The sequence below is a fragment of the Cellulomonas dongxiuzhuiae genome, from assembly GCF_018623035.1.
Taxonomy (GTDB): Bacteria; Actinomycetota; Actinomycetes; order Actinomycetales; family Cellulomonadaceae; genus Cellulomonas; species Cellulomonas dongxiuzhuiae.
The window spans coordinates 2401979-2459041 of the sequence record NZ_CP076023.1; the positions used below are offsets into that span (position 1 = coordinate 2401979).

Here is a 57063-nt window from a genome sequence, read left to right on the forward strand (position 1 = left end):
CATCGGCACGCGCACGAGCGCCGAGCGGTTGTTGTGGCCCCAGCAGATGAAGCTCGGCGCCTCGGCGCCGCCCCACAGCCGCTTGTAGGAGTTGACGAACTGGTTGGTCACCGCGGTGATCTCCGCCGCGTGCGTCAGCAGGCCGGCGATGAACGACCGCGCGACCTTCGAGAGCTCGAGCGGCGCACCGGCCTCGTGGAACGCGTTGCGATCCCCCTCGAACAGCGACAGGTGCGTGTGCATGCCCGAGCCCGGCTGGTCCGCCAGCGGCTTGGGCATGAAGGAGGCGAACACGCCCTGCTCGAGCGCGACCTCCTTGACCACCGTGCGGAAGGTCATGATGTTGTCCGCCGTCGTCAGCGCGTCGGCGTACCGCAGGTCGATCTCGTTCTGGCCCGGACCGGCCTCGTGGTGGGAGAACTCCACCGAGATGCCCATGGACTCCAGCATGGTGATCGCGGCGCGCCGGAAGTCGTGCGCGGTGCCGCGCGGCACGTGGTCGAAGTAGCCGCCCTGGTCGACCGGCACGAGCGGCCGGGCGGGGTCCGCCGGCGCGTCGAAGAGGTAGAACTCGACCTCGGGGTGCGTGTAGAAGGTGAAGCCGCGGTCGCTCGCGCGGTCCAGCGCCCGCTTGAGGACGTACCGCGAGTCCGCGAGCGACGGCTCGCCGTCGGGCGTCAGCAGGTCGCAGAACATGCGTGCCGTGCCGTGCCGCTCGCCGCGCCAGGGCAGGATCTGGAAGGTCGACGGATCAGGCTTGGCGATCATGTCGGCCTCGTACACGCGCGTGAGGCCCTCGATCGCGCTGCCGTCGAACCCGATGCCCTCGCTGAACGCCTGCTCGAGCTCCGCGGGCGCGACGGCGACCGACTTGAGCATCCCGAGCACATCCGTGAACCACAGACGGATGAAGCGGATGTCCCGCTCCTCGACGGTCCGGAGCACGAACTCCTGCTGCCTGTCCATGGCGTACATCCTGCCTGATGACCGGGCCTCCCGGTGCCTTCGTCCCGCAGGTGGCGCAGCGCGAGTCGTGCGGGGCGGTGCCACAGCCACCCGGGACGGCCCATGGATAGGCTCGCAGCATGTCGACCAGTGACGCCCCGACACCCCGCCGCGTACGCGTGCACCACCTGCAGGCCGCCAAGGAGCGCGGTGAGCGGCTGACCATGCTGACCGCCTACGACGCCGTCACGGCGCGCATCTTCGACGAGGCCGGCATCGACATGCTGCTCGTCGGCGACTCCATGGGGAACACCATGCACGGGCACCTCACCACCCTGCCCGTGACGCTCGACGAGATCATCGTGGCCGCGCGCGCCGTCGCGGGTGCGGCCCGGCGCGCGTTCGTCGTCGCCGACCTCCCCTTCGGGTCGTACGAGGCGGGCCCCGAGCAGGCCCTCGCGAGCGCCGTGCGCGTCATGAAGGAGACGGGCGTCGCCGCCGTCAAGCTCGAGGGCGGCGAGCGGTCGGTGCCGCAGATCCGCGCGCTGAGCCAGGCCGGCATCCCCGTCGTGGCCCACCTCGGCTACACGCCGCAGTCGGAGAACGCGCTGGGTGGGCCTCGCGTGCAGGGCCGAGGCCACGCGGCCGAGGAGATCAGCCAGGACGCGGTCGCCGTGACGGAGGCCGGTGCGGTCGCGATCGTGCTGGAGATGGTGCCCGCCCCCGTCGCGGCCCGCATCACCGAGGTCGTCCGGGTGCCCACGATCGGCATCGGCGCCGGCCCGCAGTGCGACGGCCAGGTGCTCGTGTGGGTCGACATGGCGGGCATGGGCGACTGGACCCCGCGGTTCGCCAAGCGCTTCGGCGAGATCGGCGCGGCGCTGACGGCCGCGGCGCGGGACTACGCCGACGAGGTGCGCTCGGGCACGTTCCCGGCCGCCGGCCACGCGTTCGACGCGTGAGCCCGCGCGTCCGGCCACGACGCCGTGGCCGGACGCGCCCGCTCAGCGCTCCAGGTCCTGCGCGTCCCAGGCGTCGTTGCGCGCGCGTGCCCTCTCGAGCGCCTGCGCCGCCTCCTCACGGGTGGCGTAGGGACCCATGAGCTGCGACCAGTCGCTCTGGCGCCCCTCCTCCACCTGGTTGGTCCGGGTGTTGTAGAAGTACTCGGTCACCTCGGCTCCTCTCGTCCCGGCGGGCCGTGCAGCCCCGCCGCTACGTAGACTGCCAGTCATGCCGTCGGTCCACTCGTCGCGCACGGTGCTCGTCCCCGGGCAGGTCAGCCCGCGACGTCCCGTCCCCGCGCACATCCCCCGTCCCGAGTACGTCGACAAGCCGCTGCCGGCGCCCTGGCGCGGGCCCGACGTGCTCGACGACGACACGGTGGCCCGCGTCCGCGTCGCGGCCCGCGTCGCCGCGCAGGCGCTCCAGGAGGTCGGCCGGCACGTCGCCCCCGGGGTGACGACCGACGAGCTCGACGCCATCGGCCACGAGTTCCTGGTCGCCCACGGCGCCTACCCGTCGACGCTCGGGTACCGCGGCTTCCCCAAGTCGCTGTGCACGTCGGTGAACGAGGTGATCTGCCACGGCATCCCCGACTCGACGGTCGTCGAGGACGGCGACATCGTCAACATCGACGTCACCGCCTACATCGGCGGCGTGCACGGCGACAACAACGCGACGTTCCTCGCCGGTGACGTGGACGAGGAGTCGCGCCTGCTCGTGGAACGCACGCGCGAGGCCCTGCAGCGCGCCATCACGGCCGTGCGCCCGGGGCGCGAGATCAACGTCATCGGTCGCGTCATCGAGAGGTACGCGGCACGCTTCGGCTACGGCGTCGTGCGGGACTTCACGGGGCACGGCGTCGGGCCGGCGTTCCACACCGGGCTCGTCGTGCCGCACTACGACGCCGCACCGCAGTACGCCACGCTCATCGAGCCCGGCATGGTCTTCACGATCGAGCCGATGCTGGACCTGGGCACCGCGGACTGGGAGATGTGGGACGACGGGTGGACGGTCGTCACGGCCGACCGCCGCCGGTCGGCGCAGTTCGAGCACACCCTGCTGGTCACCGACACCGGAGCGGAGATCCTGACGCTGCCATGAGCAAGGACGCGAAGCACAAGCACAAGCACGACGACGTCGCCACGGCGTTCGGCATCGACATCGGTGGTTCGGGCATCAAGGGCGCGCCCGTCGACCTGAGCTCCGGGGAGTTCGTCGGCGAGCGGGTGCGGATCCCGACTCCCCGGCCGGCGACGCCGGAGGCGGTCGCGCGGACCGTGGCCGAGGTCGTCGACTCCTTCGACCTCCACAAGCACGTGCCGATCGGCGTGACGTTCCCCGCCGTGATCCTGCACGGGGTGGCGCAGTCGGCGGCGAACGTCGACGACGCGTGGATCGGCACCGACGTGGCCGCGACGGTCGGCGAGGCGACCGGCCGGCGGGTGCTCGCCGTGAACGACGCGGACGCCGCCGGGTACGCCGAGGTCGCCTACGGCGCGGCGAAGGACGTGCCGGGTGTCGTGCTGGTCGTGACGCTGGGGACGGGCATCGGGTCGGCGCTGGTCGTCGACGGCGTCCTCGTGCCGAACACCGAGCTCGGCCACCTCGAGATCGACGGGCACGACGCCGAGTCCCGCGCGTCGGACGCCGCCCGGGACCGCGAGGACCTGTCGTTCGAGCAGTGGGCGCAGCGCCTGCAGCGGTACTTCTCGGTCGTCGAGAACCTGTTCTGGCCCGACCTCATCGTGGTCGGCGGCGGGGTGAGCAAGAAGCACGAGCAGTTCCTGCCGCTGCTGGACCTGCGCACCCGGATCGTCCCCGCGGGCCTGCGCAACGCCGCCGGTATCGTCGGCGCCGCGCGGCTCGCGGCGCTGGGCGGACCCGTCTGATCTGCCGGTTCGCCGCGGTACGCAACTCACCTCGTGCATCCCGGGACAGCAAACCTACGGTCGCGTAGGGTAGGGCCATCCGCACGTCGAGCATCCGCTCCCCCCACGGCTGGGAAGTCGAATCAGCCCTGGAGGTCATGTGGCTGCTGCACCCGTATCCGCGCCCCCCGCCCCGACGCGCCCCCGTCAGGCGGCCGCGACCGGCAGCTATCACGAGCTGTCCGCCCAGGTGCGGGAGGCAGGCCTGCTCGAGCGCGCCCCCGGTTTCTACATCACGCTGCTCGCCGGCCTGACCACCGTCCTCGCCGGCCTGGTCACCGCGTTCGTGCTCCTCGGCCACTCCTGGTGGCAGCTCCTGGTCGCCGCGGCCCTCGGGCTCGTGCTCACGCAGTTCGCGTTCGTCGCGCACGAGGCCTCGCACCGCCAGGTGCTGCTGACGGGCCCGGCCAACGACCGGCTCGGCCGCGTCCTGGCCAACGGCGTCGTGGGCATCAGCCACTCGTGGTGGATGACCAAGCACACGCGCCACCACGCGAACCCCAACCGCGTCGGCAAGGACCCCGACATCGAGTGGGACACCGTCTCCTTCCTCGAGGAGGACGCCGCGAAGCAGCGCGGGATCATGGCGGCCATCACCCGCAAGCAGGGCTGGCTCTTCTTCCCGCTGCTGACGCTCGAGGGAGTCAACCTGCACGTCCTCGCGTACAAGAGCCTCATCGCCGCACCGGCGTCGCGGGCGCGCACGCTCGAGCTCGTGATCCTCACGGCCCGGCTCAGCATCTACGCGGCCCTCGTGCTGTGGGCTCTGCCGCTCGGCATGGCCGCGGCGTTCCTCGCGGTCCAGCTCGCCGTCTTCGGCGTGTACATGGGTGCGTCCTTCGCCCCCAACCACAAGGGCATGGCGATCATCCCGGCCGACAGCCGGCTCGACTTCCTGTCCAAGCAGGTGCTCACGTCCCGCAACATCGGCGGCGGCATGACCGTCACGATGCTCATGGGCGGCCTCGACGCGCAGATCGAGCACCACCTGTTCCCCAACATGCCGCGGCCGCACCTGGCCCGAGCGCGCAAGATCGTGCGCGCGCACTGCGAGAGCGTCGGCATGCCGTACACCGAGACGTCGCTCGTACGGTCCTACGCGCTCGTGGTCCAGTACCTCAACCGCGTCGGCCTGTCGGCTCGTGACCCCTTCGACTGCCCCATGGTCCAGCGGTACCGGGCGCGTTCCACGCGCTGATCCCGCGCTGATCCTGTGCGGCGCCCAGCGTCGGGCGCCGCACAGGATCTGCACAGGTCCCACCGGGAAACCGACCACGGAACACGCCCGCCCGCCGCAGCGTCGCGGTGGGATGGCGACGTGCTCCGCGACCTGCGTCTGTCCCTCCCCCGGCCCGGCGCGCGCGAGCTCACGGTCGTCGAGGAACGCATCGACGGCTGGGCCCGCGCCCGGCTGGCCCGCCTGCGCGTCCGCAGCGTCCGCGCCGGACTCGTCGAGCTCGCGGTGTTCGTCCTCAAGCAGGGCTGGGCGTGCCTGTTCGGCGGCCTGCTGCTGGGCGTCCTCCTCGTCGCCCGGTTCTGGTACCCCGACGACGCGTGGCTCGTCCGCAACGACGCGCTGACGCTCGCAGCGCTGGCGCTGCAGGTCGTCATGCTCGTGACCCGCCTCGAGACGGTCCGCGAGCTGCGGGTGGTGCTCCTGTTCCACGTCGTGGGGACCGTGATGGAGCTCTTCAAGACGGACGCGGGCTCGTGGTCGTACGCCGCGGAGGGCGTCCTGCGGATCGGCGCGGTGCCCCTCTTCTCGGGGTTCATGTACGGTGCCGTCGGCTCGTACCTGGTCCGCGTCTTCCGCATCTTCGACCTGCGCTTCGACCGGTACCCGCGCCGCGTGCTCACGGCCCTGCTCGCGGCGGGCATCTACGTCAACTTCTTCACGCACCACTGGTTCGCCGACGCGCGCTGGGTGCTGCTGGCGGCCGTGGTCGCCGTGTACGGCCGCACCGTCATGCACTTCCGCGTGCACGCGGCACGTCCGCGCATGCCGATCCTGGCGGCGTTCGCGCTGGTGGCGACGTTCATCTGGGTCGCCGAGAACGTCGCGACGTTCGCCGGCGCGTGGCTCTACCCGTCGCAGGTCGACGGCTGGCACGTCGTGGGCGGCACCAAGCTCGTCGCGTGGTTCCTGCTCATGATCATCTCGGTCGTGCTCGTCGCCTGGGTGTACCCGCCGAGGCGTCCGGACGACCGCGACCGCGTCGCGGCTCCCGGCGGGTGAACCCGTCGGCGCGCGTCACGCCGGCGGTGACGCGAGGTGCGAGCCCAGGGGCGCGAGGTCGGGGGCGAGCAGCGCGGACTTGTCGGGCTTCCCGGCAGGCGTGAGCGGGACCCCGTCGACCAGGGTGACGCTGCGGGGCACGGCGACGGCGCCGAGCGCGCGCGCGACACGCTCCCGCAGCGCGTCGACGTCCGGGACGGACCCGTGGGCCGGCACGACCCACGCGTGGACGGCCTCCCCCGTGTCGTCGTCGGGACGGGCCGCGACGTACGCCTCGGCCACGGCGGGGTCCTGCGCGAGGACGCGCTCGACGGCCCCCGCGTGCACGAGCTGCGCGTCGACGATGACCACGTCGCGCGCGCGGCCGCGCAGGTGGAGGTAGCCGTCCGCGTCGAGCCCACCCAGGTCGCGCGTGCGCACCCAGCCGCCGACGAAGACCTCGGCCGTCTCCTGCGGGTCGTCCCAGTAGGCCGACGCCTGCGACGGTGTGCGGACCAGCAGCTCGCCGTCCCGGACCTGCACCCCGACGGCCGCCGGGGGGCGTCCGACGGACGCGAGCACGGCGGGGTTCTCCAGCATCTCGCCGGGCGTGGCCATCGCGATCATCCCCGTCTCGGTCTGGCCGTACCCGTGGAACACGACGGGTCCCAGCACGTCGAGGGCCTCGGCGAGGCGGGACGGCGCGAGCGGTGACCCGGAGACGAGCAGCGCCCGCAGGGTCGACAGGTCCGCCGGGTGCTCGCGCTGCGCGCGCACGAGCTGGTGGAGCCGGCCGACCGTGATGACGCTCGCGGTCGCGCGGTGCCGCACGATCGCGTCGGGGAAGCCGGGCGGCCGCGCCGCGACCAGGACGCCCCCCGCGGCCAGGGCGAGCACGCCGTACTCGAGCACCACCTGGCTGCTCAGGGGCCCGACGACGAGGTAGCGCTGCAGCCGCGGCGCCAGCGCGGCGACGGCGGGCGGCCACTGCTCGGGGTGCGGTGCCCAGGCGGCGCTCATCGAGGCGTAGGTCTGCACGCACCCCTTGGGGCGGCCGCTGGTGCCACTGGTCCAGGTGACGCGTGCCACGTCGTCGGGCCGTCCGGCGGCCACCACCGACGCGGCGGGCGGCGACGTCATGAGGTGCGCGAGCCGGTCGTCGTCGACGACGAGGGCGATGTCGGCGCGTGCCAGCAGGGCGGCACGCTGCTCCGGGGCGAGCCCGGGCGGCAGCCCGCAGACCCGCGCACCCACGGCGAAGGACGCGAGGGTCGCCGCGAACGCCTCGGGCGCCACGCCGAGGTCGAGCGCGACGCCCACCCCCGGGCCGACGTCCGCCGCGCGCAGCCCCGCCACGACGCGGGCGACGGCGTCACCCATCTCCTGGGCACCCACGACCCGGTCGCCGTCCTCGAAGACCGGTCGGTCCGGGTCGCGCGCCAGCAGGTCGAGCACCGGCTGCGGCCAGAGCGCCGCGCGTCCCCCGTGGGTCGTCGCGTCGTGCGTCATGCCGGCGACGTTAGGTGACGCATCTCACATAGTTTTGAGATCAACTACCTACCGTCGACGCCATGGACACCCGTGCCGCGCTGAGGACCCGCGTCGACCTCGCCTCCCCTCTGCGGACCCGCCACCTGGTGGCGGCCGCCGGCCCGATCGACGTCGTCGTCCCGCTCGAGGCACGCGAGCGCACCGGCGCGGCACGGGCGTTCCTGGACACGGCGGTCGCGGACGGCCGCGCCGTCTACGGCCGCACGACGGGCTTCGGGGCGCTCGTCGGCTTCCGGGGCCGGTCCGACGGCCGGGACCAGGCCGACAACACGCTCGCGCACCTCGGTGCCGGTCAGGGCCCGACGCTCCCCGCGGCGCTCGTCCGGGCGACCGTGCTGGTCCGGGCCCGGTCGCTCGCGCAGGGCGCGTCGGGCGTGGCGCCCCACGTGCTCGACGCCCTCGCCGCCATGCTCGGGACCACGTTCGCCCCCGTCGTGCCGCGGTGGGGGTCCGTCGGTGCCAGCGGCGACCTCGTGCCGCTGGCGGCCGTCGCCGCCGCGCTGCGCGGCGACGGCGAGGCCGACGTCGAGGGACGACGCATGCCGGCCGCCGACGCGCTCGACGCCGCCGGGCTGACCCCCCTGCGCCTCGACGGGCGCGACGCCCTCGCCCTGGTCAACGGCACGTCGCTGACCACCGCCGCGCTCGCGCTCGCGCTCGACGGCGTGCGCGCGGCCCACGGTGCGCTCGTGCGGCTCGCGTGCCTCCTCACGGACCTGCTCGGCTGCGACGCGCAGTTCACCGACGTCGACCTGCTGGACCGGTACGCCCACCCGGGTGCTGCCGTCGTCGGCGTGCGCATGCGCGAGCTCCTGGGGGGCCTCGTGCCGTCCGGCACCCGCGCGCTGCAGGAGCCCTACTCGATCCGCTGCACCCCCCAGCTGCTCGGTGCCGCCCACGACGCCCTGCGGTACGTCGAGGACGTCGTCACCGCGGACCTCGCCGGGGTCAGCGACAACCCGCTGCTGTTCCCCGAGGACGACAAGATCGTCCACGGGGGCAACTTCTTCGGTCAGCCCGCGGCGTTCGCCGCCGACCTGCTCGCGCTCGTCGCCGCACAGCTCGGCAACCTCGCCGAACGTCAGCTCGACCTGCTCGTCGACCCCGTGCGCAACGGCGGCCTGCCACCGATGCTCGCGGCGGGCCCGGGCCTCCAGCACGGGCTCCAGGGCGTGCAGCTCGCGTCGACCGCCCTGGTCGCCGAGCTCCGCCGGGACGCGACCCCCGCGAGCATGCAGTCGCTGTCGACCAACCTGCGCACGCAGGACGTGGTGCCGTTCGGCACGCAGGCCGCACTGCGCTCGCTCGACGGCGTCGAGGTCCTGCACCTGCTCGTCGGCTCGCTCGCCCTGGGGCTGCGCCAGGCCTCCCACGTCGGCGCCCGGTCACCGAGCGCGCCCGCGTCGGCCGCGCTGCTGTCCGCGCTCAGCGCCGCCGTGCGTCCCGTCGACCCCGACCGCCCGCTCCAGCAGGACGTGCGCACCGCCACGCACGTCGTCCTGACCACCGACCCGGAGGACCAGCCATGACCCTCGACCACCTCGTCATCGGAGCCGGCCCCGCGGGCCTGCAGCTCGGCGCGCTGCTCGAGGCCGACGGCCGGCGCGACTACCTCGTCGTAGACCGCGCCGACGTCCCCGGCTCGTTCTTCACGCGCTACCCGCGGCACCGCCGGCTCATCTCGATCAACAAGCCGCGCACGGGTAGCGACGACCCCGAGCTCAACCTGCGGCTCGACTGGAACTCCCTGCTGAGCGACGACCCGGACCTGCGGTTCACGCGCTACACCGACCGCTACTTCCCCGACGCCGACGTCATGGTGCAGTACCTCGCGGACTTCGCCGAGCGCTCCAAGGTGCGCGTGCGGTACGGCGCCGCCGTCTCACGCGTGTCGCGCGGCAACGACGTCTTCGAGGTGCAGGTCGGCAGCGACGTCCTGACGGCGCGCTCGGTCGTGGTCGCCACGGGCGTCAGCCGGCTGCACCGCCCGCCCATCCCCGGCTTCGAGCTCGCCGAGGGCTACGACACCATGCCCGTCGACCCCGAGGACTACCTCGACCAGCGGGTCCTCATCATCGGCAAGGGCAACTCGGCGTTCGAGACGGCCGACGCCCTCATGGAGACGACGACCACCATCCACGTCGCCGGGCCCGACTCCGTGCGCCTCGCGTGGCGCACGCACTACGTCGGCCACCTGCGCGCCGTGAACAACAACTTCCTCGACACCTACCAGCTCAAGTCGGCCAACGCCGTGCTCGACGGCACGGTCGAGCGCATCGAGCGGGACGACGAGGGCCTGGCGGTGACGTTCCGCTTCACGCGTGCCGACGAGACCCGCGTGCTGCACTACGACCGCGTCCTGGCGTGCACCGGCTTCGCGTTCGACGCCTCGGTGTTCGACGAGACGTGCCGGCCCGCGCTCGCGATCGGCGGCCGGTTCCCCGCCCAGACCGACGAGTGGGAGTCGGTCGACGTGCCGGGCCTGTTCTTCGCCGGCACGCTCAGCCAGCAGCGCGACTTCACGCACTCGACCAACGGGTTCGTCCACGGCTTCCGGTACGCCGTGCGGGCCCTGCACCGCGTCCTGGAACGGCGCTACGGCGGCGAGCCGTGGCCGTCGGTGCCCGTCGACCCGACGCCCGCCGCGATCACGGCGGCCGTGGTCGAGCGCGTCAACCGCACGTCGGCGCTGTGGCAGCAGTTCGGGGTGCTGGCCGACGTCGTCGCGGTGACGGACGGTGCGGCGCGGTACCACGAGGAGGTGCCGGTGGCCTACCACGGTCGCGTCGGCCTGGGTCCGGACGGTCACGACGACGACGCGTTCGTCGTCACGCTCGAGTACGGCCCCGACCACGACAAGGTCGACCCGTTCGACGTGAGAGTGAACCGCATCGCGCAGGACGTGCCCGGCGTGGCGCACGACGCCGCGTACCTGCACCCGGTCGTCCGCCACCACCGACGGGGCGAGCACGTCGCCACCCACCACCTCGCGGAGAACCTGGAGAACCGGTGGGACCGGCCCGACGCGCACGTCGCACCGCTCGAGGCGTTCGTGGCCGGCGCGCTCGCGGGGCGCTGACGTGGGCCCGTCGGTCGGGGCGCGGGAGGCCGAGCGCGGTGCGCGCGCGGTGCTCGACCCCGTGCACTTCGACTACCTCGCGGGCGGCGCCGGCGACGAGCGCACGCTGACGGGCAACGAGGACGCGTTCGCGCGCCGCCGGCTCGTCCCGCGGGTGCTGCGCGGACCGGGGCCGGTCGACCTGACGACCGACCTGCCGGGCGTGCGGCTCGCGGCTCCCGTGGTCGTGGCGCCCACCGCGTTCCACCGCCTCGCGCACCGTGCCGGCGAGGTCGCGACCGCGACCGGCGTGCGCGCGGCCGGCGGCCTGCTGACCGTGAGCACGATGGCGACGACCGCGGTCGAGGAGATCGCCGCGACGGGAGCCGCGCTGTGGTTCCAGCTCTACCTGCAGCCGGACCGGGCGTTCACGGCGGCGGTCGCCGCGCGCGCCGCCGCCGCCGGCTGCCGGGCGCTCGTCCTGACGGTCGACTCCCCCGTGCGGGGACGGCACGCGCGCGACGCGCGGCACCGGTTCACCGAGCTGCCCGCCGGCCTCGTGTGCGAGAACCTGCGCGACGCCGACGGGCGTGTGCGGGACCTCGTCGTCGACCCGGACCTCGGCTGGGACGACGTCGCGTGGCTGGGCGGCACCACGTCGCTGCCGCTCCTGGTCAAGGGGGTGCTCCACCCCGCCGACGCCGGGCTGGCCGTCGAGCACGGCGTCGACGGGATCGTCGTCTCCAACCACGGCGGGCGACAGCTCGACGGGGCGGTGAGCACCCTCGACGCGCTGCCCGCGGTCGTCGCGGCGGTCGCGGGCCGCGTACCGGTGCTGCTCGACGGCGGCGTGCGCAGCGGCACGGACGCCCTCGTCGCGCTGGCGCTGGGCGCCGACGCCGTCATGGTCGGCCGCCCGGTGCTGTGGGGGCTCGCACGCGGCGGCGCGGACGGCGTGCAGGAGGCCCTGGAGGACCTGACCGACGGGCTCGCGCACGCCATGGCCCTGGTCGGAGCGCACCGACCGGGCGATCTGGGACCCGACCTGGTGACGATCCCGTGAGCCCCGTCATCGCGGCCGTCGCGGCCGGCCTGGTCGTGGCGTGGACGCTGCCGCGCTGGCTGCCGCGGGTCGTCGTCCGGCTGCGCGAGCGCGTGTTCGCGCGGGTCAACGGCAGCGAGGGCATCCCCGTCCCCGGCCCGCTCGTCGGCGCCGAGCACTTCGAGCGGGTCTACTCCGACCCGGCCGCCGACGGGCGCAGCGCCGGCGCCGGCCTGTCCGACCTGTTCTGGTACTGGCTGGCGCCCGGCGCGCACATGCACCAGGAGCACCTCGAGCCGGGCGAGCGGTACCGCACCGTGGCCCGCACGACGCGCCAGGTCCTGGCGGTGCGGCACGCGCGCAGCGACGAGCTCGCGACCGCCGCCGCCCGCCGCGCGCTCGACGCCCTGCCCGACGACCGCGCGAGCCTCGTCCGCCTGCGCGACCTCCTCATGCCCGTGTGGGCGGAGGTCTACCACGAGCTCGTGTTCGACGAGTCGTGCCCGCCCGCCGCGCGCGACCTGGTCGTGGCCAACGCCGACGACGTGGTCACCGCCCTCAAGGGCACGAGCCTGCGGCACATGGACCGCCGCGACCGCCTCACCACGTACCTCCGCGAGCGCGTCGAGGACGGCACGTGCCCCGTGGTGCTGCCGCCCCCGTTCACGGCGCAGGAGACGGCCTGGTACCTGCAGGGCGCGTTCTTCAACACCGCGGTGGTCCAGATGTCCGAGGCCGCCGCGCACGTCCTGCTGTGCGCCGGCGCCTACGCGCCCGCGCGGGACCAGGTCGACGACGACGACGCGCTCGACCGCATCGTCGACGAGACGCTGCGGGTGCACCCGCTGTTCGGTGTCGCCCACCGCATCACGTCGGCGCCGATCCGCGTCGACGACGACGTCACGCTGCCCACCGGTTCGGTGCTGCTGTTCAACTACCTGGCGTACCAGCGCACGGGCGAGGCGGACGACGACGTGTTCGACCCCGAGCGGTGGCGCACACTGCGCCACCACGACGCGCACTTCATCCCGTTCGGCGTCACCGCCAACCGCGCGTGCCCGGCACGCGGGTCCGCGCCCGTCATGCTGCGCGCGGTGCTGCGCGAGGTCCTGCGCCGCTACGACGTCACGTCCACGGCGGCGCACACCCGCTCGATGCCCAACCGCGGACCGGCGTACCTCACGCCCGTGGGCGTGGCCGGCCCCGGACGCACCCGGCTCACCGCCCTGCACCTGGCGGACCGCTGGGCCGACGTCGGCCGGTCCGTGCAACAGCTCGTCCTCGGCACCGCGATGGTGCTCGAGGCGCGCCGGCTCCAGCCCTGCACCACCTACTTCGCGGAGGTCCGCGCATGACACCCGTCGAGCTCGCACCGAGGTTCTTCCTCGCGGTCGTCGTCATCCTCCTGGTCTGCCGGGGCGTGTCCTGGGTGCTGGGACGCGTCGGGCAGCCGCCCGTCGTCGGCGAGATGGTCGCCGGCGTCCTGCTGGGCCCGTCGCTGCTCGGGCTGCTCCTGCCGGGCGCCCAGCAGGCCCTGTTCCCGGACGACCTGCGGCCCGTGCTGTTCGTCGTCGGGCAGATCGGCCTGGTCCTGCTGATGTTCCACGCCGGGTACGCGTTCTCGACGCACGGTGCGGCCGGCCTCACCCGGACGGCGGCCGCAGTCTCGCTCGCGGGCGTCACGGCCCCCCTGGTGCTCGGCGCCGCGCTCGTGCTCGCGGTCGACGGCCTCGTGCCGCTGCGCCCCGACGGCGTGCCGGTGGGGGTGGTCGCGGCGTTCGTCGGCGTCGCGCTGGCCATCACGGCGTTCCCGATGCTCGCGCGCATCATCACCGAGCGCGGCCAGGCCGGCACGCGCCACGGCTCGATCGCCCTGGCCAGCGGCGCGGTCGACGACGTCGTCGCGTGGGTGCTCCTGGCCGTGGTGCTGGCGGCCGCGACGGGCAGCGCCGGCCCGGCGCTGCTGACCGTGGGCGGCGCGCTGGTGTTCGTCGCCCTCGTGTGGTTCGTCGCCCGGCCCGGCATGCTGCGGCTCATGACGACCACGCGCGTCGACGACCACGCGCGCCTGCTCGGCACGGTCGCGGTCCTGTTCGCCGCCGCGTGGTTCACCGACGAGATCGGGCTCTACGCGGTCTTCGGCGCGTTCGCGCTGGGGCTCGCGGTGCCACGCGTGCCGGCCGCGGACCGCGTGGTCGGTGCGCTCACGCCCGTGACGGGCGTCCTCGTCCCGCTGTTCTTCACGTACTCGGGGCTCAACACGCAGTTCGGGCTGTTCACCGAGCCGGCGGTCCTGCTGTTCGCCGTCGCGTGCGTGCTGGTCGCGATCGCCGGCAAGTTCGGCGCGTGCTGGTTCGCCGCACGCCGCCGCGGCGAGCCCCAGGGCGTGGCGCTGCGCGTGGCGTCCCTCATGAACGCGCGCGGGCTCATGCAGCTCATCGCGCTGAACATCGGGCTCGAGGCGGGGATCGTCGGGCCGGCGCTGTTCACGGTCCTCGTGCTCGTCGCCCTCGTGACGACGATCATGACGAGCCCGCTGCTGACGTGGGTCGAGCGTCGGCACCCGCCCGCCGAGGCCGAGCCGGCTCCGGCCGAGCCCGCCCGGATCGCCCTGTGACGAGACAGGTGTTACTCAAGTCACACGAGGTGTGCCATTGTCGAGACATGTCCGGACGAACGCACCGCCTCCTCGTCGTCGAGGACGACCGGGAGCTCAACGACATGCTGGCCGAGGTCCTGACCGACGAGGGCTACGTCGTCGACCAGGCGCGCGACGGCCACCGCGGCCTGCACCTGGGGCTCACCCGCCCGTACGACGTGCTCGTGGTCGACCGCCGCCTGCCCGCCGTCGACGGGCTCGACATGCTCCAGCGCCTGCGCGCGCGGGCCGTCAGCGCACGCGCGCTGGTGCTCACGGCGCTGGGGACGGTCGCCGACCGCGTCGCCGGCCTCGACGCGGGGGCCGACGACTACCTCGTCAAGCCCTTCGAGCTGGACGAGCTCAGCGCCCGGATCCGCGCGCTGTGCCGCCGCGTCGACGAGGCGGACACGCACCTGGCGGTCGGGGACGCGACCCTCGACCTCGTCACCCGCCAGGTCGTGCTCGCGGACGGCCGCGCCGTCGACCTGTCGACCCGCGAGCACGCCCTGCTGCAGGCGCTCGCCGAGCGTCCGACGGCCGTCCACACGCGCAACGAGCTGCGCCGCACGGTGTTCGCCGACACCGAGGCCGCGTCGATCGTCGACACCTACGTCTACTACCTGCGCCGCAAGCTGGGCCGCGCGGCCGTCGCGACGGTCCACGGCACCGGCTACCGGCTGGGCACGCTGTGAGGCCGGGGAGCGACGAGGAGCGCGTGGTCCGCCGCGCGCGGCTGCGGATCGGGTCGCTCGTCGGCCTCGTCATCGCGGCGCTGCTCGGCCTGGCCGGCGCGATCTCCTACGGCGTCCTGCTGCACAGCCAGGAGCGCCAGATCGACGGTGAGCTCGACTGGGGCATCGAGCACGGCACCATCGCCGGGCCGCCCGCGTGCAGCTGGATCATCACGTACGACGGCACCACGGTGGACACCGGCGTGGCGACCCCGCCCACCGGGTTCCCGTTGACGGACGCCCTCACCGAGGTCCACGCCACGGGCGCCACGCAGGACGCCCGGGTCGCGCAGGACGGCACGGTCTACCACGTGCGCACCGCACGGCAGGGCGACGAGGTCGTCCAGGCCGTCTTCGACGCCCGCTTCCAGCTCGCCGACCGGCGGCACCTGCTCATCGCGTTCGCCGTCGCCGCCGCGGCGGGGGCGCTCGCGGCGGTCGTCAGCGGCGTCGTCGTCGGTCGCCGCGCCGTCGCCCCGCTGGCCGAGGCCCTGCACCGCCAGCGTCGCTTCGTCGCCGACGCGAGCCACGAGCTGCGCACGCCGATCGCGCAGGTCCACGCGCGCGCCCAGCTGCTCGTGCGGCGCGCCCGCGCGGCCGACGACGACGTGCAGGCGCGCGACCTGGACCGGCTCGTCGCGACGACCCGTCGCCTGGGCGAGATCGTCGACGAGCTCCTCATGTCCGCACGGCTCACCGCGGCGCACGACACCGCGGCCACCCGCCCCGACAGCACCCAGGTGGACGTCGCCGCGCTCGTCGAGGACGCCGTCACGGCCGACACGGCACGGGCGGTCGAGCGCGGTGTCATCGTCACGGCCCTCACCGAACCCGCCCTGCCACGCGTGCTCGGCGTCGAGTCGGCGCTGCGACGCGTCGTCGCCGAGCTGCTCAGCAACGCGCTGTCCCACACGCCGCCCGGCGGTCAGGTCGCGGTCCGTGCGGCGGCGGTCGAGCAGGGGCGCGTCGTGGAGGTCGTGGTCCTGGACACCGGTGAGGGATTCGACCCCGAGGACGCCGAGCGCATCTTCGACCGCTTCCACCGCGGCCCGGGCAACGACGAGCGCCGCTTCGGCCTGGGCCTGGCGCTGCTGCGCGAGGTCGTCACGAGCCACGGGGGCACGATCCAGGCGGTCAGCGACACGGGCGTCGGCGCCACCTTCACGGTCCGGCTCCCGGCGTCGGTCGGCCACGGGCCCGTCCCCGCGACGACGGGAACCCGCGACGACGCCGCGCGCACCCCCGCGCGGCTGTGACGCCGCGCGGCCGGTGGGGCGGATGAGCCAGCCGGTACGCCGGGTTCTGTCCCCGCGCGCGGTCTCCCCCGCGCGGGTGGCGACCATCCATCTACGACGTACGTTGCCGCACGCCTCCAGCGGCCTACCCGGGAGCTCGGGCGGGCAACCCTCGAACGCTCCCTGTCTGGCCTTGCTCCGGGTGGGGTTTGCCGAGCCGCACCGGTCACCCGGTGCGCTGGTGGGCTCTTACCCCACCGTTTCACCCTTACCGCGCCGTCCCGGCGAGCCGGTCCGTCGTGGCGGTCTGTTCTCTGTGGCACTTTCCCGCGGGTCACCCCGGGTGGGTGTTACCCACCACCCTGCCCTACGGAGCCCGGACGTTCCTCGGCAGGACCCGAGGGTCCCGACGCGGCCGCCTGGCTGACTCATCCGCACCGGTCAGCCTACCCGTGTCACACGTCGACGCGGTACGTCAGGCTCAGCTCGTCGCCGGCGACGCCGCGGATCCCCCAGTACGTGAACGGCACGTCAGCCTGACTAACTAGGACCTCACCCTTTCGAGTGAACCGCACGCAGTTACGCACAGTATTCGGCGTCGCGCGTGGTGGTTCTGAGTTCAGCGGGATTTCTTGTATTATCAAGCATCACCGCTGTGCGTGTACATTTTTGGCGCAGCCCTTATCGCTCTCTGCAGCAAAAATAGCGCAGAAGCTCTTTATCTGTTTATCGCCGCGACACGAAGAGTACGCGGTATAGAAGCGCGAGAATCGCGAGCCAGATCATGCTGGCGACAATCGCGAATGTCGGGCTCGGGTTAAACACATTGGAAGAGAACGGGAATGGCAAACGCCATCCAAGACCGATGCAAACTATTATCGCTAGTATGTAGGCAGCGAGAGCCAAGAATAGCACGTGCTTTATGATGCTGGATCTCACGATTCCTCCGCTAGATGCGCTGGTGAGTGCGTATTACAGTCCTGGTGCCCGACCGAGTCGAGGTGGTGACCCCCGCGTAGCGCCGTGGAGCAGTGCTGTGTCGACCACCGGCTCTCCGCAGAAGCGCCAAGCCTGATCGACCGCGGCTCGGTGGTCGCTTTCGGGGCTGATTCTGCCGTCTGGGTGTGGCAGCCCCGCCCGCTGTCGTGCGGGTCGGAGGGCACGACAAGGGCGCTAGCGGTGGAGCCCTGCTCGCTGAGCCTGCGGTCCGCGCGTGCTCGTCTTGCGGGCCCGAGGAGGCTTCACCCCAGAGCCACGCCCGAGCAGATCGGGCATACCTACCAGGTCGCCCGCGCGTGGGCGCAGGAGGACCCCGAATCGGCACGCGCAGAAGGCCGGATGCGCGAGGAGCTGCGCGCCCGGTACGGGGTCGACGCCGACCAGACGAACGCCGACCCGGCCGCCGTGCGCGCCGCGGTCGAACGAGCCGAGCACACCCGCGCGCAGGCCGACGCCGAGCGCACCCGCGCCGCGGCAGAGAACGCCGAGGCCGTCCGGCTGCTGCAGCACGCGGACCGTGAAGACGCTCGCGCGGAGCAGGCCCGGGCGGCCGCGGAGCACGAGCCGGAGCCCGAGGAGCGCGCCCGAGCGGTTACGGAGGCCGAGCTGCGCATGACGGGTGCCGGTGGCACCCGGGAGAACGGGCGGCGCTGTACGACAGCGCCGAGCGACGCACCACCGCAGCGAACGAGCTTGAGACCAAGGGCATCGATCGTGAGGTCGTCGCCACCCGCATGCGGGCCGACGTCAGCCAGGCCAAGCCAGCCAGCGAGGCCGTCAAGACGAGCCCTGGGCGGGCTCTCGAGCACGACGACCTCGAGGTCGTCGGCCGCGAGGCCGAGCGCAGGGGCGACGTCGTCGAAGAACGCCGCGATGAGCCCGCGGACGGCGCCCGGGCTACGGCCCGTGAAGCACACGACCTCGACCACGAGGTACTCGGGCGAGCGCGGCGCGACGAGGTCCTCGTCGTCGAGCAGCAGGAAGCGGTGGAACCGCTTGTCCTGCGGCAGCCCCCACGCCGCCACGAGCGCGCCGTGGACCGCGTCGGACACCTCCTGGCGTCGCGCCGCCCACACCGTGCGGCGGCCGTAGAGCTTCACCTGTGCCACGTCCCACACCTTCCACGCGCCGGATGCCCGGGGCGCACACCGTACCCTCGTGCGGTGCTCGTGCTCCTGCCGCCCTCCGAGGGCAAGACGCCCGCACCCGCCACCGCTCCCGCGCTGGACCTGGCGGCGCTGTCCCACCCCGGCCTGACGCCCGTGCGCGAGAAGGTGCTCGACGCGCTCGTCGAGGTCAGCGCCCGCCCGGACGCGTGCGACGTGCTGGGCGTCTCGCCCGGCCTCGCCGAGGAGGTCGCACGCAACGTCCGACTGCGCTCGGCACCGGCGGCCCGGGCGTCGCGCGTGTACACCGGTGTGCTGTACGGCGCGGCCGGTCTCGACGCGCTCACCCCCGCCGCACGGGCGCGTGCCGTCGCGAGCGTGCGCGTCGTGTCCGCGCTGTGGGGCGTGCTGACGGTGGACGACGTCGTGCCCGCGTACCGGCTGTCGATGGGGACCGACCTGCCCGGCGTCGGTCCGCTCGCCGCCGCGTGGCGCGCCCCGCTGGGCGTCGAGCTCGCCACGCGTGCCGCCGACGACCTCGTGGTCGACTGCCGGTCCGCGACCTACCGTGCCGCGTGGGCGCCCCCGGCGGGTGCGCCGTGGGTGGAGGTGCGCGTGCTGCGCGAGGTCGACGGGCGGCGCTCCGTGGTCTCGCACCACGCCAAGCACACCCGCGGCGTCCTGACGCGCCACCTCGTGACGCGCCGCGGTCGCGAGCCGCGCGACGCCGACGAGCTCGCGCACGCCGCGAGCGCGCTGGTCGGCGACGCGCTCCACGCCGTGGAGCTCGCCCCTGCACCCCGCCGCGGCGCCCGCACGCTCTCCCTCGTCGTCACGTAGGCCACCGGGCAGTCAGCGCCGGTCCGTCACCAGCCCTCGCTGGGCGCACCGGCGACCGCGATCTCGTCGCGGCGGTCCGCGAACAGCCGCACGATGCTCACGGACGCGGGCGCGACCCGCAGCTGGCTCCACGTCCCGGGGTGGGCACCCATCGTGACGCCGAGCGCCGCACGGATCGCGACGGCGTGCGACACCACGACGACCGTGCGGGGACCGCCCGCCCGCAGCGCGTCCAGGCCGCGGCGCAGCCGCACGCCGACGTCCGCGATGGACTCGCCGCCCGGCGGGCGCACGTGGCCGTCGGTGTGCCACGGCTCGAGCAACCCCGGCCAGCGCTCCTCGATCTGCTCGGCCGTCAGGCCCTGCCACTGCCCGAAGTCGGCCTCCTGGAACACCGGGTCGGTCCGCACCGGCAGCCCCAGCCGGGCCGCCATGACCGCCGCGGTCTCCTGCGTCCGCACCATGGGCGAGGCGACGATCTCGCTCGGGTCGTCGATGTCGCCCCACAGGTCGCGCCCGACCCGGTGGACCAGCGCCGCGGCCGCGGCCGCCTGCGTGCGCCCGACCTCGTCGAGCGGCGGTCCCGGCTCCGAGGAGCCCGAGTACCCGCGCGAGACGGTCATCGTGGTCTGGCCGTGCCGCACGAGGACGACCGTCGTCGGCTCGTCGTCGTCGAACCGCGGTGACGTCCCGGACGGGCGTACCGCACGCCGCCCCGCGGTCGGCGACCCGGCCGACGCCGTCCCCGCCCCGGCAGGGTCGACGCGGTCGGGGGCGAGCGGCTCGGCGGGCGAGGGCCCGGCGTCGCCCGCCTCGCCAGGACGGTCGGGACGGTCGGGGTCGTGCGCCGGTTCGCTGGTCACCCCCGCAGTCTTCGCCCCACGGGGCCGGGGGTCCAGCCGGCGCACCTGCTCAGGCGTCGGTGAGACGGACCAGGATGCGGCCGCACTCCTCGCAGCGGACGACGGCGTCGACCGGGCGGGCACGGATCGCCTCGATGTCCAGCGGGTTCAGCTCGAGGCGGCACCCGTCGCACCGGGTCCCGCGCAGCGCTGCGGCGCCGCTGCCGCCCAGCTGGCCGCGCAACCGCTCGTAGAGCGCGACGAGGCCCGCGTCGAGACCGTCGGCCGCGCGCTCGCGCTCGGCGCGCACGCGCCCCGCCTCGGCGTCGATCTCCGCGTACCCGGCGTCCCGCTCCGCGACGACCTTCAGGCGGTCGGCGACGAGGGCACCCTGCGCCTGCTCGAGGTCGCGCAGCACGGCCTCGTGCGCCTCGAGGCGCTCCATGACCTCGAGCTCGACGTCCTCGAGGTGCGCCTGCCGGGCCGCCAGGCTCGCGAGCTCGCTCGTCAGCGCCTGCGCATCCTTCGCACCCACCTGGCCGCCGTCGAGACGCTGCTGGTTGCGCACCGCGCGGCCGCGCACCTGCTCCACGTCCGCCTCGGCCTTCGCCAGCTCGGTCCGCAGGTCGGATGCCGCCGTGCGGGACGTCACGAGCGCGGAGTCGAGGTCCGCGAGCTGCGCGTCCAGCTCGACGATCCGCGCGAGCGCCGGCAGCGAGCGCCGCTTGTGGGCGAGCTGCGCGAGGCGTGTGTCCAGGTCCTGGACGTCGAGGAGTCGGCGCTGGTCTGCGGCGGGGGCGCTCGTCACGTGGTGGTTCCTTCCGGCGGGGACGTCTGCGGCACGTGACCCGTCCACGGGTCGGTGCGCCGCGTGCTGACGCGGGTCTCCACCGTAGTGCCCGCGGCCGCCAGGTCCGCCCGCAACGCGTCGGCGGCGCGCGGCAGCCAGAGCCACTCGGACGCGGAGTGCGCCAGGTCGACGAGCGCGGGGCGAGGCGGGCCGTCGCCCGCCTCGAACGCCGCGCGCTCCTGCTGCTCCGACGCCGGGTGGTGGCGCAGGTCCGCGGTCACGTACGCGTCCACGTCGGCGGCGCGCACGGCGTCGAACAGCGAGTCCCCCGACCCGCCGAGCACCGCGACGCGCCGCACGGGCATGTCCGGGTCGCCGGCGTACCGCACGCCCTGGGCGGTCGCGGGCACGGCTCGGGCGACGGCTGCGGCGAACGCGTGCAGCGGCAGCGCCGTCGGCAGTGTGCCGACCCGTCCCAGCCCCGTGCTCCCCGGCAGCGCCGCCAGCTCCAGGACGTCGAACGCCGGCTCCTCGTACGGGTGGGCCGCACGCATCGCGGCCACGACACGGCTGCGCAGGCGGCGCGGCGCGATCATCTCGACGCGCGCCTCGGCGAGGGTCTCGCGCCGCCCGACCGCACCGACGGCGGGTGACGCACCCGGCAGCGGTGTGAACGTCCCCTCCCCGGTCGTCGTCCACGCGCAGCGCGCGTACGCACCCACCTGCCCGGCGCCCGCCTCCGCGAGGGCGTCGACGAGCGCGTCGGCGGCGGTGACGGGCACCATGACGACGTGCTTGTCGAGCGCGGGCGCGTCGGCGGGGACGAGGGGCTCCGTCCCGACCAGCCCCACGGCGTCCGCGAGCGCCTCGGCGACGCCGCCGCGCGCGGAGTCGGCGTTGGTGTGCGCCGTGTACAGCCCGCAGCCTCCGCGCACCAGACGGTGCAGCAGAGCGCCCTTGTACGTCGTCGCAGCGACCGAGTGGACGGGCCGCAGGAGCAGGGGGTGGTGGGTGACCAGCAGGTCCGCGTCCCACCCGAGGGCCTCGTCCACGACCGCGGCGACCGGGTCGACGGCCAGCAGCACGCGACGCACCGGTGCCGCGGGGTCACCGGCGGCGAGCCCCACGCGGTCCCAGGACTCGGCGGTGCGCGGGGGGTAGCGCGCCTCGAGGGCGGCGACGACCTGGGCGAGGGTCGCGGTCACGGCAGCACGAGCGCCTTCGTGCACGTGCGCTCGTCCATCGCGCGGTACGCGTCGGCGATGTCGTCGAGCCCGAAGGTCGCGTCGAAGACCAGACCCGGCTCGATGGTCCCGGCCCAGACGTCCGGCAGCAGGCCCTCGATGTAGCCGCGCACGGGTGCGACGCCGCCGACGACGCCTTTGTTGGCGGAGAACATCGTCTGCACCGAGAGCTCCGGGCCGCCGGCGGGGACCCCGACGAACCCGACGCGTCCGCCGGGACGCACGGTGGCCAGCGCCTGGGCCATCGACTCCCGCGTCCCCACGCACTCCAGCACGCCGTGCGGACCGACACCGCCGAGCAGGTCGACGACCGCTGCCGCTCCCTCGTCGCCGCGCTCGGTGACGACGTCGGTCGCGCCGAACCGCCGCGCGAGCGCCTGGCGTGCGGGGTTGCGGGAGAACGCGACGACCCGCTCGGCGCCGAGCCGGCGCGCGGCGATGATGCCGCACAGGCCGACGGCGCCGTCACCGACGACAGCGACGACCGAGCCGGCACGGACGCCCGCGGACAGCGCCGCGTGGTGCCCGGTGCCCAGGACGTCGGCGAGCGTCAGCACGTGGGGCAGCAGCGCGGCGTCGGGGTGCTCGGGGGCGACGACGAGGGTGCCGTCGGCCAGCGGCACGCGGACGTACTCGCCCTGCCCACCGTCCGACGGGATGCCCTCGTGGTCCGGCGATCCCCACCACGCGACCTGCTCGCACGAGGTGTGCACGCCGTCGCGGCAGTGCACGCACGTGCCGTCGCTGATCGAGAACGGCGCGACGACGAAGTCGCCGACGCTCACCCGCCGGACGTCGGCACCGACCTCCTCGACGACGCCCACGAACTCGTGACCCGTGCGGTGCGGCTCGCCCGGGTCCCGCACGCCGCGGTAGCCCCACAGGTCGGAGCCGCACACGCACGTCGCGACGACGCGGACGACGGCGTCGGTGGGACGGTGGACGACGGGGTCGGGCACCTGCTCGACGCGCACGTCGTGGGGGCCGTGGATGACGGTGGCTCGCACACCGGAAGCCTACGGCTCGACCGGCCGGCGCCGCCCGTGACGAGGTGGGGGCCCGACGTGTCACGGGTCGCCGGCGCGCCGGTAGGCTGACCGACCGCAAGGGCCTGTAGCTCAGTTGGTCAGAGCGCCGCGCTTACACCGCGGAGGTCGCCGGTTCGAGACCGGCCGGGCCCACCCACGCATCACGCGGAGCATCACGCCGACAGCGCCGCCAGCGCCTGCCGGTAGGCGGACAGCGGGCGCGCCTGCCCGCGGGGGTTCACGACGCTCCAACGCAGCACCCCGTCGGCGTCGACGAGGAACGAGCCGCGCAGCGCGTGCCCGGTGGCCTCGTCGAAGACCCCGTAGGCGCGGGCCGCCTCGCCGTGCGGCCAGAAGTCGGAGAGCAGGTCGAACGGGAACCGCTCCTGCTCCGACCACGCCCGCAGGGCGAACATCGGGTCGCAGGACACGGCGAGGAGCCGGACGCCGGCGTCGTCGAAGGCGGCGATGTCGTCCCGCAGCTCGCACAGCTCAGCCGTGCAGATGCCGGAGAAGGCGAACGGGAAGAACACCACCGCGACCGGCGTGCCGCGCAGCTGCGCGAGCGCGACGGGCGTGCCGTGCGTGTCGGGGAGCGTCAGCCCGGGAGCGCGCGTCCCGACCTGCGGGACGCCCGCACCGCTCACTTCCCGCGGCCTCGGGAGGACAGACGTGTCGCGGACCAGTCCGGGCCGATCGAGAACGTCGACATCGCGTGCAGGCCGGACGTCGTGGCCGCCTCCTCGATGTCCGAGTGCGACACGTGACCGGGACGACCCGCCTTGGGCGAGAAGACCCAGATGGGACCGCTGTCCTCGAGCACGCTGGTCGCGTCGACGAGGGCGTCCGTGAGGTCGCCGTCGTCCTGACGGAACCAGATGACTGCACCGTCCGTGACGTCGTCGTAGTCCTCGTCGACGAGCTCGGTGCCGGTCACGGCCTCGATACCCGTACGGACGTCGGCGTCGACGTCGTCGTCGTAGTTCAGCTCCTGGATCACCTGCCCGGCTGTGAAGCCGAGGCGGGCGACCGCCTGCGTCGCGGAGTCGTCCGCGGTGGATGACACGTCGGCCCGTTCCCTTCTCCCCCGGTGCGCCGCACTGTTCGCGGACCCACCTGTCGATGTCGGCACACGTTAGCCCACCGCAGCGCAGGGGGCGCTGGCAAGAGGCCGATCCGCACGCGTGTCACGGACGTCACGCCGCGCAACCGGGGCCACGGTGTGACTTTCGGCCCTCGACGGACCGAGAATGGTGCAACTACCCGCAACCGCACCCGCTCACCATGCGCAGGTCGCCGGCTGCAGGCACTGGAGCGTGCTGGGGCGCCACGAGGCGCCGGGCGCGCACGAGACGCGAAGGAGCACCGGTGGCTTCCATCGACGAGACGGGTCCGCTCATCGGCGGCCTGCTCAGCCAGGTCCCCGACATCGACCCGGAGGAGACCGGTGAGTGGCTCGAGTCCCTCGACGGGCTGATCGAGGACAAGGGCGGTCCGCGGGCCCGGTACGTGCTCATGAACCTGCTGCGGCGCGCGCGCGAGCGCAACGTCGCGATCCCGGCGTCGCTCAACACGCCGTACGTGAACACCATCGCGGTGCACAACGAGCCGTACTTCCCCGGCGACGAGGCCATGGAGCGCCGCTACCGGTCGTGGATCCGCTGGAACGCGGCCGTCATGGTGACGCGCGCGCAGCGGCCCGGCGTGGCCGTCGGCGGGCACATCTCGTCGTACGCGTCCGTCGCGACGCTGACCGAGGTCGGCCTCAACCACTTCTTCCGCGGCAAGGACCACCCGGGCGGCGGTGACCAGGTCTACTTCCAGGGCCACGCGTCGCCGGGCGTCTACGCGCGCGCGTTCCTCGAGGGCCGGCTGTCCGAGCACCAGCTCGACGGCTTCCGTCAGGAGCTGTCGCACCCGGGCGGCGGCCTGCCGTCCTACCCGCACCCGCGCCTCGCGCCCGAGCTGTGGGAGTTCCCCACGGTCTCCATGGGCCTGGGCCCGGCGTCCGCGATCTACCAGGCGTGGACGAACAGGTACCTGCACAACCGCGGGATCAAGGACACCAGCCAGCAGGACGTCTGGGCGTACCTCGGCGACGGCGAGATGGACGAGCCCGAGTCGCGCGGCATGCTCCAGCACGCGGCGCAGCAGGGCCTGGACAACCTCACGTTCGTCGTCAACTGCAACCTGCAGCGCCTCGACGGCCCGGTCCGCGGCAACGGCAAGATCATCCAGGAGCTCGAGGCGCAGTTCCGCGGTGCGGGCTGGAACGTCATCAAGGTCATCTGGGGCCGCGAGTGGGACACGCTGCTCAACGCCGACAAGGACCGCGCGCTGGTCCACCTGATGAACACGACGCCCGACGGCGACTTCCAGACGTACCGCGCCGAGAACGGCGCGTTCATCCGCGAGCACTTCTTCGGCCGGGACCCGCGCACCAAGCAGCTGGTCGAGAAGATGACGGACGACGAGATCTGGGCGCTCAAGCGCGGCGGGCACGACTACCGCAAGCTCTACGCGGCCTACAAGGCGGCGCGTGAGCACACGGGCCAGCCGACCGTGATCCTGGCGCACACCATCAAGGGCTACGGCCTGGGCTCGGGCTTCGCCGGTCGCAACGCGACGCACCAGATGAAGAAGCTCAAGCTCGACCAGCTCAAGACGCTGCGCGACTCGCTGCACATCCCGATCACCGACGAGCAGCTCGAGGCCGACCCGTACCTGCCGCCGTACTTCCACCCGGGACCCGAGGACGAGGCGATCCGCTACATGCTCGACCGGCGGCGCCAGCTCGGCGGGTTCGTCCCGGAGCGTCGCACCGAGCACACGAAGCTCACGCTCCCGGGCGACAAGGTCTACGAGAGCCTGGCCAAGGGCTCGGGCACGCAGGAGGTCGCCACGACCATGGCGCTCGTGCGCCTGTTCAAGGACCTGGTCAAGGACAAGGAGTTCGGCCACCGCCTGGTGCCGATCATCCCCGACGAGGCGCGCACCTTCGGCCTGGACTCGATCTTCCCGAGCGCGAAGATCTTCAACACCAACGGCCAGAACTACATGGCCGTGGACCGTGAGCTCATGCTCTCGTACAAGGAGTCCGAGGCCGGGCAGATCATGCACACCGGCATCAACGAGGCCGGTTCCGCGGCCGCGTTCCAGGCGGTGGGCACCTCCTACGCGACGCACGGCGAGCCGCTCGTCCCGTTCTACTTCTACTACTCGATGTTCGGGTTCCAGCGCACCGGCGACCAGTTCTGGGCCGCCGGGGACCAGATGACCCGCGGGTTCCTCATCGGCGCCACCGCCGGCCGCACCACGCTCACGGGCGAGGGCCTGCAGCACGCCGACGGCCACTCGCCGCTGCTCGCGGGCACCATGCCGCACGTCGTGCACTACGACCCCGCGTACGGGTACGAGATCCGCCACATCGTGCGCGACGGCATCCACCGCATGTACGGCGAGGGCGACGGGCGCGACCGTGACGTCATCTACTACCTGACGGTCTACAACGAGCCCATGCTCCAGCCGGCGGAGCCGCAGGACGTCGACGTCGAGGGCATCCTCAAGGGCATCCACCTCGTCGCGCCGGCGGAGGGCGACGGGCCGCGCGCCCAGATCCTGGCGTCGGGCGTCGCGGTGCCGTGGGCGCTCGAGGCGCAGCACCTGCTGGCCGAGGACTGGGGCGTGCGCGCCGCGGTCTGGTCGGTGACGAGCTGGAACGAGCTGCGTCGTGAGGCGCTCGCCGCCGAGCAGCAGGCCTTCCTGCACCCGGGTGACGGGATCCGCACGCCGTACCTGACGCAGAAGCTGCAGGGCGCCGAGGGGCCGTTCGTCGCCACGACGGACTTCGACCACCTCGTGGCCGACCAGGTCCGCGCCTGGGTGCCGGGCCGCTACGCCACGCTCGGGGCCGACGGGTTCGGCTTCTCCGACACGCGCGCGGCGGCGCGCCGGCACTTCAAGATCGACGGACCCTCGACGGTGGTCCGCGTCCTGCAGCAGCTGGTGCTCGAGGGCAAGGTCGACGCGTCGCTCCCGGCGCAGGCCATCGAGCGCTACCGGCTGCACGACGTCACGGCCGGCACGTCCGGCAACACCGGTGGGGACTCCTGACCTCCCGCTGACACCAGGACGCCCCCGGCCGCACGGCCGGGGGCGTTCGTGCGTCTGCGCGGGTCCCGCGGGCGGGGCGCCCGGACGGCGGTGCGGTCGGACGGCGGTGGGGTCAGGTGCCGGGGATGGCCTGCTCGGCCTGCGCGATCTCGATCCTCAGCTCGTCCTTCAGCGCCGCGATCGCGGCCTGGTCCGGGTAGAGGTCGAGCGACGACAGGTGCTGCTTGGCCTCGAGCGGGCGCTCGGCGGCGATCGCCGCGCGGACGAGCTCGCGCGCGACCTCGGGGACGTGCTCCCGCGGCCGCCAGTGGCCGACGCCGAGGTTGAGGGCCTCGACCGGCTGGCCCGCCTCGCACAGCAGCGCGATGCCCTGCACGAGCGCCTGGCCCGACGGGTCGCGCTCGGCGGCCGTGGTCAGCCGGCGGATGGTGCCCTCGTGGTCGTCACGCACCGACAGGCGGGCCACCTCGATGAGCGGGTACCAGGCGCGCGGGTTGCCCGCGAGCTCCTCGCCGAGCGACCACACGGCCAGGTCGGCGGCGTGCTGCCGCTCGTGCTCGACGTTCGGCGCCGTCAGGGGGTCCTCCTCTGCGACGGACTCGGCGGCACGGCGACGGACGATCTCAGCGAGGGCGAGGAACGCCCGCTCGTTGTTGGGATCGTCGCTCAGCATGGAACGCAGCGCGTCCTCATGGAGCGTGTCCCCACGCCGCGAGGCTGTCGTCGGGCGACGCGCCCCGACCTTGGAGGCCGAGGAGGGTCGCCGCATGAGCTGGCGCAGGCGGGGCAGAAGAGCCATGCGGCGACCTTATCCGCTCCGTCCGCCGCGCACCCGTCCGACGGGGCCCCGAACGCCCGTCGGATGCGCGCGAGGCTTGTGGGCTTCCCACAACCTGACCCTATGCTCGGGGGATGGCGACGCCCCCCAGGACGCCGGCGGCGCGCTCGCCCCGCCGTTCCCCCGCGCCCGCACGGGACGCAGCCGGCCCCGGTGGGCCCGGCGACCAGAGCGAGACGCAGCGGCGGGTGCGCGACGGGACCGGGCTGCTCTCGGCCGCCGCGATGCGCCGGCTCGACGACGACCTCGAGTGGTACCGGGCCCTGCCGGCGGAGGACCGCTCCTGGGTCAACCTGGTCGCCCAGGCGGGGATCACGGCCTTCGTCACCTGGTACGCCGACCCGTCGCGCCCGCCGCACGCCGTCAGCGAGATCTTCGCCGCCGCGCCCCCGGAGCTGACCCGGTCGATCTCGCTGCAGCACACGCTGCAGCTCGTGCGTGTCGTGGTCGACGTCGTGGAGACCCACTCCGACCGGCTGGCCGCCCCGGGTGCCGAGCGCGAGCTGCGGGAGGCGGTGCTGCGCTACTCGCGCGAGGTGGCGTTCTCGGCGGCCGAGGTCTACGCGCGGGCCGCCGAGGTGCGGGGCGCGTGGGACGCGCGGCTCGAGGCGCTCGTGGTCGACGCGCTGGTCCGCGGCGACGTCGACGACGCCCTGCGCTCACGCGTCGCGGCGCTCGGCTGGGGCGGGCGCGGCTCGACGCTCGTCGTCGTGGGCACAGCGGGCGCGCACATGGACGAGGTGCGGGCCGCGGACCTGCGACGGGCCACGCGGCGGGCCGCCGACGACGCGCTCGTCGGCATCCTGGGCGACCGCCTGGTCGTGTTCCTCGGCGGCGAGGGCGACCTGCGCGCCGCGGCCATGACCCTGCTGCCGCGCTTCGGCCCGGGGCCCGTGGTGGTCGGCCCGACCGCGGCCGGCCTCGCGGAGGCGACGAGGTCGGCGCGATCGGCCCTGGCGGGGCTGCTCGCCGCACCCGGGTGGGTGCAGGCCCCCCGCCCGGTGCACGCCGACGACCTGCTGCCGGAGCGCGTGCTGGTCGGGGACGCCGACGCGCGTCGCGCGCTCGTCGAGCGCGCCTACGCGCCGCTCGCCGCCAGCCAGGGCTCGCTGCTGGACACCCTCTCCGCGTACCTCGGTGCGGGGCGGTCGCTGGAGGCCGCGGCACGCACGCTGTACGTGCACCCCAACACGGTCCGGTACCGGCTGCGCCGGGTCTCCGACGTGACGGGCTGGGACCCGCTCGACGCGCGCGAGTCGTACGTCCTGCAGGTCGCGCTGGCCGTGGGCCGGCTCGACGCCGCGACCCGCTGACGCGACGGTCGGCGCGGGCGGCACGCCGACGGGCCCTTTGTGCAGGTCCGACAACGCTGGGTCGTGAGGTTGGTACGAGCCGTGACCGGGTGCCGGCACCCGCGACCGGCATGGTTGTCGGGTGCTCGTCGTCGCCTGCCCCGGCCAGGGTGCCCAGTCCCCCGGCATGCTCCTGCCCTGGACCGAGGTCGACGGCTTCGCCGACGCGCTGCGGCACGCCGGTGACGTCGTCGGCATCGACCTGCTCGCGCACGGCACCACGTCGGACGCCGACACGATCCGGGACACGGCCGTCGCGCAGCCCCTGCTGGTCGCCACCGCGCTCGCGAGCCTGCGCGCCGTCCTGGGCGCCGACGCGGGCACGGCCCTCGCCGAGGTCGTCCCCGGCGCGCTGGACGTCGTGGCGGGGCACTCGGTCGGCGAGCTCGCCGCCGCTGCCGCGGCCGGCGTGCTGAGCGACGACGACGCCCTCGCCCTCGTCGCCGTGCGCGGAGCCGCGATGGCACGCGCCGCCGCCGCGACCCCCACGGGCATGAGCGCCGTGCTCGGGGGCGACCCCGACGAGGTCCTGGCACGCCTTGCGGCCCTCGACCTCGTGGCTGCCAACGTCAATGGCGGCGGCCAGGTCGTCGCGGCGGGCACGCTCACGGCGCTCGCGGCGCTCGCGGCCGAGCCGCCGGCACGCGCCCGCGTCGTGGCGCTGCAGGTGGCCGGCGCGTTCCACACCCGCCACATGGCGCCCGCCGTCGAGGAGCTCGAGCAGGCGGCCGCGAAGGTCGCCCCGCGCCGCCCCGTCGTGACGCTGCTCGGCAACGCGGACGGCGCCGAGGTGACCGACGGCGACGACGCCCTCGCGCGCATCGTCGCCCAGGTCGCGCGGCCGGTGCGCTGGGACCTCTGCCAGGCCACGCTCGCCCGGCTCGGCGTGACGGCACTGCTCGAGGTGGCGCCCGGCGGCGTCCTGACGGGGCTGGCGCGGCGTACGCTGCCGGGCGTCGAGACCCTCGCGCTGAAGTCCCCCGCCGACCTCGACGCCGCACGCGACCTCGTCCGCCGGCACGCCGGCACCGTCCTCACCGCACAGGAGAGCCCGTCGTGACCCGTCCGACCCTCACGCAGGCCACCGGGCCCGCGCACACCCGCATCCTCGGCCTCGGCGGGGTGCGAGGCGAGCGCGTCGTCACCAACGACGACCTGGTGGGGCCGATCGAGTCGTCGGACGAGTGGATCCGCCAGCGCACCGGCATCGTGACGCGCCGTCGGGCGGCCGAGGGCACGGACGTGCTCGACCTGGCGGAGGCCGCGGCCCGCGCCGCGCTCGACGACGCCGGCCTGACCGGCGCCGACGTCGACGCGGTCATCCTGTCCACCGTCACCTACTTCCACCAGACGCCCGCGGGCGCCGCGATCATCGCCGACCGGATCGGCGCCACACCCGCGGCCGCGTTCGACATCTCCGCCGCGTGCGCCGGGTACTGCTACGGCATCGCGCAGGCCGACGCCCTGGTCCGGGCGGGCACAGCGCGTCACGTCCTGGTGATCGGCGCCGAGAAGATGAGCGAGTTCGTCGACCCGACCGACCGGTCCATCTCGTTCCTCCTCGGCGACGGCGCCGGTGCGGTCGTCATCGGCCCGTCGGATACGCCCGGGATCGGCCCGACCGTGTGGGGCTCGGACGGCGCGCAGGCCCAGGCGATCCGCCAGACGCACTCGTGGCTCGCGACGCGCGACGAGGGCGCCGGCTGGCCGACGCTGCGCCAGGAGGGCCAGTCGGTCTTCAAGTGGGCGGTCTGGCAGATGGCGCCCGTGGCGCAGAAGGCGCTGGACGCCGCCGGGGTCAGCGCCTCCGACATCGAGGCGTTCATCCCGCACCAGGCCAACATGCGGATCATCGACCAGATGATCAAGCAGCTGAAGCTGCCCGAGTCCGTCGTCGTCGGCCGCGACATCGCCGACACCGGCAACACGTCGGCGGCGTCGATCCCGCTGGCCGCGGAGCGGCTGCGGCGCGAGGGGCAGATCCAGCCCGGTGCGCTCGCGCTGCAGATCGGCTTCGGCGCCGGGCTGGTCTACGCCGCACAGGTCGTCGTCCTGCCCTGATCGACCCGGGGCGGCCGTCGCACGGCGCGCCTGTACCGTTCAGCACGTCCCAGCACCACCCGACACGAGGAGACACCCGATGGCCCACAGCGAGCAGGAGATCCTGGCCGGCCTGGCCGAGATCGTCAGCGAGGAGACCGGTCTGCCGACCGACTCCGTCCTGCCCGAGAAGTCCTTCACCGACGACCTCGACATCGACTCGCTGTCGATGATGACGATCGTCACGCTCGCGGAGGAGAAGTTCGACGTCCGCATCCCCGACGACGAGGTCAAGAACCTCGCGACCGTGGGCGACGCCGTGAGCTTCATCGCCGGCGCCCAGGCCTGAGCCTGCGCACCGCACCCCGCGTGCACCCGGGCGGTGCGCCGGCCCCCGGGGCCGTGCGCACCGCCCGCCTGAACCGAGGAGAGCACCATGAGCACCGTCCCTGAGGTCGTCGTCACCGGTCTGGGCGCCACCACACCGCTCGGAGGTGACGTCCCGAGCACGTGGCAGGCCGCGCTCGCCGGCGAGTCCGGCGCGCGCTCCTTCGACAACGACTGGGCCGAGCGGTACGAGATCGCCGTCAACTTCGGGGCGACGCTCAAGGTGCCCGCGGACCAGGTGCTCCCCCGCCCCGAGCTCAAGCGCATGGACCCGTCCGCGCAGTACGCGATCATCGCGACGCGCGAGGCGTGGGCCGACGCCGGCTCGCCCGAGGTGGACGGCGACCGCCTGGGTGCGGTGGTCTCGTCCGGCATCGGCGGCATCTGGACCACGCTCGACGGGTGGGACACGCTGCGCGAGAAGGGCGGCCGGCGCGTGCTGCCCATGACCGTGCCGATGCTCATGCCGAACTCGCCGGTCGCGTACGTGTCCCTGGAGCTCGGTGCCCGTGCCGGTGCCCACGCGCTCGTCTCGGCGTGCGCGTCCGGCGCCGAGGCCATCGCCTACGGCGTCGAGATGATCCGCAACGGCCGCGCCGACGTGGTCGTCGCCGGCGGGACCGAGGCCACGATCCACCCCATGCCGATCGCCGCGTTCGCCGCGTCGCGCACGCTGTCCACCCGCAACGACGACCCTGCCGGCGCCTCCCGCCCGTACGACGTCGACCGCGACGGGTTCGTGATCGGTGAGGGCGCGGGCATGGTGGTCCTGGAGTCCGCCGCGCACGCCGCCGCCCGCGGGGCCCGCATCTACGGCCGGATCGCCGGCCTGGGCCTGTCCGCCGACGGCTACCACATCACCTCCCCCGAGCCGTCCGGCGACGGACAGATCCGGGCGATGCGCGCCGCGATCGCGGATGCGGGCGTCGCGACGACCGACGTCGTGCACGTGAACGCGCACGCGACCTCCACCGTGGTGGGCGACCTCATCGAGGCGCGGTCGATCCGGGCGGTCCTGGGTGACGACGCCGACCACGCCGTGCTCTCGGCGACCAAGTCCATGACGGGCCACCTGCTCGGCGGGGCCGGCGCGCTGGAGACGATCTTCACCGTCCTCGCGCTGCACGAGCGCACGGCGCCGCCCACGATCAACGTCGCCAACCCCGACCCCGAGCTGGTCCTCGACCTCGTGCGCGACGAGCCGCGCGCGCTGCGTGCGGGCCCCGTGGCTGCGGTCAACAACTCCTTCGGGTTCGGCGGGCACAACGTCGCGCTGGTCGTGACCTCCGTCTGACGCGCGCACCGTGCACCGCGTCCGGGCGGTGTCGTCCTGCTGGGCGTCCTCGTCCTGCTCGTGGTGGTCGTGCTCGTCGCGATCTCGCGGGTCGGGCGCGACGACGTCGAGCTGGCGGTGGGCGTCGTCTTCGTCGTCGGGCTGGGCGCCGGCGGTCCGGTGTGCCGCGGCGTCGGCGAGCACCGGTCCAGCTCGGTCTGGAACTCGGTGGGGTACTTCATCGGGGCCGCCGCGAACGGTGCGTCCGTGACCGTGGCGCTCGTCGACGGGTTGCACACCCTGGTGCGCGGCTCCTAGTCCTGGCCCGTCCCGAACAGCCTGCCCGGCAGCGCGAGCGCGAACCGCGCGCCTCCGTCGGCACGCAGCTGCACGTAGGTGTGCTCGGCGACGCCCTGCAGGACGTCGGGGTCGGCGAGGAACAGCGCCGTCGCCAGGCCGTCGGCGACCATCGCCCGTTCGCCGACCACCCACGTGGCGACGACCCCGCCGACGGGTGCGCCCGTGCGGGCGTCGAGGACGTGGTGGAGCCCGTCGCCCCAGGAGCGCCGGTCGACCGCGGACGCGCACAGCGCCGCGTCCCGCAGGTCGACGACACCGAGCACACGCCCCGGGTGGCCGGGCACCTGGAGCCCGACGCGCACCGCGTCGGGGCCACGGTGGACCATGTCGCCACCCGCGTCGACGACGTACTCCCCCACGCCGCACGCGCGCAGCTCGGCCGCGACGAGGTCGACGAGCTGGCCCTTGCCGGCCGCGCCGACGTCGAGGAGCACCGGCCGCGCCGCGGTGACGGTCAGTCCGCGCTCGTCGGGCTGCCGGCACGTGAGCACGTCGCGGGTGCGCACACCACGGGGTGCGGGCAGCGGGGCGCCGGCGGGATGCAGGCGGTACGTGGCGTCGTAGCCGAGGTGCTCGAGGCTGCGCCCGACGAGCGGCGTCAGGGCGCCGTCGGTGCGGTCCTCCAGCACGTCGTACAGGTCGAGAAGCTCCGCCGCGTGGCCGGGCAGTGCGTGGGTGCCGCCGTCCCGGGCGATCCGCGAGACGACGGAGTCCGCCCGGAACCGCGACCACACGACGTCGTACGCGTCGACCACCGCACGGACACGGGCCTGCGTCGCATCCGTCAGGGGCGTCGGGGTGTCGATGCGCCAGCGGGTCCCGATCGCCTCGAACCGGGTCTCAGCGCGAGGCACCGGCCGTGATCCCCCCGGGCCCCGGCCTGGCATCGGCGGCACGGGACCGCCGCCTGCCCGGCACCTTCCGGCCGGCGCGGACGGCCTCGGCGGGTGCGGGAGCCGCCGGCGCGGGTGGGGCGCCCCCCGGGGACCGGTGCGCCGGACGACGGCCGTAACCCGTGAAGGTGTCGGTGCGCACCCGACGCACCCCCACCTCGCGCAGGACCGCCCGCGCCCGCCGCACCAGGTCCGGCGAGCCGGAGACGTACGCCGCCCGCCGGGGCAGGTCCGGCATCACCGCCCGCAGGGCCGACGACGTCAGCCGCGTGCCGCAGTGCCACGTCCAGCGCGGCGGGAGCGCCGGCACCGGTTCCGGCGAGACGATCACCACGCGCACCCGCGTGCGTGCGAGGCGCCGCAGGTACGGCGGCGGCATGCCGGTGGGGCACACCAGGACCAGGACCATGTCGCGCGGGCCGGCGTGCTCGATCTGGGAGATGAACGGCGTGACGCCGATCCCGCCGGCGATCATGAGCACGGGACGCGTCGGGTCGTCGGGCAGCAGGAAGTCGCCGCCGACGTAGGTCGCGCGCACGGTCGACCCGACGGGCGCCGCCAGCAGCGCACGCTTGAACGCCGATGGCCGTTCCCGCACGGAGAAGGCGACGGCGACGGCGTTGCGGCCGGCCGGGACCAGGGAGAACACGCGACGGCGCCCCCGCCCGTCGGGTCGCATGCGGACGACGTCGATCTCGGCCCACTGCCCGGGCTGCCAGCGCAGGGGCCGCGCGGGGCGCAGCAGCACCTCGTGGGCGCCGGGACCGGGCGAGCCGTGGCCCACGACCACGAGCCGCAGCGCGCGCGGCGCGGCGACGAGCGCGGCCACGACGTTGCCCGCGACGATCGCGAGCTCCGGCGACGTCGAGAGCGGCCCGACGGCGAACGGCACACCGGCGAGCCCACCGACGAGCACGGCGATCGCGACCCGTTCGCGGCGCCGCGGCGCCTGCGTGAGCGGTTCGACGACCATGAACGCGGCGACGACGAGCACCGGGTGGGACCCGAGCACGGACGCGAGCGCGTCGAGAGGTGGCTGACCGGACAGCACGAGTCGCGGCAGGGTCACGGCAAGGTAGGTCAGCCCGTACGCGACCGCGACCGGACCCGTGCCCGTGCGGCGCAGCACGAGCAGCCCCGCCACCAGGACGACCGGCGCGAGCAGCGGTGTCGCGACCCACCACACCGGGGCCGCGGTGCCCAGCACGGGCGCCACGACGAGCCCGGCGACCAGGGCGCCCGCCGCGGCGGGGTTGAGCAGGTGACGGCCGCGCCACCGCACGAGCACCTTCGAGATCCCGGCGGCGGCGCCGACGAGGCCGGCACCGACCAGGGACTCGAAGGTGAGCGCCGGCCAGAGCAGCAGCGCCAGCAGCAGGCCCGTGATCAGGGAGGACTCGACGTGCGCCCGCACCCCGCTGACGAGCGCACCGACGAGGCTCGTCAGCAGCGTGCCGGCCGACGCCGCGCCCACGGTGGCCGCGAGCGCGACGGGGTCCACGTCGAGCATGCCGAGGTGGCCGAGCAGCGCCGCGGCGGCGTGCACCGCCAGCAGCGTGATCGTCGCGGTCCGGTACGCACCGACCCTGCCCAGGAGCCCGTCCCACCACCCCATCAGCGCGTCACCTTCGGGTCCGGCGCGCACCCCTCCGACGCGCCGGGCCGCTCACGCTCGCGCATCGCGCACCGCCTGCTCGAGCGCCGCCATGAACCCGGCACCCGTCGAGGACGACCCCGCGAGCCGGTCGACCGCGACCTCGTCCAGCGTGCGACCCACCACGGCCTCCACCACCGCCGACGCGAACCGCTCCTGGAACCGCAGGGACGTCGTGTTCGTCGCGGCGGGATCGACCCGCAGGTCCGTCACGACGCCGTCGGCCAGGACGACCGTGACGTCGATCCGCTGGCGCCCGCCCGGCGTCTCGTAGCTGCCGCTGCCGCTGTACGTGCCGGCGGTGGGCGCGTCGGAGGTCGGCGCGTCGGGGCCGTGTCCCGCCCGGGGTGGCGCGACGGGCCGCGCGTCGGCGGGGGCCGTGACGGCGCACCCGCTCAGCGCGAGGCCGGCGCCCAGCCCCGCGGTGACCCGCAGGGCGGGCCGCGGCAGCCGACGTCGTGCGCGCATCGGCGTCCTCCGCGGGTGACAGGCGCACCGCTCGCGCGGTCCGTCTCCCCCCGGATGGGCGCACTCCGGTGGACCCGGGACGCGAGGGGGAGGCTAGCCGAGGGCGTGTCCGACCCGGTCCTCCTGCTGGACGTACAAAACGTTTCAGGACGCGGACGGGGCGGGCGGTCCACCCGAACGATGGACCGCCCGCCCCGGTACGGGAGGGGCTCAGCCGACGCGGTGCAACCAGCGCACCGGCGCGCCCGCACCGGCGTAGCGGAACGGCTCGAGCTCGTCGTCCCACGCCTGGCCGAGGGCGAGGTCGAGCTCGGACCGCAGCCGGACGGGGTCGGCCGCGTGCTCGAGGGCCGCACGGATCCGGTCCTCGGGGACCACGACGTTGCCGTGGACGTCGGTGGCGGCGTGGAAGATCCCGAGCTCGGGCGTGTGGCTCCAGCGCGACCCGTCGACGCCGGAGCTCGGCTCCTCCGTCACCTCGTACCGCAGGTGCGCCCACCCGCGCAGCGCGGACGCGAGGCGCGCCCCCGTGCCGGGGGCCGCCTGCCACGACAGCTCGGCGCGGTAGAGCGTGGGGCCAGCGGGCTGGGGTGTCCAGTCCAGGCTGACGCGCGCGCCCAGCGCGTTGCCCGCCGCCCACTCGACGTGGGGGCAGAGCGCACGCGGCGCGGAGTGCACGAAAAGTACACCGCGGGTGATGGCACCGGCCATGTCGTCCTCCCGGAAGGGCTCGAGGGTCGCCTTCCCCAACGACCTCGCCCCTGATCGGGAACGTCACCAGCACAGATGCAGCGCACGCGGCGTGCACGGCACAGGATGCCCCATCCGGTCCCGCAGGTCCAGCGGGGCGCGCTGCGGGACCTACAGCTGCTCGCGCACCGCGCGCATCGCCTTCTTGCGCACCGAGCGCTCGAGGCGGTCCAGGTAGAGCATGCCGTCGAGGTGGTCGACCTCGTGCTGCAGGCAGCGCGCCATCAGCTCGGTGCCCTCGACGACGACCTCACGGCCGTCGAGGTCGGTGCCCACCACGCGCGCGTACCAGGCACGGTGCGTCGGGAACCAGAGACCGGGGACGGACAGGCAGCCCTCGTCGCCGTCCTGGTACTCGTCCTCGGACACCTCGACGATCACCGGGTTGAGGACGTAGCCGATCTCGTCGTCGATGTTCCAGGAGAACGCCCGCAGGCTGACGCCGATCTGGTTCGCGGCGAGACCGGCACGCCCCTCGACGTCGACGGTCTCGAGGAGGTCCTCGACGAGCGAGCGGACACGGTCGTCGATCGTCGTGACGGGGTCGCAGGGGGTGCGCAGCACCGGGTCGCCGACGATGCGGATCTCACGCAGAGCCATGCCCTGATCCTTTCACGTCGCACGCGCCCGGCGAGCCGGTCGACGACCGCTGCACGACGGCCGGGTGGACGCAGCACGACGCCGGTGGTGAACAGGTCACCACCGGCGTCGGCGTCGTGGGTGCGTCGTCGTTGACGGCGCGAGGATCACTCCCCCGCGCGCTGCTGGGGGACGCCGGTCAGGAGCTGCCGGACCTCGGCCTCGTGGAACCGGCGGTGGCCGCCCAGGGTGCGGACCGCGGAGAGCTTGCCGGCCTGCGCCCAGCGCGTCACCGTCTTGGGGTCCACGCGGAACAGGACGGCGACCTCGCCGGGGGTGAGGAGCGTGCCCTGCGTGAGCGGGGCCTCGGAGAGGGTGGTGTGAACAGCCATGGCTGGTACTCCTTGTCGTTCGGTAGCTCGGCTGACCCCGTGGGCCCCGTGGCTTTGCGTCCCCACCTTGCGGCGGGTTTGCCCTTTGTCGCTGACGTCCCCGACTATGCCCCGATCTGGACAACTGTGCAAGAAGCCCCGGCATGTCAGATCTGTCCGGAGCGGGTGAAAAGTCACAGCCTGCCGAACCGGGACCTAACGCCACAGTAGGCACCGAATGCCACCAGCCCCGCCGCGACGAGCAGCAGGAGCACGGGACCCGCCGGGGCGTCGCGCAGCGTCTGCAGCGCACCGTCGAGCCCGGACGCCTCCTCCGGGTTCGCGGTGGCGGCCGCGAGCACGAACAGCCCGCCGACGATGGTCAGCGCGAGCCCCTTGGCTGCGTAGCCCGCGACGCCCGCCCGGCGCGCGACCCGGCCGGGCGTCCCGCTCGGCAGCCGGTTCAGGTCCTCGAGGAACTTCTTCGTCAGGCCCTTGTAGACGTGGTAGACGCCGACGACGACGACACCGAGACCCACGGCACCGACGAGCAGCCGACCACCCGGGGACTGCATCATCTGGGCCGTGGCGCTCTGCGTGCGCCCACCGCCCGACGCCCCCTGCACCACCGAGTACGCGGTCGCGGCGAGCGCGAGGTAGACGACCGCCTTCGCTCCCGCCTTGACCCGGTCGGACGTCTCGCCGGCGGCACCGCTGACCGCGGCCGCCGCCTGCCACGCCGCGAGCGCGACGAATGCCACGACGGCGATCCACAGGGTCACCGCACCGAAGGGTGTCCCCGCGATCGCCGCGAAGGCTCCGGACTCGTCGGCACTGCCCCCGGAGGACCCCAGCGCGAGCTGCGCCGCGAGCACACCGATCAGCACGTGCAGCAGCCCGCTGGCGGCGTAGCCCGCCCGTGCCCCCAGCTCCCACGCGCCCTGCGGGGACCTCGTCGCGACCGTGGACATGGCACCTCCTCGACACGGGCTCCCCGTCCCGACGCCCGTCGGTGCCCGCCAGAGATGGTGGCAGCGCTCCGGGCGATCGGCATCCGGAAGCGCTGCCACGGCCCGTGACCCGCCCGTCGCTGTCGATCGGTCGCGCGCGAGATCGTCATCCTGGAGACGGGGTGCCCATCTCGTCCGTGACCCGCACCGCGGGCGCGTCCTACGCTGTCGACGAGGTCGGCCGCACGTCCGCAGGAGGACGCCATGCGCTACACGCTGCTGCTGCACTACCCGGAGCTGACCCCCGAGGAGCTCGGGCCCGAGGGGATCGCGTACGGGCAGCGGGCCTTCACCGCCTACGCCGCGACGCTGCAGGCCGCGGGCGTCCTCGTCGGCGCCGAGGTGCTGCAGCCGTCCGTGGCGACCACCACCGTGCGGTCCGTGGACGGCGTCCTGCAGGTGCAGGACGGACCGTTCGCCGACACCAAGGAGCAGCTCGGGGGAACGTTCGTCATCGACGTCCCCGACCTCGACGCGGCGCTGGACTGGGCCCGGCGGGCGCCGTCGGTGCAGTGGGGCCCCGTCGAGGTGCGTCCCGGCGCGCTGCACACGGTCGACGGCTCCTGGGTCCCCAGCGCGTGAGCACGGACGAGGCCCGGGCGGCGGCCGAGCGCGCCGCCCGGGACTCGTACGGCCGCCTGCTGGCCCTGCTCGCGGCGGCCGCGGGCGACGTGGCGCTCGCGCAGGACGCGCTCTCGACGGCGTTCGAGCAGGCGCTGCGCACCTGGCCGTCCGCCGGCGTGCCGCGCAACCCCGACGGCTGGCTGCTCACCGTCGCCCGGCACCGCGTCCGTGACGTCTGGCGCTCCGCCGCGCACCGGACGTCCGTCCCGCTGGACGACACCGCCGCCACCGCGACGACCGACCCCCTCGCCGACCTCGACCCGGACGCGATCCCCGACCGGCGGTTGGCCCTGCTCCTCGTGTGCGCGCACCCCGCGATCGCGCCGGAGGTCCGCACCCCGCTGATGCTGCAGACGGTCCTGGGCCTGCAGGCCGCGCAGGTCGCCCGGCTGTTCTCGGTGCCGCCCGCGACGATGGCACAGCGCCTCGTGCGGGCCAAGCGGCGCATCGCCACGGCCCGGGTCCCCTTCGCCGTGCCCGACCGGTCCGTGCTGGTCGAGCGCCTCCCGGCGGTCCTCGAGGCCGTCTACGGGGCCGCTGCCGCGACGTGGCGCCAGGACGGTCGGGGCCTGGCGGGTGAGGCGCAGCACCTCGCGGTCGTGCTCGCGACGCTCCTGGAGGACGACCCCGAGGCGTGGGGGCTCGCGGCGCTCGTGACGTTCGCGCTCGCGCGGCGCAGCACGGGCCCGTTCGTCCCGCTGGACGAGCAGGACGCGACGGCCTGGCGCGGCGACCTTCTCGCCGAGGGCGAGGCGTACCTGCGCCGGGCCGAGGGGCCGGGCGTGCCGGGCCGGTTCCGGCTGGAGGCCGCGATCCAGGCCGTGCACTGCGACCGGCGGCGCACGGGCGTCACCGACTGGTCGGCGCTGCGGCTGCTGTACCTCGCGCTCGACGCCGTGGCCCCGAGCCTCGGCGCGCGGGTCGCCCTCGCGGCGGTCGTCGGCCGGACCGACGGCCCGGACGCGGGGTTCGCCGCGCTCCCGCCCGAGCCGGTCCCGGCGTTCCAGCCCTGGTGGGCCACGCGCGCGGCACTGCTCGCCGGCAACGGCCACCACGACGACGCGGCGGCGGCCTACCGACGCGCGGCCGACCTCGCGGACGACGTCGACGTGCGCGCCCACCTGCTCGGTCGTGCGCGGGAGGCCGCAGACGCGGGAAGCCCTCCGGTAACCTCCACCTGATCAGGGGCCAGTAGCTCAGTCGGTCAGAGCAGCGGACTCATAATCCGTCGGTCGTGGGTTCAAGCCCCACCTGGCCCACCTCTGCGACCTGCGCGGACGGCCGCGGGACCGCCGCGACGCCGTCCGGGTGCAGCCCAGGCCGTGCACCCCTAGGGTCTCGCCATGCCCGCCCCCCGCACGCCACGCCGTGCGCTCGTACGCGCCGCGGCGTTCGGGTCCGCCGTGGTGCTGCCGGTGATCGCCCTGGCCGTGGCGGTGCGCGGTGGCTGGGGTGCTGTCATGCGGTTCGACGAGGACACGGTGCGCGCCGCCACCGACGTCACGCGTGCGTCGCGTGCGCTGCGCTGGCTGCTGGTCGCGTGGCAGGAGGCGTTCTCCGCGCGGTGGGTCGACCTCCTGGTGGTGCCGGTGGTCTGCGTGTGGGCGTGGCGCCGGCACGGGCTGCGCGACCGGGCTGTGTGGGCGGCCGGCACGGTCGCCGTCGGCTGGGTGCTGCAGCTCGCTGCCAAGGGGCTCGTGCAGCGCGCGCGGCCGGTCATCGACGACGCCGTCGCGCACGCCCCGGGCTGGAGCTTCCCCTCCGGTCACGCCGCCAACACCACCGTCGTCGCCGTGGCCCTCACCGTGCTGGTGTGGCCCCTGCTGGGCCTGGTGGGTCGGGTCCTGGTGCCGGTGACCGCCGGTGCGCTCGTCGTGCTCACCGCGGCGGACCGCGTCCTGCTGGGGGTGCACTACCCGTCCGACGTCCTGGCCGGGATCCTGCTCGGTCTCGCGATCGCCGGCGCGTCCTACGTCGGCTGGCGACGCGACGCACCCGACGAGCCGCCGTCCGCTGCGCCCGGCGACCCGCGCACCGCGGGACCCCCGCCCCCTGATCCCCCGACCCCCTGACCGACGGAGGACGCGTCGTGCACGCCTTCTGGCACCGCTACGAGATCGACGACCGGCGACCCTCGCCGCAGCATGCGCGTCACGACCTGGTCCGTCGGGTGCTGCTGCCCGCGGGCGTGCTGTGGTGCCTCGTCGTGGGTCTGGGGCTGCTCATCACGGGACCGCTGGGCGGCCTGCCGGCCGAGGCGGGCGTCAACGAGTCGTTCGTGGCGTGGCGCACACCGACGCTCGATGCCGTGACGACGGTGCTGTCAGCGATCGGGCAGACGGAGTTCCTCATCGGCGCGTGCGTCGTGGCGATGGCCGTCGCGTGGTGGCGCACCCGGCAGTGGTGGTTCGCGGTGGTGCCGGGTCTGGCGGTGGCCGTCCAGGCCGCGATCTTCCTCACCGCCGCGCTCGTCGTGGGGCGCGAGCGCCCGCAGGTCGAGCACCTCGACCACGCCCCGCCGACCTCCAGCTTCCCCAGCGGTCACACGGGCGCGGCCACGGCCTTCTACCTCACGCTCGCCTTCACGGCGCAGCGCATCGAGAACCCCGTGGCGCGCTGGGCGGCCACGGTGATGTGCGTGCTCGTGCCCGTGGCGGTCGGCGTGGCACGGACCTACCGCGGCATGCACTCGGCGACCGACGTGATCGTGGGCTTCCTCAACGGCGCCACGTGCGCCGTCCTCGCGTGGAACCACGTCCGGCGGCGCGCGCCGAGCCGATGAGCCGGCCGGTCCGCGGGGCCGCGGTGCGCGGCTACCGTGGTGACGTGGCCCTCTTCTCCCGGCGGCACCGGCTGCCCGAACCTGCGCGACGTGCGCTCGACCTGCGAGGCGACGCGATCCTCGCGAGCGCTCCCCTCGACGACGGGCGGTGGGCGGTCACGACGCGCCGCGCGCTGCACGTCGTCGGTGACGGCGGTGCCGTGCGCACCCCGTGGGCCGACGTGGACCGCGGCTCGCTCGACGACCAGACCCGCACGCTCACGGTGCACTGGGTCAGCGGAGCCCGCACGGAGCTCGTCCTCGCGACCGACGACCACGCATGGGACCTCGTGCAGTCGTTCCGCGAGCGCGTGCAGCAGTCGGTGGTCCACGTGGAGCACGTCACGGTCCCCGGCGCGCGCACGTCCGTGCGGGTCGCGCTGCGCCGCGACGAGCACGGCGACCTGTTCACGCAGGTCATCGGCGACGGCACCGTGGACCTCACGGACCCCGCCGCCGCACGCGTCGTCGCCGACGCGGAGGCACGGGTGCGCGCCGAGGCCGGCCTGGCCACGTGACGTCGGTCGGGGGGACGGCGTGCGGGTCGGCGACGTGTCGCCAGGCACCCCCGGGAGCCTGCTAGGGTTTTGCCGCACGATCCCCCGTAGCTCAATTGGCAGAGCATTCGACTGTTAATCGAAGGGTTACTGGTTCGAGTCCAGTCGGGGGAGCAGTCGAACGAGGCCTCCGTCCCGCGTCAGAGCGGGCCGGGGGCCTTCGTGCTGTGCGGACGCGCTGCTCAGGTGGCCGGCGTGCGCGGCGGCAGACGGTGCAGCTCGACGTCCCGCACCGCGCCGGCGTGCAGCGTGAACGTCAGGTACGTGCACGCGGGCTGCCGGCGGCGGTCGGTCGGCGAGCCGGGGTTGAGCAGCCGCAGGCCCCGCGGGGTCACCGAGTCCCACGGGATGTGGCTGTGCCCGAAGACGAGCAGGTCCAGGTCGGCGTGACGTTCGTCGCAGCGCCGCTCGCGCCCGGTCGCTCCACCCGTCTCGTGCACGACGCCGAGCCGCACCCCCGCCACGACCGCCCGGGCCACCTCGGGGACGCGGGACGCGAGTGCGGGCGGGTCGTTGTTGCCGTGGCAGGCCAGCAGCCGGGTCGCGCGCTCCTCGAGCCGGTCGAGCAGGTCGGTGGTCACCCAGTCCCCCGCGTGCACGACGAGGTCCGCGGCGTCGATCGCGTCCCACAGGACCGCCGGCAGGTCGCGCGCGCGGGCCGGGACGTGGGTGTCGGCGACCGCGACGACCCGGACGGGGTCGGCCCGGCTCACGGACGCCTCACGGGCGCCGGAACGCGCGCCGGTCGACGCCGTCGGGCCGCGGCCGCAGCGCGGCGCGGCACCGCGGGCACACGTGCTGCACGGCGTCGGCGTGGGGTCCGGACTCGGGCAGGGCCTCGTGCCACGCGACGTGCGGGAAGCGCGCGAGGGAGGAGCGGCTCAGCGCGAGCCCGCAGACCGTCTGGTTCTTGCCCGGCACCCAGGCGTGCACGTCACCTGCGGGGCGGCGGACGCCGTCGGGGTCGGTCCACGTGCTCGACGCGGCGACGTTGGCGGCGGTGAGACGTTGCGGCACGTGTGTCCCCTCCTTCCCGCCGCACGGCTCCGGCCCGGCGGCGCGTCCCAGCGTGGCACGCGGCGCGCGACCCCACCACGTGACGGCGTCGGCGTCCTGCGCACCTCTCGCCGCCCCCGGGCACCGGGTCTACGGTGACCTCATGGTCCGGCTGCTGCTGCGCGCGCTGATCTTCCTCGGCTCGGCCGCGCTCGGCCTGCTCGTCGCGTCCGCCCTGGTGGACGGCGTCACGGTGACCGCGTCCGGCTTCGTCGTCACGGTCGTCGTGTTCGCCCTCGCACAGTCGCTGCTGGCGCCCCTCGTCCTGCGGATCACCAGCAGGTACGCGCCGGCGTTCCTCGGCGGCATCGGCCTGGTGTCGACGTTCGTCGCCCTCCTGCTCGCCCGCCTCCTGACCGGCGGCCTGCGGATCAGCGGCGTCGCGGCGTGGGTGCTCGCGACGGTCGTCGTGTGGGTCGTGACGGCGCTCGCGACCTTGCTGCTGCCCCGGCTCCTGCTGCGGGACGAGCGGGCGGGCCGCGCCACGGCACGGCCCGCCCCGCACTGAGCGCCGACGGCGCATCGCAGCCCCGTCCCGTGATGCGATAACAGCGCTCTGACCTGCAAGGACGTAGCAACCGGCGGAGGGGCTGGACGAACGTCCTCATGAGCCTCACACTTGCCTCATCCCGCTCGCCCCGGGACCCTCTCCCCGCCTCACCCCCGCTTCGCCGTGCCCTCGTCCGCCGACCCGTCGACGTCGTCGTCCGGCCCGCGGACGAGCCGTCGACCCCGCGTTCCCCGCACGTGCTCGTCGCGTCACCGTCCCCTGTCACCACCCGTCGTCCGGCCCGTCCTGGCCGGGGAAGGATGCGTCGTCCGTGCTGCGCTCCGTGGCTGCCCACCTCTCGCTCGACGTCCACGCGCCCCTCGAGCTGCTGCTCTCCGTGGCCGTCGCGGAGGGGCCGTTCGAACGCACCGAGCTGCTGCTCGCGCGCACCGACGACGACCCGCTCGACGTGCTGGAGATCAAGACGCCGCACGGCGGACGCATGCACCGGATCCTCGCGCCGGCGGGCCGTGTCGTCGTGGACTACCAGGCGACCGTCACGGGGCAGGCGGGCCCTCCCCCGGTCGAGGACGTCGACCTCGTCGAGTACCGCCGCCCCAGCCGGTACGCGGACTCCGACCGGCTGCTGGCGTTCGCGCGGGACCAGTTCCGCGGCCTGACGGGTGCGGACCTCCTCGACGCCGTGGTGACCTGGGTGGGCAAGCACGTCACCTACCTGCCCGGCGCGAGCCTGCCGACGGACGGTGCGACCGACACGCTGCTCAAGCGGCGCGGCGTGTGCCGCGACTTCGCGCACCTGGTCGTGGCGCTCCTGCGCGCCTGCGACGTGCCGGCGCGCCTCGCGTCCGCCTACGCCCCCGGGCTCAAGCCGATGGACTTCCACGCCGTGGCCGAGGCGTACGTCGACGGCGCCTGGTACGTCGTCGACGCCACGGGCCTGGCGCCGCGCGCGTCGCTGCTGCGCATCGCCACCGGCCGCGACGCGACCGACACCGCGTTCCTGTCGTACTACGGCGGGAGCCTGCGGCTGCGGTCCATGACGGTCACGGCCGTCAGCGACATGCGGGCACCGGACGACGGCAGCGGGCTGGTCGCGCTGCGCTGACCCGGGGCGTCAGGCGGGCCGCAGGGTGCGGCGCTGGGCCTCGAGCTCGAGGAGCTCGCCCAGGAGGCTGCGCTGCTCGACGGGGTCGGCGTCAGCACCCAGCCGCTGCAGGCGCCCGCGCACGTCGGCGACCCGGCGCGTGAGGCCGACGTCGACCAGCCGCATCACCACACCGCGCACGTACGCCGGCAGCGCGTCGGGACGGTCCTCCGGCAGCGGCGCGACCGCCAGCTCGGTGAGCAGGGCCTGCACGGGCTCGGCGGCCGCCTCGATGACGGCGCCGACCCACGCGGACTCGCCACCCTGCGCGACGAGCTCGCCCGCGGTCGTGAGGCCCCCGGCCGCCCGCACGGCCTCGTGCACCGCGCGGTACGCCGGTGCGGTGCACGCGTCGGGCGCGAGCGCGTCGAACTCCGGCGGCACGAGGGTGGGGTGCTGCAGCACGACCTCGAGCGCCGTGCGCTCGACCTGCGCGACGGGGTCGCGTCGGTCGGGGGCGGACATGCGCGGCATCGGCGCGGGCGTCGTGGCGTCGTCCGCCGGCGCGGGGCGCCGTGCGCCGTCGCGGTCGCCGGGACGGGAGGTCGGCCGCGACCCGCGACGCGCGGCGTCGGCGACGGTGCGCCGCACGCCGCCCACGTCGTCCATGCCGAGCCACCCGGCCAGGAGCCGCTCGTACTCGGGCCGCAGCGCCGAGTCCCGGATGCCGGCGACCACGGGTGCGGTGGCGCGCAGCGCACCGACGCGTCCCTCGGCCGTCGTCAGGTCGTGCGCCGCGAGCGTCGAGCGGATGACGAACTCGAACAGCGGCTGCCGCGACGCCACCAGGGCTCGCACGGCGTCGGGACCGCGCTCCTGCCGCAGCTCGCACGGGTCCATGCCCGAGGGCTCGACCGCCACGAACGTCTGGGCGTTGAACGCCTGGTCCTCGCCGAACGCGCGCAACGCCGCCTTCTGGCCCGCCGCGTCACCGTCGAACGTGAAGACGATCGCACCGCCCACCGACGACCCGCCCGCCAGCTGCACGCCGCCTGCTCCCCCGGAGTCCCCCACGAGCCGACGCACGATCCGCGCGTGCTCCGGGCCGAAGGCCGTCCCGCAGGTCGCGACCGCGGTCCGGACGCCGGAGAGGTGCATCGCCATGACGTCGGTGTAGCCCTCGACCACGACCACCTGCTTCTCGCGGGAGATCTCCCGCTTGGCGAGGTCGATGCCGTAGAGCACGTGCGACTTGCGGTACAGCGGAGTCTCGGGGGTGTTGAGGTACTTGGGGCCGTTGTCGTCGTCGAGGAGCCGGCGCGCGCCGAAGCCGACCGTCTCGCCCGTGACCTCGCGGATCGGCCACACCAGGCGCCCGCGGAACCGGTCGTAGATGCCGCGCGCGCCCTGGCTCACGAGCCCGGACGCCGTCAGCTCGGCCTCGGTGAAGCCGCGCCCGCGCAGGTGCCGCAGCAGCGAGTCCCAGCCCTGGGGGGCGAAGCCGACGCCGAAGTCGTCTGCCGCGGACCGGTCGAACCCGCGCTCGGCGAGGAACGCGCGCGCCACCGCGGCCTCCGGGGAGACGAGCTGCTCGCGGAAGAACTCCTCGCTGATGCGGTGCGCGTCCAGCAGGCGACGACGCCTGCCGGGCTCCTCGCCGGGCCGCGAGGGTCCGCCGCCCTCCTCGTACCGCAGCTGCATGCCCGCGCGCGACGCGAGGTACTCGACGGCGTCCGTGAAGCCCAGGCCATCGACCTTCTGCACGAACGCGATGACGTCGCCGCCCTCGCCGCACCCGAAGCAGTGGTACCGGCCCACCTGCGGGCGGACGTGGAACGACGGCGAACGCTCGTCGTGGAAGGGGCACAGCCCCTTCAGCGAGCCGACGCCCGCGGGCCGCAGCGCGACGTGCGCACCGACGACCTCCTCGATGCGGAGACGCTCGCGGACGGCCTCCACGTCCTCCCGCAGAATCCGTCCGGCCACGGGCGTGAGTCTAGGCGTCCGCGCGCCGGTCCCGGGGCGCGTCGGCGCCACGCCGCAGGTCGGCGGCCCGCATGATGTCGAATGTCACTCCGGCCGCGCGTCAGGGGGGTGACGGGTGGCCGACGCCCGCGAGGCACGAGGAGGACGACGTGGAGTACATGCTCTTCATCTGCACCGACCCCGACGGCGAGGACGCCGCGCCCGGGGACCTGACGATCGAGCAGTGGGGCGCCGACGTGGACGCGCGCGGCGCGTGGAAGAACGGCGACCGGCTGCGGCCGGTCGAGGCGGCGACGACCGTGCGGCGGCGCGGCGACGAGGTCGTGCTGACGGACGGCCCGTTCGCGGAGACGCGCGAGCAGATCGCCGGCTACGACGTCATCGAGGCGCCCGACCTCGACGCGGCGGTCGCGATCGCCGCGGCGCACCCCATGGCGCGCGCCGGCCGGGTCGAGGTCCGACCCGTCTGGCCGCTGGACGCGGGCGACTGACGGCCCTGCCGCCGCGCTGCCGGGTCAGTGGCGCGGCGGGTGGACGAGCCTCGTGTGGGCGACGACCGCCGAGACGTCCGTGAGGGAGGCGACCTGGTCGACGACGACGCGCAGCCGCTGCGCGTCGTCGTCGGCCGCGCGCCAGTCGACGGCGAACGGCGGCTCGAGGGCCTCCTCGCCGCGGTCGGCCAGCACCTCGACGAGGTCCGTGAGGATCTCGCGCTGGCGCTGGTAGAGCGGCTCGAGCTCGCGCGGGGCCATGACGTACGCGACGGCCAGTCCCTTGAGGACGAGGATCTCGGCGAGCGTCTCGTGCGGGACGACGAGCTCGGCCGCGTACCGCGTGAGGGGTCCGTCACCGTAGCGCGCCCGCGTCGCCTGCTGCGCGGCCTTGGCGAACCGGCCGATGAGCTGGCTGGTGGCGTCCTTGAGCACCGCGAGCGCGCGGCGCGACCCGTCGAACCCGCGCTCCCACAGCCGCGCGGCCACGAGCCGGTCCATCGCGGCGGACAGCTCGTCGGCGGTCACCTGCGCGCCGTACCAGGTGTCCACGGCCTCGACGACGCGCGCACGCTCGTCGGGCCGGGTGAGCACGCCGAGGTCGAGGCGCCCGCCGACGACGGCGTCCTCGACGTCGTGCACGGAGTAGGAGATGTCGTCGGCGAGGTCCATGACCTGCGACTCGAGGCACTTGCGACCATCAGGTGCCTCTGCCCGCAGCCAGGTGAAGACCGGCAGGTCGTCCTCGTACACGCCGAACTTGTGCGTGGGACGTCCGCTGGCGGGGCTGATCGGTCCCTGCCCGTACCGCCACGGGTACTTCACGGAGGCGTCGAGGCTCGCGCGCGTGAGGTTCAGACCCACCGAGGTCCCGTCCGGCGCGACGACCTTCGGGTCGAGCCGCGTCAGCAGGCGCAGGGTCTGCGCGTTGCCCTCGAACCCCCCGATGCCCCGCGCGAGCTCCGCGAGCGCACGCTCGCCGTTGTGCCCGAAAGGCGGGTGCCCGAGGTCGTGCGCGAGGCACGCGGTGTCCACGACGTCGGGGTCGCAGCCCAGCGCCTTGCCGAGCTCGCGGCCCACCTGCGCGACCTCGAGGGTGTGCGTCAGGCGCGTGCGGACGAAGTCGTCCGACGACGGCCCGAGCACCTGCGTCTTGGCGCCGAGGCGGCGCAGGGCCGAGGAGTGCACGATGCGCGCCCGGTCTCGCTCGAACGGGGTGCGCTCGCGCGACTTCTCGCCCTCGGCGACCCAGCGCTCCCGGTCGGCGTCGGCGTACCCGTCGACGTCGGGCGCGATGTGGTCGAGTGCGGTCACGTGCCCAGGGTAGAGCGGGACGCGCGTGCGGTGCTCACCCCTTGACGGCGCCGGCCGTGAGCCCGCCGACGATGTACTTCTGCAGGAACAGGAAGAGCACCAGGACGGGCAGCGCCGAGATGACGGCGCCGGCGGCGAAGAGCCCCCAGTTCGCCTCGAGCAGGGCCGAGACCCAGCCGTACAGCCCGACGGCGACGGTCCAGTTGCGCTCCGACTGCAGCACGAGCCGGGCGATGATGAATTCGCCGAACGTGCTGATGAACGACAGCAGCGCGACGACGGCCAGGATCGGTGTCACGAGCCGCAGGATGATGGTCCAGTAGGTCTGGGCGTGGGTGGCGCCGTCGATCTTGGCGGCCTCGTCGAGCTCGCGCGGGACGGTGTTGAAGAACCCGTACATGAGGAACGTGTTCACGCCCAGGGCACCGCCGAGGTACACGGCGATCAACGCGAGCTTGCTGTTGAGGCCGAGCGAGGGCACGACGTTGCCCAGCGCGATCAGCAGCAGGAAGATCGCGACGAACGCGAGCATCTGCGGGAACATCTGGATGATGAGCAGCCCGGTCAGGCCCACGCGGCGCCCTGTGAACCGGAACCGCGAGAAGGCGTACGCCGCAGCCGCGCCCATGAGGACCGTCCCGACACCCGTCGCGATCGCGATCTGCAGCGAGTTGCCCAGCCACGTCCAGAACAGCGTGCCGCCGAGCGCCTCGTAGTTCGAGGTGCTGACCTCCGCGAACAGCTGGTTGGAGCCGGTGAGCGTCCCGCCCTCGGAGAGTGACGCCGAGATCACGTAGACGATCGGGAACAGCGCGTAGACGACCGCGACGACGCCCACGAGGTGGCGCCAGCCGAGCTCGGCGAACCACCGCCGCCGGGGCATGCGGTGCTCGTCGGGCCCGGGCGCGGTGCTGGACGAGGCGGTGACGTCGGTGGTGACCATGTCAGCTGATCTCCTCGAACTGCTTGGTCCGCTTGAAGGTGATCGCCGAGATCGTCGCGACGATGAGGAAGATGACGATCGACAGCGCGCTCGCCAGGCCGTAGTCCTTGGCCGCGGTGCCGTCCAGGCCGGACACGGAGTACACCATCGAGATGAGGATGTCGGTGTGCCCGAGCGGCACGGACGCGTCGGCGAACCGCGGACCGCCGCCCGTCAGCATGTAGATGAGCGTGAAGTTGTTGAAGTTGAAGGCGAACGACGAGATGAGCAGCGGCGACGTCGCGACGAGCAGCAGCGGCAGCGTCACCGAGCGCCAGGTGCGCCACGCGCTGGCACCGTCGACCTTCGCCGCCTCGAGCACGTCGCCGGGCAGGGACTGCAGCGCGCCGGTGCAGATGAGGAACATGTACGGGAAGCCCAGCCACAGGTTCACCCCGAGCACGGAGAGCTTGGCCAGCCACGGGTCCGTCAGCCAGGGCACGGCGGCACCGCCGAGCAGCACCTGGTTGATGAACCCGTACGAGCGGTTGAGCATGCCGGACCACAGCAGAGCCGCGAGGAAGCCGGGGATCGCGTACGGGAAGATCAGCAGCGTGCGGTAGATCCTGCGGCCCCGCACGCGCGGGTCGTTGAAGGTGATGGCCAGGAAGAGGCCGAGCAGGAACGTCGAGACCACGGACAGGATCGCGAACGCGAAGGTCCACACGAGGATCTTGACGAAGGGCTGGGCGTACCGCTCGTCCCCGAACGCGGTGCGGAAGTTGTCGAGGCCCACCATGACGCGCCAGCCGACGTTCAGACGCTGACCGTCGTCGGAGCGAAACGAGCCGTCGGAGGTCGCCTCGTAGACGGTGCCGGTCGCGACGTCCGTCATGGTGTCGGCCTCGGGGTCCCACTCGAGCGACGGCGTCGCGAGGAAGCCCGTGCGGGCGTCCTGCGTGCGCACCCAGCCGTCGTTCGGGTCGTCCGACACCGGCACCCGCAGGCTCGTGACCTCCGACTGCCGGCGCAGGATGTCCTGGCGGCTCAGCACGGTGGCGCCGGGGACCTCGGTGACGCGGTCGTCGTCGACGGTCGCGTCGGGCACCTCGGTCAGCGGGTCGTCCGCCGTCCCGACCATCGCCTCGCCGTCCTCGACGATCGCGAACCCGAGCGCGCCACCGCGGTCGACGACGGTCAGCGGGTACGTCGGCGAGCCCTCGACGCGGCGCTCGTTCTGCAGCAGCAGCGCCTCGACGGCCTGCTCCTTGGTGGAGTTGTGACCGTCGCCGTAGTTGGTGAACGCGACCCAGCCGGTGTAGCCCACCACGTACACCTGGTAGACGAGCAGGAAGGCCAGGCCCGGCAGGATGTACTTCAGCGGCAGCGTGCGCTTGGAGAAGTAGACCCAGTCGGCGACGACGACGAGCGCGACCATCGAGGCGAGGATGCCCATGTGGCCCTCGCGCCACGCGGCCAGGACGCCGAAGACGCCCAGGGCGTTGACGACCGCCATGAGCGCGATCTTGACGAGCGTGCCGGGACGGACGGGACCGCGTGCGGGACGGTCCCGATCGCGTGCGGGGAGACCCCGGGGCCCGGACGTGCCGCCCGTGGTCCCCGCGGGGTCCGTGGCGTCGCCGGTGAGGGTGGGCTGGCTGGGCATCGCGCGCCTTCCGTGCGGTCGGTCGGCGCGTCGGCGCCGGGAAGGTCGTTCGCCGGGCGCAGGCGACCGGCGAGCGGGCGGTCGCACCGCGGGCGGACCCGCGGTGCGACCGGTGCGGGTCAGGACCCGATCGCACCCTGGATGTCGGCGATCATCTTGTCCCAGGCCGCGACGGGCTCGGCCGCGCCCGAGATGATGTTCGCCTCGGTCACGCCCCAGAAGGCCCAGACGGAGCCCATCTCGGGGATGGACGGCATCGGCAGCGCCTCTTCACCGACGGCCAGGAAGCCGGCGGTGATGGGGTCGGACGAGGCCTCCTCGGCTGCGGACGCCAGCGCGGGCGGCCGGTTGCCGGCCTCGTAGAGGGCGAGCTGGGCCTCATCCGTCGCGATGTAGTTCACGAGGAAGTCGTTCGCGAGCAGCGCGTTGTCGCTCTGCGCGGAGACGTAGAAGCCCTGCACGCCGACGAACGGCAGCGCCGGCTCGCCGCCCGCGGACGGGATCGGGTCGATCGAGAGCTCGAGGGCCTCGAACTGGTCGACCATCCACGGCCCGCCGATGATGAAGGGCGCCTCGCCGTTCTTGAACGCCTCGACCGCGATGTCGTACGTGACGTCGGTCGAGAGCACGCCTGCCGCGCCCTGCGCCTGCAGCCAGGTCGCGAACGCCTGGCCGGGTGCGCCACCCATGGTGAGCTCGGAGGTGTAGGTGCCGTCCTCGTTCTGGGCGAAGACCGGGGCGCCGAACGACGTCTGCAGCGGGTAGTAGGTGTACGGGTCACCCTCGGGCGTCGTCTGGATGAGGACCTGGTACTGCGTACCGGCGGCCTGCCCTGCGGCCACGGCCTGGTCCCAGGTCGCCGGCGCCTCGGCGGCGAGCGCGGTGTTGCGGATGAGGGCCACGTTCTCGATCGCGTACGGCAGGCCGTACACCTGCCCGTCCTGCGAGAACGCCTCGACCGCCACGTCGATGAAGTCACCGGCCTTGTCACCCAGCTCGATGGGCGCGACGACCCCGTTGCTCGTCAGCTCGCCGAGCCAGTCGTGCGCACCGACCGTCAGGTCGGGGCCCTCGCCGGTCGGGACCTGGGCGAGGAAGTCCGTGCGGATGTCCTCGAAGTTCTTCAGCACGAGCTCGACGTCCACGTCGTTCTCGTCCTCGAACGCCTGGGCCGCCACCTCGACGGCTGCCTGGCGCGTCTCGTCGACCCAGACCACGAGGCTGTCCCCGGAGGCGCCCGAGGCGGGCTCGGAGGTCGCGTCGCCTGATGTGTCGTCACTGTTACCGCCGCACGCCGTGAGCGCCAGCGCGAGGCCGAGCGTCACCGCAGCGGCCGGGATGCCTCGTCGCATCGTTCGTCTCCTGTTGTCGATCGTCCGTGGCCGACGTCGCGTGGTGCGCCATCGGCCCGTGCTCTTGACGTTAGGTGCGTTGCGACCCTCCCCGCAAATCGTTACGGTAACTTTCAGGCAATAGTTGCAGACGAACGACGCGCGTCATCCGTGCGGGGACGAGGAGGTCCTGTGGCCCGGACTACGCTGCCGTCTGTGCGCACACGACTGACGGACCTGGCCGAGCAGGCCGGGGTGAGCACGGCGACCGTGTCGCGCGTGCTCAACGGCAAGCCGGGCGTGTCCGCCCAGGCACGCCAGACCGTCCTGACCGCCCTCGACATCCTCGGCTACGAGCGTCCCGAGAAGCTGCGGATGCGCTCGGCGGGCCTCGTCGGCCTCGTCGTCCCCGAGCTCACCAACCCCGTCTTCCCGGCGTTCGCGCAGGTCATCGAGACGATGCTGAGCGACCGCGGGTACACGCCGCTGCTGTGCACCCAGTCCCCCGGCGGTACCACGGAGGACCAGTACGTCGAGCTGCTCATGGACCACGGCGTCGACGGCATCGTCTTCGTGTCCGGGCTGCACGCCGACACGGCGGCCAGCAAGGACCGGTACCACCGGCTGCGCGGCCGGGGCGTGCCCATCGTGCTCGTGAACGGCTACGCCGAGGGCGTCGACGCCCCCACGGTGTCCACGGACGACACCGCTGCGATGGACCAGGCGTTCCGCCACGTGTACTCCCTCGGGCACCGATCGATCGGGCTGGCCCTCGGACCCCCCCGATTCGTCCCTTCGCAGCGTAAGCGCGCGGCATTCACCTCGCTCGTCGAGAAGCACCTGGGCGCCACCGACGCCGACGCGCACGTCGTGTCCACGCTGTTCACGGTCGAGGGCGGCCACGCCGCGGCCACCGAGCTGTTCGCGTCGGGGCACACGGCGGTGATCTGCGGCTCGGACCTCATGGCCCTCGGCGCCGTGCGCGCCGCACGCACGCTCGGACTGCGTGTGCCCGACGACGTGTCCGTCGTCGGGTTCGACGACTCACCCCTCATCGCCTTCACCGACCCGCCGCTGACGACCGTCCGGCAGCCGGTGACGGCGATGGGCCACGCCGCGGTCGCCGCGCTCGTCGCCGAGATCTCGGGGTCGTCCGCGACCCGCGCCGAGCTCCTCTTCCACCCCGAGCTGATCGTGCGCGGCTCGACCGGCAGCGCGCCCGTCCCGGTGCCCGTCCCGGTGCCCGCGCCTGCCGTCAGCATGCCCGACGGCGTCCCCGCCGTCTCCTGATCCCCCGCCCGGCACGTCCGCGGGCCACCGCGCGCCCCCACGCGCGCCACCGTCCCCCCGCACCCGCACACCCCGAAGGAAGGCTCCCTGTGAGCACCGAGACCCTCCCCACCGCGTTCCTCGCCCACCGCGCGGACACCGCGTCGAGCTGGTGGCGCCACGCTGTCATCTACCAGGTCTACCCCCGCTCGTTCGCCGACGCCTCGGGCGACGGCATCGGCGACCTGCCGGGCGTCACCGCGCACCTCGAGCACCTCGTCGAGCTCGGCGTGGACGCCGTGTGGCTCTCGCCCTTCTACCGCTCGCCGCAGGCGGACGCCGGCTACGACGTCGCCGACTACCGCGACGTGGACCCCCTGTTCGGCGAGCTCGCGGACGCGGACGCCCTCATCGCACGCGCGCACGAGCTGGGCCTGCGCGTGATCATCGACCTCGTGCCCAACCACACGTCCGACGAGCACGAGTGGTTCCGGGCCGCGCTGGCCGCCGCACCAGGCTCGCCGGAACGCGCGCGCTACCACTTCCGCGACGGGCGGGGCGAGCACGGCGAGCTGCCGCCGAACAACTGGCAGTCGATCTTCGGCGGACCTGCGTGGACCCGCACGACCGACCCCGACGGCACGCCCGGGCAGTGGTACCTGCACCTGTTCGACAGCAAGCAGCCCGACCTGGACTGGGACCACCCGCAGGTGCGCGCCGAGTTCGAGGACGTCCTGCGGTTCTGGCTCGACCGCGGGGTCGACGGGTTCCGTGTCGACGTCGCGCACGGCATGGTCAAGGCACCCGGCCTGCCCGACTGGGAGGGTCACGTCGCGATGATCGACGGCACCGACGGGGCCGACGACGTGGACGCCGTCGACGGGTCGGGCAACCACGGGCCGATGTTCGACCAGGAGGGTGTGCACGAGATCTACCGCGCCTGGCGCCGCGTGCTCGACACCTACGACGGCGACCGCGCCATGGTCACCGAGGCCTGGGTCGAGCCGCTGAGCCGGCTCGCGCGGTACGTGCGCCCCGACGAGGCGCACCAGTCGTTCAACTTCGCGTTCCTCGCGGCCGGCTGGCACGCCCCCGCCCTGCGGCGCGTCATCACGGCGTCCTACGCCGCCAACGACCGCGTCGGCGCGCCCACCACGTGGGTGCTGTCCAACCACGACGTGGTCCGCCACGCGTCGCGCCTGGGCCTGTCGGACCCGACGCACCGCCCGAACGGCATCGGGCACGGCGACGAGCAGCCCGACGCGGTGCTCGGCCTGCGCCGCGCGCGCGCCGCCACGCTGCTCATGCTCGGCCTGCCCGGCTCGGCCTACCTCTACCAGGGCGAGGAGCTCGGCCTGCCCGACCACACCGCCCTGGACGACGACCTGCGCGAGGACCCCGCGTTCTTCCGCACCGGCGGCGCCGAGCGCGGCCGGGACGGCTGCCGCGTCCCCCTGCCCTGGTCCGGCGACGCTCCCGGTTTCGGGTTCTCCCCCACCGGCGCGACCTGGCTCCCGCAGCCCGCCGAGTGGGCCGACCTCGCCGTCGACCGGCAGCGGGGCCGCGCGGGCTCGACGTACGAGATGTACCGCGCGGCGCTGCGGATCCGCCGGGAGGAGCAGCTGGGGTCCGGCGGGCTGCAGTGGCTCGGGGAGCCCGCGGGCGAGGACGTGCTCGCGTACCGCAACGGTGACGTGGTCGTCGTCGCCAACCTGGGCGACGTCGACGTCCCGCTGCCCGCGGACGCACCGGTGCTCCTCGCGTCCGCCGCCGACGTCGACGGCGTGCTCCCGGCCGGCACGACCGTGTGGCTGCGCGCGTCCTGACGCCTCCTCGGACACCGCCGACGGCTCGGTCGCGCACCGCGACCGGGCCGTCGGCGTGTCACGCCAGCGTCGCCTCCACCGCGTGGTCGATGACCCCGGGCAGGCCGCCCTCGAGCGCCCAGGCGCGCTGCTCGTCCGCGCCCGTGCCCCGCTGCCACAGGCCCGCGACGAGCTCCTGCACCATCGGCAGGTCCCCGCTGTCGGTCAGCGCCGGACGCAGGTGGTCCAGCAGCGCGGCCACCGCGTCGCGGGCCGGCACGGGCTTCATCATCGGGGGCACCAGCAGGTCGCCCGCCAGGCCCGTGCGGCCTGCGCGCCAG

Annotated in this window: 56 protein-coding genes, 3 tRNA genes, 1 other RNA gene and 1 riboswitch (2 of these 61 only partly in view); of the genes, 33 read left to right on the forward strand and 27 right to left on the reverse strand. The window is 74.2% G+C overall.

The genetic code is table 11. From position 1 onward, the window contains the following. Positions 1-966, reverse strand: partial view of a glutamine synthetase family protein gene (locus KKR89_RS10730; protein WP_208195338.1) — the 5' portion only. Its footprint begins 372 nt before the window's first position; 966 of the gene's 1338 nt are visible here — the first part of the coding sequence; its start codon is at positions 964-966; the stop codon falls past the left edge of the window. Positions 967-1085: 119 nt separating this feature from the next. Between KKR89_RS10730 and panB the strand changes: the two genes are divergently transcribed. Next, the gene (gene panB, locus KKR89_RS10735; protein WP_208195339.1) at positions 1086-1907 is read left to right on the forward strand and encodes a 3-methyl-2-oxobutanoate hydroxymethyltransferase; all 822 of its coding nucleotides are present in this window, start codon (positions 1086-1088) and stop codon (positions 1905-1907) included. Positions 1908-1949: 42 nt separating this feature from the next. Here panB and KKR89_RS10740 read toward each other — a convergent pair whose 3' ends face one another. Continuing rightward, positions 1950-2117 (reverse strand): SPOR domain-containing protein, encoded by a 168-nt coding sequence (locus KKR89_RS10740; RefSeq protein ID WP_191782145.1) that lies wholly within the window; start codon positions 2115-2117, stop codon positions 1950-1952. Positions 2118-2175: 58 nt separating this feature from the next. On the opposite strand from KKR89_RS10740, the gene map reads away from it, so the two are divergent. The 4 genes from map (at position 2176) to KKR89_RS10760 (ending at position 6111) form a co-directional block, all read left to right on the forward strand. After that, positions 2176-3048 carry a type I methionyl aminopeptidase gene (map, locus tag KKR89_RS10745; protein ID WP_208195340.1) on the forward strand — a complete coding sequence of 291 codons (873 nt, stop codon included), beginning with the start codon at positions 2176-2178 and terminating at the stop codon, positions 3046-3048. Continuing rightward, positions 3045-3836 (forward strand): polyphosphate--glucose phosphotransferase, encoded by a 792-nt coding sequence (ppgK, locus tag KKR89_RS10750; protein WP_208195341.1) that lies wholly within the window; start codon positions 3045-3047, stop codon positions 3834-3836. The genes map and ppgK overlap by 4 nt, the downstream gene beginning before the upstream one ends. 139 nt (positions 3837-3975) lie before the next feature. Beyond that, positions 3976-5073 (forward strand): fatty acid desaturase family protein, encoded by a 1098-nt coding sequence (locus KKR89_RS10755; RefSeq protein ID WP_208195342.1) that lies wholly within the window; start codon positions 3976-3978, stop codon positions 5071-5073. Positions 5074-5193: 120 nt separating this feature from the next. Beyond that, positions 5194-6111 (forward strand): DUF817 domain-containing protein, encoded by a 918-nt coding sequence (locus KKR89_RS10760; RefSeq protein ID WP_372438501.1) that lies wholly within the window; start codon positions 5194-5196, stop codon positions 6109-6111. 15 nt (positions 6112-6126) lie between these two features. Here the strand turns inward: KKR89_RS10760 and KKR89_RS10765 are convergent, their stop codons facing one another. Next, positions 6127-7599 carry a class I adenylate-forming enzyme family protein gene (locus KKR89_RS10765; RefSeq protein WP_208195343.1) on the reverse strand — a complete coding sequence of 491 codons (1473 nt, stop codon included), beginning with the start codon at positions 7597-7599 and terminating at the stop codon, positions 6127-6129. 62 nt (positions 7600-7661) lie between these two features. Here KKR89_RS10765 and KKR89_RS10770 point away from each other — a divergent pair, with 62 nt between their 5' ends. Genes KKR89_RS10770 through KKR89_RS10800 form a run of 7 tightly spaced genes read left to right on the forward strand, consistent with a single transcriptional unit; the run spans position 7662 to position 16369 of the window. Then, positions 7662-9170, forward strand: a complete 1509-nt coding sequence (locus KKR89_RS10770) for an aromatic amino acid ammonia-lyase (protein ID WP_208195344.1) — start codon at positions 7662-7664, stop codon at positions 9168-9170. Next, complete coding sequence (locus KKR89_RS10775; RefSeq protein WP_208195345.1) at positions 9167-10720, forward strand: NAD(P)-binding domain-containing protein; 1554 nt, start codon at positions 9167-9169, stop codon at positions 10718-10720. The genes KKR89_RS10770 and KKR89_RS10775 overlap by 4 nt, the downstream gene beginning before the upstream one ends. Position 10721: 1 nt before the next feature. Then, positions 10722-11762 (forward strand): alpha-hydroxy acid oxidase, encoded by a 1041-nt coding sequence (locus KKR89_RS10780; protein WP_208195346.1) that lies wholly within the window; start codon positions 10722-10724, stop codon positions 11760-11762. After that, on the forward strand, positions 11759-13096 hold the full coding sequence (locus tag KKR89_RS10785) for a cytochrome P450 (RefSeq protein ID WP_208195347.1): 1338 nt from the start codon (positions 11759-11761) through the stop codon (positions 13094-13096). The genes KKR89_RS10780 and KKR89_RS10785 overlap by 4 nt, the downstream gene beginning before the upstream one ends. After that, positions 13093-14358 (forward strand): cation:proton antiporter, encoded by a 1266-nt coding sequence (locus tag KKR89_RS10790; RefSeq protein WP_208195348.1) that lies wholly within the window; start codon positions 13093-13095, stop codon positions 14356-14358. Before KKR89_RS10785 ends, KKR89_RS10790 begins: the two co-directional genes overlap by 4 nt. A 47-nt stretch (positions 14359-14405) precedes the next feature. After that, positions 14406-15074, forward strand: coding sequence for a response regulator transcription factor (locus KKR89_RS10795; protein WP_208195349.1), 669 nt, complete (start codon positions 14406-14408; stop codon positions 15072-15074). 23 nt (positions 15075-15097) lie between these two features. Beyond that, on the forward strand, positions 15098-16369 hold the full coding sequence (locus KKR89_RS10800; protein WP_251140852.1) for a sensor histidine kinase: 1272 nt from the start codon (positions 15098-15100) through the stop codon (positions 16367-16369). A 19-nt stretch (positions 16370-16388) separates the two neighbouring features. Here the strand turns inward: KKR89_RS10800 and rnpB are convergent. Both rnpB and KKR89_RS18305 read right to left on the reverse strand, forming a co-directional pair. After that, an RNA gene (rnpB, locus tag KKR89_RS10805) (RNase P RNA component class A) lies at positions 16389-16779 on the reverse strand. An 846-nt stretch (positions 16780-17625) separates the two neighbouring features. Continuing rightward, positions 17626-18456: a tautomerase family protein gene (locus tag KKR89_RS18305; protein ID WP_251140853.1), complete on the reverse strand. Its 831-nt coding sequence runs from the start codon at positions 18454-18456 to the stop codon at positions 17626-17628. 54 nt (positions 18457-18510) lie between these two features. On the opposite strand from KKR89_RS18305, the gene KKR89_RS10815 reads away from it, so the two are divergent. Then, positions 18511-19293 carry a YaaA family protein gene (locus KKR89_RS10815; RefSeq protein WP_208195351.1) on the forward strand — a complete coding sequence of 261 codons (783 nt, stop codon included), beginning with the start codon at positions 18511-18513 and terminating at the stop codon, positions 19291-19293. 26 nt (positions 19294-19319) lie between these two features. Here the strand turns inward: KKR89_RS10815 and KKR89_RS10820 are convergent, their stop codons facing one another. Genes KKR89_RS10820 through KKR89_RS10835 form a run of 4 tightly spaced genes read right to left on the reverse strand, consistent with a single transcriptional unit; the run spans position 19320 to position 23176 of the window. After that, positions 19320-20156, reverse strand: a complete 837-nt coding sequence (locus KKR89_RS10820; protein ID WP_251140854.1) for a histidine phosphatase family protein — start codon at positions 20154-20156, stop codon at positions 19320-19322. Between the two features lie 49 nt (positions 20157-20205). Further along, complete coding sequence (locus KKR89_RS10825; protein WP_208195353.1) at positions 20206-20943, reverse strand: zinc ribbon domain-containing protein; 738 nt, start codon at positions 20941-20943, stop codon at positions 20206-20208. Beyond that, on the reverse strand, positions 20940-22130 hold the full coding sequence (locus KKR89_RS10830; protein ID WP_208195354.1) for a Nif3-like dinuclear metal center hexameric protein: 1191 nt from the start codon (positions 22128-22130) through the stop codon (positions 20940-20942). The genes KKR89_RS10825 and KKR89_RS10830 overlap by 4 nt, the downstream gene beginning before the upstream one ends. Beyond that, positions 22127-23176: a zinc-binding dehydrogenase gene (locus KKR89_RS10835; RefSeq protein WP_208195355.1), complete on the reverse strand. Its 1050-nt coding sequence runs from the start codon at positions 23174-23176 to the stop codon at positions 22127-22129. The genes KKR89_RS10830 and KKR89_RS10835 overlap by 4 nt, the downstream gene beginning before the upstream one ends. A 100-nt stretch (positions 23177-23276) precedes the next feature. Here KKR89_RS10835 and KKR89_RS10840 point away from each other — a divergent pair. Further along, positions 23277-23350, forward strand: a tRNA-Val gene (locus tag KKR89_RS10840). Positions 23351-23370: 20 nt separating this feature from the next. Here the strand turns inward: KKR89_RS10840 and KKR89_RS10845 are convergent. Together KKR89_RS10845 and KKR89_RS10850 are read right to left on the reverse strand one after the other, a co-directional pair. Further along, entirely contained in the window at positions 23371-23844 is a 474-nt protein-coding gene (locus tag KKR89_RS10845) for a peroxiredoxin (protein ID WP_208195356.1), read from the reverse strand. After that, entirely contained in the window at positions 23841-24263 is a 423-nt protein-coding gene (locus tag KKR89_RS10850) for a DUF3052 domain-containing protein (protein ID WP_191782109.1), read from the reverse strand. Before KKR89_RS10850 ends, KKR89_RS10845 begins: the two co-directional genes overlap by 4 nt. Before the next feature lie 302 nt (positions 24264-24565). Between KKR89_RS10850 and aceE the strand changes: the two genes are divergently transcribed. Beyond that, a complete protein-coding gene (aceE, locus tag KKR89_RS10855) occupies positions 24566-27310 on the forward strand; it encodes a pyruvate dehydrogenase (acetyl-transferring), homodimeric type (protein ID WP_208195357.1) in 2745 nt (914 codons plus the stop codon). A gap of 112 nt (positions 27311-27422) precedes the next feature. On the opposite strand, the gene KKR89_RS10860 is transcribed toward aceE, so the two are convergent. Continuing rightward, on the reverse strand, positions 27423-28109 hold the full coding sequence (locus KKR89_RS10860) for a hypothetical protein (RefSeq protein ID WP_208195358.1): 687 nt from the start codon (positions 28107-28109) through the stop codon (positions 27423-27425). Between the two features lie 113 nt (positions 28110-28222). Here KKR89_RS10860 and KKR89_RS10865 point away from each other — a divergent pair, with 113 nt between their 5' ends. The 6 genes from KKR89_RS10865 (at position 28223) to KKR89_RS10890 (ending at position 33518) form a co-directional block, all read left to right on the forward strand. Next, positions 28223-29461, forward strand: coding sequence for a PucR family transcriptional regulator (locus KKR89_RS10865; RefSeq protein WP_208195359.1), 1239 nt, complete (start codon positions 28223-28225; stop codon positions 29459-29461). A 121-nt stretch (positions 29462-29582) separates the two neighbouring features. After that, positions 29583-30560 carry an ACP S-malonyltransferase gene (locus KKR89_RS10870; protein ID WP_208195360.1) on the forward strand — a complete coding sequence of 326 codons (978 nt, stop codon included), beginning with the start codon at positions 29583-29585 and terminating at the stop codon, positions 30558-30560. Beyond that, a complete protein-coding gene (locus tag KKR89_RS10875) occupies positions 30557-31561 on the forward strand; it encodes a beta-ketoacyl-ACP synthase III (protein ID WP_208195361.1) in 1005 nt (334 codons plus the stop codon). Before KKR89_RS10870 ends, KKR89_RS10875 begins: the two co-directional genes overlap by 4 nt. Before the next feature lie 79 nt (positions 31562-31640). Next, a complete protein-coding gene (locus KKR89_RS10880) occupies positions 31641-31889 on the forward strand; it encodes an acyl carrier protein (RefSeq protein ID WP_013117379.1) in 249 nt (82 codons plus the stop codon). 87 nt (positions 31890-31976) lie between these two features. Continuing rightward, positions 31977-33221: a beta-ketoacyl-[acyl-carrier-protein] synthase family protein gene (locus tag KKR89_RS10885; RefSeq protein WP_208195362.1), complete on the forward strand. Its 1245-nt coding sequence runs from the start codon at positions 31977-31979 to the stop codon at positions 33219-33221. A 63-nt stretch (positions 33222-33284) separates the two neighbouring features. Then, entirely contained in the window at positions 33285-33518 is a 234-nt protein-coding gene (locus KKR89_RS10890; protein ID WP_208195363.1) for a hypothetical protein, read from the forward strand. Here KKR89_RS10890 and KKR89_RS10895 read toward each other — a convergent pair. The 7 genes from KKR89_RS10895 to KKR89_RS10925 form a co-directional block, all read right to left on the reverse strand. After that, complete coding sequence (locus KKR89_RS10895) at positions 33515-34414, reverse strand: FAD:protein FMN transferase (protein ID WP_208195364.1); 900 nt, start codon at positions 34412-34414, stop codon at positions 33515-33517. The two genes, KKR89_RS10890 and KKR89_RS10895, sit on opposite strands and share 4 nt — an antisense overlap. Then, positions 34401-36068 (reverse strand): FAD-dependent oxidoreductase, encoded by a 1668-nt coding sequence (locus KKR89_RS10900; RefSeq protein WP_208195365.1) that lies wholly within the window; start codon positions 36066-36068, stop codon positions 34401-34403. Before KKR89_RS10900 ends, KKR89_RS10895 begins: the two co-directional genes overlap by 14 nt. Positions 36069-36119: 51 nt before the next feature. Further along, positions 36120-36575, reverse strand: a complete 456-nt coding sequence (locus tag KKR89_RS10905) for a hypothetical protein (protein ID WP_208195366.1) — start codon at positions 36573-36575, stop codon at positions 36120-36122. Positions 36576-36785: 210 nt separating this feature from the next. Then, positions 36786-37286, reverse strand: coding sequence for a DUF3145 domain-containing protein (locus tag KKR89_RS10910; protein ID WP_208195367.1), 501 nt, complete (start codon positions 37284-37286; stop codon positions 36786-36788). 150 nt (positions 37287-37436) lie between these two features. Further along, positions 37437-37925: a peptide deformylase gene (gene def / locus KKR89_RS10915; protein ID WP_208195368.1), complete on the reverse strand. Its 489-nt coding sequence runs from the start codon at positions 37923-37925 to the stop codon at positions 37437-37439. Positions 37926-38071: 146 nt separating this feature from the next. After that, positions 38072-38296 carry a BldC family transcriptional regulator gene (locus KKR89_RS10920; protein WP_208195369.1) on the reverse strand — a complete coding sequence of 75 codons (225 nt, stop codon included), beginning with the start codon at positions 38294-38296 and terminating at the stop codon, positions 38072-38074. Positions 38297-38314: 18 nt separating this feature from the next. Continuing rightward, positions 38315-38389, reverse strand: a riboswitch (cyclic di-GMP riboswitch). A gap of 80 nt (positions 38390-38469) precedes the next feature. Continuing rightward, positions 38470-39246, reverse strand: a complete 777-nt coding sequence (locus KKR89_RS10925) for a DUF1206 domain-containing protein (protein WP_208195370.1) — start codon at positions 39244-39246, stop codon at positions 38470-38472. A gap of 243 nt (positions 39247-39489) precedes the next feature. On the opposite strand from KKR89_RS10925, the gene KKR89_RS10930 reads away from it, so the two are divergent. From KKR89_RS10930 to KKR89_RS10960, 7 genes are all read left to right on the forward strand, one after another. Continuing rightward, the gene (locus KKR89_RS10930; RefSeq protein ID WP_208195371.1) at positions 39490-39867 is read left to right on the forward strand and encodes a YciI family protein; all 378 of its coding nucleotides are present in this window, start codon (positions 39490-39492) and stop codon (positions 39865-39867) included. Further along, positions 39864-41090 (forward strand): RNA polymerase sigma factor, encoded by a 1227-nt coding sequence (locus KKR89_RS10935; protein WP_208195372.1) that lies wholly within the window; start codon positions 39864-39866, stop codon positions 41088-41090. Before KKR89_RS10930 ends, KKR89_RS10935 begins: the two co-directional genes overlap by 4 nt. Positions 41091-41094: 4 nt before the next feature. Beyond that, positions 41095-41168 (forward strand) — tRNA-Ile (locus tag KKR89_RS10940). Between the two features lie 84 nt (positions 41169-41252). Further along, the gene (locus KKR89_RS10945; RefSeq protein ID WP_208195373.1) at positions 41253-41981 is read left to right on the forward strand and encodes a phosphatase PAP2 family protein; all 729 of its coding nucleotides are present in this window, start codon (positions 41253-41255) and stop codon (positions 41979-41981) included. A 17-nt stretch (positions 41982-41998) separates the two neighbouring features. Further along, on the forward strand, positions 41999-42691 hold the full coding sequence (locus KKR89_RS10950; RefSeq protein WP_208195374.1) for a phosphatase PAP2 family protein: 693 nt from the start codon (positions 41999-42001) through the stop codon (positions 42689-42691). Between the two features lie 44 nt (positions 42692-42735). Continuing rightward, on the forward strand, positions 42736-43248 hold the full coding sequence (locus KKR89_RS10955; RefSeq protein ID WP_208195375.1) for a hypothetical protein: 513 nt from the start codon (positions 42736-42738) through the stop codon (positions 43246-43248). An 80-nt stretch (positions 43249-43328) separates the two neighbouring features. Then, positions 43329-43401: transfer RNA gene (locus KKR89_RS10960), tRNA-Asn, on the forward strand. A 68-nt stretch (positions 43402-43469) separates the two neighbouring features. On the opposite strand, the gene KKR89_RS10965 is transcribed toward KKR89_RS10960, so the two are convergent. Both KKR89_RS10965 and KKR89_RS10970 read right to left on the reverse strand, forming a co-directional pair. Then, complete coding sequence (locus KKR89_RS10965) at positions 43470-44000, reverse strand: metallophosphoesterase family protein (RefSeq protein ID WP_208195376.1); 531 nt, start codon at positions 43998-44000, stop codon at positions 43470-43472. Positions 44001-44007: 7 nt separating this feature from the next. Then, the gene (locus KKR89_RS10970; protein WP_208195377.1) at positions 44008-44304 is read right to left on the reverse strand and encodes a hypothetical protein; all 297 of its coding nucleotides are present in this window, start codon (positions 44302-44304) and stop codon (positions 44008-44010) included. A gap of 142 nt (positions 44305-44446) precedes the next feature. Here KKR89_RS10970 and KKR89_RS10975 point away from each other — a divergent pair, with 142 nt between their 5' ends. Together KKR89_RS10975 and KKR89_RS10980 are read left to right on the forward strand one after the other, a co-directional pair. Then, complete coding sequence (locus KKR89_RS10975; RefSeq protein ID WP_208195378.1) at positions 44447-44851, forward strand: phage holin family protein; 405 nt, start codon at positions 44447-44449, stop codon at positions 44849-44851. A gap of 313 nt (positions 44852-45164) precedes the next feature. Continuing rightward, entirely contained in the window at positions 45165-45959 is a 795-nt protein-coding gene (locus KKR89_RS10980; protein WP_208195379.1) for a transglutaminase-like domain-containing protein, read from the forward strand. A gap of 9 nt (positions 45960-45968) precedes the next feature. Here KKR89_RS10980 and dnaG read toward each other — a convergent pair whose 3' ends face one another. Further along, positions 45969-47924, reverse strand: coding sequence for a DNA primase (gene dnaG / locus KKR89_RS10985; RefSeq protein ID WP_208195380.1), 1956 nt, complete (start codon positions 47922-47924; stop codon positions 45969-45971). Positions 47925-48082: 158 nt separating this feature from the next. Between dnaG and KKR89_RS10990 the strand changes: the two genes are divergently transcribed. Next, a complete protein-coding gene (locus KKR89_RS10990; protein ID WP_243882431.1) occupies positions 48083-48415 on the forward strand; it encodes a YciI family protein in 333 nt (110 codons plus the stop codon). A 24-nt stretch (positions 48416-48439) separates the two neighbouring features. Here the strand turns inward: KKR89_RS10990 and KKR89_RS10995 are convergent, their stop codons facing one another. The 4 genes from KKR89_RS10995 to KKR89_RS11010 all read right to left on the reverse strand — a co-directional run bounded on the left by KKR89_RS10995 (position 48440) and on the right by KKR89_RS11010 (position 53669). Beyond that, positions 48440-49729: a deoxyguanosinetriphosphate triphosphohydrolase gene (locus KKR89_RS10995; protein WP_214765487.1), complete on the reverse strand. Its 1290-nt coding sequence runs from the start codon at positions 49727-49729 to the stop codon at positions 48440-48442. 34 nt (positions 49730-49763) lie between these two features. Next, entirely contained in the window at positions 49764-50672 is a 909-nt protein-coding gene (locus tag KKR89_RS11000; RefSeq protein ID WP_208195383.1) for a sugar ABC transporter permease, read from the reverse strand. A gap of 1 nt (position 50673) precedes the next feature. Next, on the reverse strand, positions 50674-52317 hold the full coding sequence (locus KKR89_RS11005) for an ABC transporter permease subunit (protein WP_208195384.1): 1644 nt from the start codon (positions 52315-52317) through the stop codon (positions 50674-50676). A 119-nt stretch (positions 52318-52436) separates the two neighbouring features. Further along, on the reverse strand, positions 52437-53669 hold the full coding sequence (locus KKR89_RS11010) for a sugar ABC transporter substrate-binding protein (RefSeq protein WP_208195385.1): 1233 nt from the start codon (positions 53667-53669) through the stop codon (positions 52437-52439). Between the two features lie 195 nt (positions 53670-53864). On the opposite strand from KKR89_RS11010, the gene KKR89_RS11015 reads away from it, so the two are divergent. Then, positions 53865-54938 (forward strand): LacI family DNA-binding transcriptional regulator, encoded by a 1074-nt coding sequence (locus KKR89_RS11015; RefSeq protein WP_208195386.1) that lies wholly within the window; start codon positions 53865-53867, stop codon positions 54936-54938. A gap of 89 nt (positions 54939-55027) precedes the next feature. After that, positions 55028-56743, forward strand: coding sequence for a glycoside hydrolase family 13 protein (locus tag KKR89_RS11020; protein ID WP_208195387.1), 1716 nt, complete (start codon positions 55028-55030; stop codon positions 56741-56743). A gap of 58 nt (positions 56744-56801) precedes the next feature. Here KKR89_RS11020 and KKR89_RS11025 read toward each other — a convergent pair whose 3' ends face one another. Continuing rightward, positions 56802-57063, reverse strand: the 3' end of a protein-coding gene (locus KKR89_RS11025) for a carboxylate-amine ligase (RefSeq protein WP_208195744.1). 833 nt of this gene lie beyond the right edge of the window; only the last 262 of its 1095 coding nucleotides appear in the window; its start codon lies beyond the right edge, outside the window — the gene reads right to left on this strand; the stop codon is at positions 56802-56804.

Excerpts from the sequence above, each read along its gene's own strand:
- KKR89_RS11000 (WP_208195383.1), bottom strand. The coding sequence starts at position 50,672 with ATGGTCACCACCGACGTCACCGCCTCGTCCAGCACCGCGCCCGGGCCC.
- map (WP_208195340.1), top strand. The coding sequence starts at position 2,176 with ATGCCGTCGGTCCACTCGTCGCGCACGGTGCTCGTCCCCGGGCAGGTC.
- KKR89_RS10795 (WP_208195349.1), top strand. The coding sequence starts at position 14,406 with ATGTCCGGACGAACGCACCGCCTCCTCGTCGTCGAGGACGACCGGGAG.
- KKR89_RS10860 (WP_208195358.1), bottom strand. The coding sequence starts at position 28,109 with ATGGCTCTTCTGCCCCGCCTGCGCCAGCTCATGCGGCGACCCTCCTCG.
- KKR89_RS10975 (WP_208195378.1), top strand. The coding sequence starts at position 44,447 with ATGGTCCGGCTGCTGCTGCGCGCGCTGATCTTCCTCGGCTCGGCCGCG.
- KKR89_RS10765 (WP_208195343.1), bottom strand. The coding sequence starts at position 7,599 with ATGACGCACGACGCGACGACCCACGGGGGACGCGCGGCGCTCTGGCCG.
- KKR89_RS10990 (WP_243882431.1), top strand. The coding sequence starts at position 48,083 with ATGCTCTTCATCTGCACCGACCCCGACGGCGAGGACGCCGCGCCCGGG.
- KKR89_RS10775 (WP_208195345.1), top strand. The coding sequence starts at position 9,167 with ATGACCCTCGACCACCTCGTCATCGGAGCCGGCCCCGCGGGCCTGCAG.
- KKR89_RS10900 (WP_208195365.1), bottom strand. The coding sequence starts at position 36,068 with ATGGGGTGGTGGGACGGGCTCCTGGGCAGGGTCGGTGCGTACCGGACC.
- KKR89_RS10865 (WP_208195359.1), top strand. The coding sequence starts at position 28,223 with ATGGCGACGCCCCCCAGGACGCCGGCGGCGCGCTCGCCCCGCCGTTCC.
- KKR89_RS11005 (WP_208195384.1), bottom strand. The coding sequence starts at position 52,317 with ATGCCCAGCCAGCCCACCCTCACCGGCGACGCCACGGACCCCGCGGGG.
- panB (WP_208195339.1), top strand. The coding sequence starts at position 1,086 with ATGTCGACCAGTGACGCCCCGACACCCCGCCGCGTACGCGTGCACCAC.
- KKR89_RS10770 (WP_208195344.1), top strand. The coding sequence starts at position 7,662 with ATGGACACCCGTGCCGCGCTGAGGACCCGCGTCGACCTCGCCTCCCCT.
- KKR89_RS10905 (WP_208195366.1), bottom strand. The coding sequence starts at position 36,575 with ATGCGCGCACGACGTCGGCTGCCGCGGCCCGCCCTGCGGGTCACCGCG.
- KKR89_RS11010 (WP_208195385.1), bottom strand. The coding sequence starts at position 53,669 with ATGCGACGAGGCATCCCGGCCGCTGCGGTGACGCTCGGCCTCGCGCTG.
- KKR89_RS10925 (WP_208195370.1), bottom strand. The coding sequence starts at position 39,246 with ATGTCCACGGTCGCGACGAGGTCCCCGCAGGGCGCGTGGGAGCTGGGG.
- def (WP_208195368.1), bottom strand. The coding sequence starts at position 37,925 with ATGGCTCTGCGTGAGATCCGCATCGTCGGCGACCCGGTGCTGCGCACC.
- KKR89_RS10910 (WP_208195367.1), bottom strand. The coding sequence starts at position 37,286 with ATGGCCGGTGCCATCACCCGCGGTGTACTTTTCGTGCACTCCGCGCCG.
- KKR89_RS10880 (WP_013117379.1), top strand. The coding sequence starts at position 31,641 with ATGGCCCACAGCGAGCAGGAGATCCTGGCCGGCCTGGCCGAGATCGTC.
- KKR89_RS10920 (WP_208195369.1), bottom strand. The coding sequence starts at position 38,296 with ATGGCTGTTCACACCACCCTCTCCGAGGCCCCGCTCACGCAGGGCACG.
- ppgK (WP_208195341.1), top strand. The coding sequence starts at position 3,045 with ATGAGCAAGGACGCGAAGCACAAGCACAAGCACGACGACGTCGCCACG.
- KKR89_RS10885 (WP_208195362.1), top strand. The coding sequence starts at position 31,977 with ATGAGCACCGTCCCTGAGGTCGTCGTCACCGGTCTGGGCGCCACCACA.
- KKR89_RS10930 (WP_208195371.1), top strand. The coding sequence starts at position 39,490 with ATGCGCTACACGCTGCTGCTGCACTACCCGGAGCTGACCCCCGAGGAG.
- KKR89_RS10790 (WP_208195348.1), top strand. The coding sequence starts at position 13,093 with ATGACACCCGTCGAGCTCGCACCGAGGTTCTTCCTCGCGGTCGTCGTC.
- KKR89_RS10945 (WP_208195373.1), top strand. The coding sequence starts at position 41,253 with ATGCCCGCCCCCCGCACGCCACGCCGTGCGCTCGTACGCGCCGCGGCG.